The organism is Streptomyces coryli, assembly GCF_011044975.1.
GTDB classification, from domain to species: Bacteria; Actinomycetota; Actinomycetes; order Streptomycetales; family Streptomycetaceae; genus Streptomyces; species Streptomyces coryli.
Map to the genome: position 1 here is coordinate 1 of NZ_JAAKZV010000023.1, position 57495 is coordinate 57495.

49 protein-coding genes and 3 tRNA genes are annotated in these 57495 nt (G+C 70.0%); 30 read left to right on the plus strand and 22 right to left on the minus strand.

The genetic code is table 11. The features are described 5' to 3' along the window. The first annotated feature begins 10 nt into the window (after positions 1-10). From murJ to trxA, 6 genes are all read left to right on the plus strand, one after another. Positions 11-2149, plus strand: a complete 2139-nt coding sequence (murJ, locus tag G5C51_RS08215) for a murein biosynthesis integral membrane protein MurJ (RefSeq protein WP_338118060.1) — start codon at positions 11-13, stop codon at positions 2147-2149. A gap of 120 nt (positions 2150-2269) precedes the next feature. Next, positions 2270-3904, plus strand: coding sequence for a protein kinase family protein (locus G5C51_RS08220; RefSeq protein ID WP_165234143.1), 1635 nt, complete (start codon positions 2270-2272; stop codon positions 3902-3904). Between the two features lie 28 nt (positions 3905-3932). After that, entirely contained in the window at positions 3933-4601 is a 669-nt protein-coding gene (gene sigM / locus G5C51_RS08225) for an RNA polymerase sigma factor SigM (RefSeq protein ID WP_165234146.1), read from the plus strand. After that, positions 4598-5542 carry a zf-HC2 domain-containing protein gene (locus G5C51_RS08230; RefSeq protein ID WP_165234149.1) on the plus strand — a complete coding sequence of 315 codons (945 nt, stop codon included), beginning with the start codon at positions 4598-4600 and terminating at the stop codon, positions 5540-5542. The genes sigM and G5C51_RS08230 overlap by 4 nt, the downstream gene beginning before the upstream one ends. Before the next feature lie 115 nt (positions 5543-5657). Continuing rightward, complete coding sequence (gene trxB / locus G5C51_RS08235; RefSeq protein WP_165234179.1) at positions 5658-6638, plus strand: thioredoxin-disulfide reductase; 981 nt, start codon at positions 5658-5660, stop codon at positions 6636-6638. 44 nt (positions 6639-6682) lie between these two features. Next, complete coding sequence (gene trxA, locus G5C51_RS08240; RefSeq protein WP_165234182.1) at positions 6683-7012, plus strand: thioredoxin; 330 nt, start codon at positions 6683-6685, stop codon at positions 7010-7012. Positions 7013-7136: 124 nt separating this feature from the next. Here the strand turns inward: trxA and G5C51_RS08245 are convergent, their stop codons facing one another. The 9 genes from G5C51_RS08245 to rpmH all read right to left on the minus strand — a co-directional run bounded on the left by G5C51_RS08245 (position 7137) and on the right by rpmH (position 13891). Further along, entirely contained in the window at positions 7137-7754 is a 618-nt protein-coding gene (locus G5C51_RS08245) for a GNAT family N-acetyltransferase (RefSeq protein WP_165234185.1), read from the minus strand. Positions 7755-8027: 273 nt separating this feature from the next. Beyond that, a complete protein-coding gene (locus tag G5C51_RS08250; RefSeq protein WP_165234187.1) occupies positions 8028-9134 on the minus strand; it encodes a ParB/RepB/Spo0J family partition protein in 1107 nt (368 codons plus the stop codon). Then, on the minus strand, positions 9131-10060 hold the full coding sequence (locus tag G5C51_RS08255; RefSeq protein ID WP_276617607.1) for a ParA family protein: 930 nt from the start codon (positions 10058-10060) through the stop codon (positions 9131-9133). Before G5C51_RS08255 ends, G5C51_RS08250 begins: the two co-directional genes overlap by 4 nt. 384 nt (positions 10061-10444) lie before the next feature. Further along, positions 10445-11167, minus strand: a complete 723-nt coding sequence (rsmG, locus tag G5C51_RS08260) for a 16S rRNA (guanine(527)-N(7))-methyltransferase RsmG (RefSeq protein WP_165234190.1) — start codon at positions 11165-11167, stop codon at positions 10445-10447. Between the two features lie 67 nt (positions 11168-11234). Beyond that, positions 11235-11693: a Jag family protein gene (locus G5C51_RS08265; RefSeq protein WP_206313601.1), complete on the minus strand. Its 459-nt coding sequence runs from the start codon at positions 11691-11693 to the stop codon at positions 11235-11237. Positions 11694-11807: 114 nt separating this feature from the next. Then, positions 11808-13073 (minus strand): membrane protein insertase YidC, encoded by a 1266-nt coding sequence (gene yidC, locus G5C51_RS08270; protein ID WP_165234196.1) that lies wholly within the window; start codon positions 13071-13073, stop codon positions 11808-11810. Positions 13074-13076: 3 nt separating this feature from the next. Further along, positions 13077-13373, minus strand: coding sequence for a membrane protein insertion efficiency factor YidD (gene yidD, locus G5C51_RS08275; RefSeq protein WP_165234199.1), 297 nt, complete (start codon positions 13371-13373; stop codon positions 13077-13079). Next, positions 13370-13738 carry a ribonuclease P protein component gene (rnpA, locus tag G5C51_RS08280; RefSeq protein WP_165234202.1) on the minus strand — a complete coding sequence of 123 codons (369 nt, stop codon included), beginning with the start codon at positions 13736-13738 and terminating at the stop codon, positions 13370-13372. The genes yidD and rnpA overlap by 4 nt, the downstream gene beginning before the upstream one ends. A gap of 15 nt (positions 13739-13753) precedes the next feature. Continuing rightward, on the minus strand, positions 13754-13891 hold the full coding sequence (gene rpmH / locus G5C51_RS08285) for a 50S ribosomal protein L34 (RefSeq protein WP_009716483.1): 138 nt from the start codon (positions 13889-13891) through the stop codon (positions 13754-13756). 424 nt (positions 13892-14315) lie between these two features. Here rpmH and dnaA point away from each other — a divergent pair, with 424 nt between their 5' ends. The 13 genes from dnaA to G5C51_RS08350 all read left to right on the plus strand — a co-directional run bounded on the left by dnaA (position 14316) and on the right by G5C51_RS08350 (position 32030). Then, entirely contained in the window at positions 14316-16241 is a 1926-nt protein-coding gene (gene dnaA, locus G5C51_RS08290) for a chromosomal replication initiator protein DnaA (protein ID WP_420824789.1), read from the plus strand. A gap of 816 nt (positions 16242-17057) precedes the next feature. Continuing rightward, positions 17058-18197, plus strand: a complete 1140-nt coding sequence (gene dnaN / locus G5C51_RS08295; protein ID WP_165234208.1) for a DNA polymerase III subunit beta — start codon at positions 17058-17060, stop codon at positions 18195-18197. A 52-nt stretch (positions 18198-18249) separates the two neighbouring features. Next, on the plus strand, positions 18250-19128 hold the full coding sequence (gene gnd / locus G5C51_RS08300) for a phosphogluconate dehydrogenase (NAD(+)-dependent, decarboxylating) (RefSeq protein WP_165234211.1): 879 nt from the start codon (positions 18250-18252) through the stop codon (positions 19126-19128). Between the two features lie 40 nt (positions 19129-19168). Beyond that, complete coding sequence (gene recF / locus G5C51_RS08305) at positions 19169-20299, plus strand: DNA replication/repair protein RecF (protein WP_165234214.1); 1131 nt, start codon at positions 19169-19171, stop codon at positions 20297-20299. Then, positions 20296-20859, plus strand: coding sequence for a DciA family protein (locus tag G5C51_RS08310; protein WP_165234217.1), 564 nt, complete (start codon positions 20296-20298; stop codon positions 20857-20859). Before recF ends, G5C51_RS08310 begins: the two co-directional genes overlap by 4 nt. 306 nt (positions 20860-21165) lie before the next feature. Next, entirely contained in the window at positions 21166-23196 is a 2031-nt protein-coding gene (gene gyrB, locus G5C51_RS08315; protein WP_165234220.1) for a DNA topoisomerase (ATP-hydrolyzing) subunit B, read from the plus strand. 48 nt (positions 23197-23244) lie between these two features. Next, a complete protein-coding gene (gene gyrA, locus G5C51_RS08320; RefSeq protein WP_165234223.1) occupies positions 23245-25866 on the plus strand; it encodes a DNA gyrase subunit A in 2622 nt (873 codons plus the stop codon). Between the two features lie 19 nt (positions 25867-25885). Continuing rightward, positions 25886-26656, plus strand: coding sequence for a DUF3566 domain-containing protein (locus tag G5C51_RS08325; protein ID WP_165234226.1), 771 nt, complete (start codon positions 25886-25888; stop codon positions 26654-26656). A 73-nt stretch (positions 26657-26729) separates the two neighbouring features. After that, positions 26730-26803, plus strand: a tRNA-Ile gene (locus tag G5C51_RS08330). Positions 26804-26913: 110 nt separating this feature from the next. Beyond that, positions 26914-27048, plus strand: a complete 135-nt coding sequence (locus G5C51_RS08335) for a DLW-39 family protein (RefSeq protein ID WP_338118057.1) — start codon at positions 26914-26916, stop codon at positions 27046-27048. A gap of 219 nt (positions 27049-27267) precedes the next feature. Continuing rightward, positions 27268-29238, plus strand: a complete 1971-nt coding sequence (locus tag G5C51_RS08340) for a vWA domain-containing protein (protein WP_240929474.1) — start codon at positions 27268-27270, stop codon at positions 29236-29238. After that, on the plus strand, positions 29238-30614 hold the full coding sequence (locus G5C51_RS08345; protein WP_165234229.1) for a hypothetical protein: 1377 nt from the start codon (positions 29238-29240) through the stop codon (positions 30612-30614). Before G5C51_RS08340 ends, G5C51_RS08345 begins: the two co-directional genes overlap by 1 nt. A gap of 30 nt (positions 30615-30644) precedes the next feature. Continuing rightward, positions 30645-32030, plus strand: coding sequence for a hypothetical protein (locus G5C51_RS08350; RefSeq protein WP_165234232.1), 1386 nt, complete (start codon positions 30645-30647; stop codon positions 32028-32030). An 89-nt stretch (positions 32031-32119) separates the two neighbouring features. On the opposite strand, the gene G5C51_RS08355 is transcribed toward G5C51_RS08350, so the two are convergent. From G5C51_RS08355 to G5C51_RS08370, 4 genes are all read right to left on the minus strand, one after another. Further along, a complete protein-coding gene (locus G5C51_RS08355) occupies positions 32120-33463 on the minus strand; it encodes a serine/threonine-protein kinase (RefSeq protein WP_165234235.1) in 1344 nt (447 codons plus the stop codon). 45 nt (positions 33464-33508) lie between these two features. After that, positions 33509-34054: a helix-turn-helix domain-containing protein gene (locus G5C51_RS08360; protein WP_165234238.1), complete on the minus strand. Its 546-nt coding sequence runs from the start codon at positions 34052-34054 to the stop codon at positions 33509-33511. A gap of 241 nt (positions 34055-34295) precedes the next feature. Continuing rightward, a tRNA-Ala gene (locus G5C51_RS08365) sits at positions 34296-34368 on the minus strand. Between the two features lie 48 nt (positions 34369-34416). After that, on the minus strand, positions 34417-35148 hold the full coding sequence (locus G5C51_RS08370; RefSeq protein ID WP_165234240.1) for a DUF5324 family protein: 732 nt from the start codon (positions 35146-35148) through the stop codon (positions 34417-34419). Between the two features lie 335 nt (positions 35149-35483). On the opposite strand from G5C51_RS08370, the gene G5C51_RS08375 reads away from it, so the two are divergent. Both G5C51_RS08375 and G5C51_RS08380 read left to right on the plus strand, forming a co-directional pair. Continuing rightward, positions 35484-36005: a peptidylprolyl isomerase gene (locus tag G5C51_RS08375; protein WP_165234301.1), complete on the plus strand. Its 522-nt coding sequence runs from the start codon at positions 35484-35486 to the stop codon at positions 36003-36005. Between the two features lie 251 nt (positions 36006-36256). Further along, the gene (locus tag G5C51_RS08380) at positions 36257-37114 is read left to right on the plus strand and encodes a rhomboid family intramembrane serine protease (RefSeq protein WP_240929475.1); all 858 of its coding nucleotides are present in this window, start codon (positions 36257-36259) and stop codon (positions 37112-37114) included. A gap of 240 nt (positions 37115-37354) precedes the next feature. Here G5C51_RS08380 and crgA read toward each other — a convergent pair whose 3' ends face one another. Next, positions 37355-37618, minus strand: a complete 264-nt coding sequence (gene crgA, locus G5C51_RS08385) for a cell division protein CrgA (RefSeq protein ID WP_165234246.1) — start codon at positions 37616-37618, stop codon at positions 37355-37357. A 105-nt stretch (positions 37619-37723) separates the two neighbouring features. On the opposite strand from crgA, the gene G5C51_RS08390 reads away from it, so the two are divergent. The 6 genes from G5C51_RS08390 (at position 37724) to G5C51_RS08415 (ending at position 42040) form a co-directional block, all read left to right on the plus strand. Further along, a complete protein-coding gene (locus G5C51_RS08390) occupies positions 37724-38500 on the plus strand; it encodes a DUF881 domain-containing protein (RefSeq protein ID WP_338118058.1) in 777 nt (258 codons plus the stop codon). Between the two features lie 30 nt (positions 38501-38530). After that, positions 38531-39265 carry a class E sortase gene (locus G5C51_RS08395; protein ID WP_165234250.1) on the plus strand — a complete coding sequence of 245 codons (735 nt, stop codon included), beginning with the start codon at positions 38531-38533 and terminating at the stop codon, positions 39263-39265. 44 nt (positions 39266-39309) lie between these two features. After that, a complete protein-coding gene (locus G5C51_RS08400) occupies positions 39310-39501 on the plus strand; it encodes a hypothetical protein (protein ID WP_165234253.1) in 192 nt (63 codons plus the stop codon). Further along, complete coding sequence (locus tag G5C51_RS08405; protein ID WP_165234256.1) at positions 39498-40136, plus strand: aminodeoxychorismate/anthranilate synthase component II; 639 nt, start codon at positions 39498-39500, stop codon at positions 40134-40136. Before G5C51_RS08400 ends, G5C51_RS08405 begins: the two co-directional genes overlap by 4 nt. 351 nt (positions 40137-40487) lie before the next feature. Next, positions 40488-41282 (plus strand): class E sortase, encoded by a 795-nt coding sequence (locus G5C51_RS42900; RefSeq protein ID WP_420824790.1) that lies wholly within the window; start codon positions 40488-40490, stop codon positions 41280-41282. A gap of 92 nt (positions 41283-41374) precedes the next feature. Beyond that, positions 41375-42040 (plus strand): class E sortase, encoded by a 666-nt coding sequence (locus G5C51_RS08415; protein ID WP_420824791.1) that lies wholly within the window; start codon positions 41375-41377, stop codon positions 42038-42040. A gap of 76 nt (positions 42041-42116) precedes the next feature. Here the strand turns inward: G5C51_RS08415 and pknB are convergent, their stop codons facing one another. The 6 genes from pknB to G5C51_RS08445 form a co-directional block, all read right to left on the minus strand. Beyond that, complete coding sequence (pknB, locus tag G5C51_RS08420) at positions 42117-44075, minus strand: Stk1 family PASTA domain-containing Ser/Thr kinase (protein ID WP_165234265.1); 1959 nt, start codon at positions 44073-44075, stop codon at positions 42117-42119. Positions 44076-44259: 184 nt separating this feature from the next. Next, a complete protein-coding gene (locus G5C51_RS08425) occupies positions 44260-45717 on the minus strand; it encodes a peptidoglycan D,D-transpeptidase FtsI family protein (protein ID WP_165234268.1) in 1458 nt (485 codons plus the stop codon). Then, complete coding sequence (locus tag G5C51_RS08430; RefSeq protein ID WP_165234271.1) at positions 45714-47114, minus strand: FtsW/RodA/SpoVE family cell cycle protein; 1401 nt, start codon at positions 47112-47114, stop codon at positions 45714-45716. Before G5C51_RS08430 ends, G5C51_RS08425 begins: the two co-directional genes overlap by 4 nt. Positions 47115-47136: 22 nt before the next feature. Further along, positions 47137-48537, minus strand: coding sequence for a Stp1/IreP family PP2C-type Ser/Thr phosphatase (locus G5C51_RS08435; protein ID WP_165234274.1), 1401 nt, complete (start codon positions 48535-48537; stop codon positions 47137-47139). A gap of 28 nt (positions 48538-48565) precedes the next feature. Then, positions 48566-49066 carry an FHA domain-containing protein FhaB/FipA gene (locus G5C51_RS08440; RefSeq protein WP_165234277.1) on the minus strand — a complete coding sequence of 167 codons (501 nt, stop codon included), beginning with the start codon at positions 49064-49066 and terminating at the stop codon, positions 48566-48568. Between the two features lie 10 nt (positions 49067-49076). Continuing rightward, positions 49077-49889, minus strand: a complete 813-nt coding sequence (locus G5C51_RS08445) for an FhaA domain-containing protein (RefSeq protein ID WP_165234280.1) — start codon at positions 49887-49889, stop codon at positions 49077-49079. Between the two features lie 349 nt (positions 49890-50238). On the opposite strand from G5C51_RS08445, the gene G5C51_RS08450 reads away from it, so the two are divergent. Together G5C51_RS08450 and G5C51_RS08455 are read left to right on the plus strand one after the other, a co-directional pair. After that, a tRNA-Leu gene (locus G5C51_RS08450) sits at positions 50239-50322 on the plus strand. A gap of 107 nt (positions 50323-50429) precedes the next feature. After that, positions 50430-51077, plus strand: coding sequence for a M23 family metallopeptidase (locus G5C51_RS08455; protein ID WP_165234283.1), 648 nt, complete (start codon positions 50430-50432; stop codon positions 51075-51077). On the opposite strand, the gene G5C51_RS08460 is transcribed toward G5C51_RS08455, so the two are convergent. Then, positions 51074-52204: a nitric oxide synthase oxygenase gene (locus tag G5C51_RS08460; protein WP_165234286.1), complete on the minus strand. Its 1131-nt coding sequence runs from the start codon at positions 52202-52204 to the stop codon at positions 51074-51076. The two genes, G5C51_RS08455 and G5C51_RS08460, sit on opposite strands and share 4 nt — an antisense overlap. A 218-nt stretch (positions 52205-52422) precedes the next feature. After that, positions 52423-56643: a S8 family serine peptidase gene (locus G5C51_RS08465; RefSeq protein WP_165234289.1), complete on the minus strand. Its 4221-nt coding sequence runs from the start codon at positions 56641-56643 to the stop codon at positions 52423-52425. 92 nt (positions 56644-56735) lie between these two features. Between G5C51_RS08465 and G5C51_RS08470 the strand changes: the two genes are divergently transcribed. Then, on the plus strand, positions 56736-57495 hold a 760-nt coding region (locus tag G5C51_RS08470), incomplete at its 3' end, for a helix-turn-helix domain-containing protein (RefSeq protein ID WP_165234292.1).

A 57495-nucleotide genomic window follows, 5' to 3' on the forward strand; every position in this document is an offset into this window, starting at 1 on the left:
TACTGATTCGGTGCCGCCGCCGCCCGGGCAGCCGCCCGCCCAGTCGCCCGCACCGAATCAGTACGCCCAGGACCCGCAGACCGGCGAGCCGCAGGCGCAGGATCCGTATGTCCAGGACGCGTATGCGTACGACCCCTACCGCGAGCCGGATCCGCTGACCGACGCCTATTACGACCAGGCCGCGCACCCTCCGCCGCCGCCCGGCAGCCAGCCGCCGGCGCAGCCGCTGTACCAGCAGCCGCCGGCGCCCGAGCACGCTCCCGACCCCCGGCTGTGGGGCCAGGCGCCCGCGCCGGAGCCGGACGGGCCCGGCCGGCATCTGCCGTACGGGGACGCCTCCACCGGCACCATGTACCTCGGCGTCGACGACCTCGTCACCCGCGCCGGCGACCAGCAGCAGGAGCCGGACGCGTTCGCGCACCTCTACCGCGACCAGGGCGCCCACGCCGCACAGCAGCCATACGGGCAGGAGCAGCCGGAGCCCGCGCAGCCGGCGGTGCCCGGCCAGCGCGGCGGCAAGGTGGCGTCCATCGCCAAGTCCAGCGCCGTCATGGCGGCGGGCACGCTCGTTTCACGTGTAACAGGGTTCCTGCGGCAGCTGATGCTCGTCGCGGCGCTCGGCGGCGCCACCCTCAACGACACGTACACCGTCGCGTGGACGCTGCCGACGATGATCTACATCCTGACCATCGGCGGCGGCCTCAACTCCGTCTTCGTGCCGCAGCTGGTCCGCTCGATGAAGGACGACGACGACGGTGGCGAGGCCTTCGCCAACCGGCTGCTGACCATCGTCACCGTCCTCCTCAGCGCGCTCGCCCTCATCGCGTTCTTCGCCGCCCCGCTGCTGGTGCGGCTGCTGTCGACACCAATCGCCAACGACGCGAACGCCAACGCGGTCGCCGTCACCTTCGCCCGCTACTGCCTGCCCACGATCCTCTTCATGGGCATCCACGTGGTGATGGGGCAGATCCTCAACGCCCGCGGCCGCTTCGGCGCCATGATGTGGACCCCGGTCCTCAACAACGTCGTCGTCATCGGCACCCTCGCCCTCTTCCTGTGGGTGTACGGGACGAACAGCTCCTCCGGCCTCACCGAGGACAACATCCCGCCGGAGGCCGTCCGCCTCCTCGGCGCGGGCACCCTGCTCGGCCTCGTCGTCCAGGCGCTCGCGATGATCCCGTACCTGCGGGAGACCGGCTTCAAGGTCCGGCCGCGCTTCGACTGGAAGGGCAAGGGCCTCGGCAAGTCCGCGAAGCTCGCCAAGTGGACGGTCCTCTTCGTCCTCGCCAACCAGCTCGGCAACATCGTCGTCACCCAGCTCGCCACCGCGGCCGGCAAGGCCGCCGGCAAGGAGCACCCCGGCAGCGGCATCACCGCGTACCAGAGCGCTCTGCTGATCTGGCAGATGCCGCAGGCGATCATCACGGTCTCGGTGATGGCGGCGCTGCTCCCGCGGATCTCCCGGGCGGCCGCCGACGGCGAGTTCGCGGCGGTCCGCGATGACATCTCGCACGGGCTGCGCACCTCCGCGGTCGCCATCGTGCCGATCGCCTTCGGTCTGCTCGCTCTCGGCGTGCCGATGTGTCTGCTGATGTTCGGCTCCGCCGGCCACGACACCGCCCGGTCCTTCGGCTACGTCCTGATGGCCTTCGGCCTCGGGCTCATCCCCTTCTCCGTGCAGTACGTCGTCCTCCGCGGCTTCTACGCGTACGAGGACACCCGGACGCCCTTCTACAACACCCTGATCGTCGCCGCGGTCTCCGCGGGCGTCTCAGCGATCGCCTACGTGCTGCTGCCCGACCAGTTCGCCGTCGCCGGCATGGCCGCCGCCTACGGGCTCGCCTACGCGGTCGGCGTGGGCGTCGCCTGGGCCCGGCTCAAGAAGCGCACCGGCGGCGATCTCGACGGCGCCCGCGTCGTCCGCACTTACGCCCGCCTGTGTTTCGCCAGCATTCCGGCGGCGCTCATCAGCGGCATGCTTTCCTGGGTGATCCTCGGAGCGCTCGGAGACGGATTCTTCTCGGCCCTCGCCGCCACCGTCGTCGGTGGGGCCGTGCTCCTCGCAGTCTTCTACGTGGCCGCCAAGCGGCTGCGGGTCGAGGAGCTCAACACACTGGTCGGGATGGTGCGCGGCCGCCTCGGCCGCTAAAAGCGGGGTATACGCGCAACCATCGGCAGCCACCGCGTGTCGTGCTTAACGGCAACGTGTGGGCACAATTGTCTTGGCTCGTGGCGGTGACGCACATGGAATGGGGAGGCTGGAACGACGGTGGCGGATCGTAGTACGGCGGCCGTCGACGACGCGGCAGGTGGCAAGGACCCGGTGAGTGACGCGGAGGGGAACGGCGGCGCGGACGAGGCCTCGGAGAATCCGTCGCCACCCGAGCTGCACAGTGGCCACAAGCTGGCCGGGCGCTACCGCCTCGAAGAATGCCTCACCCGTCTGGATGGATTCAGCAGTTGGCGGGCGGTGGACGAAAAGCTGCGCCGCGCCGTCGGCGTCCACGTGCTGCCGGCCGAACACCCGCGTGCCCGCCCGGTGCTCGCCGCGGCCCGTTCCTCGGCGCTGCTCGGTGACCCGCGCTTCGTGCAAGTCCTCGATGCCGTCGAGGAGGAGCAGCTCGTCTACGTCGTCCACGAGTGGCTCCCCGACGCCACCGAGCTGTCCACGCTGCTCGCCACCGGCCAGCCGCTTGAGCCGCACGACGCCTATCAGCTCGTCAGCCAGATCTCCCAGGCCGTCGCCGCGGCCCACCGGGAGGGTCTGGCCCACCTGGCTCTGACCCCCGCTTCGGTGCTGCGCACCTCGTCCGGCCAGTACCGCATCCGCGGCCTGGCCATCCTCGCCGCCCTGCGCGGCCTCAGCTCGGACCACCCGCAGCGCGACGACACGGAAGCGATCGGCGCCCTCCTCTACGCCGGGCTCACCGGCCGCTGGCCGTACGAGGACGACGCGTACGGACTCAGCGGGCTGCCCAAGCAGGTCGGGCTGATCGCGCCGGACCAGGTGCGTGCCGGCGTGCACCGCGGCCTGTCCGAGCTCGCCATGCGGGCGCTGGTCAACGACGGCGCCACCCCCTCCCGGCTGGAGCCGCCGTGCACCACGCCCGAGGAGCTCGCCGAGGCCGTCGCCGCGATGCCGCGGATCCGGCCGCCGGAGACCCACTACAGCCTGCCGCCGCGCGGCGGGCGGACGACCTATCAGCAGGGCTCGTACGCCCGCCCGGGCGCGAACGGCCCGGGTGGACGTCCCGGCATCGGGGCCCAGGCGGCCGCGGCGCCGCCCGCGCTGCCCGGCCGCACCGGCAAGGCGGTCAAGTGGAGCGTCTCGGGGCTGCTGATCGCCGCGCTGGCCCTCGGCAGCTGGCAGCTCGCCGACACGCTCATGAACCAGGGGACGTCGTCCGACGACTCCGGCCAGACGCAGGGCAACGACGACCCGGGCGGCAAGGACGGCAAGCCCATCGCCATCGAGAAGGTGAAGGACTTCGACCCGCCCACTCCGGGCAACGGCGAGGAGAACCCCGAGCGGACCGGCAATGCCATCGACGGGGATGCCGGCACCTTCTGGCAGACCCAGTGGTACACCTCCGCGAAGTTCGGCAATCTCAAGCCGGGCGTCGGCCTCATCCTGGATCTCGGCAAGGTCCAGCGGGTGGGGAGCGTCGACGTGAAGGCCATCGGCGACACCAAGCTCCAGGCGATGGCGGCACCGAAGAGCGCCTCGGCCATGCCCACGTCCCTGGACGGCTTCACACGTATTGCGAGTGGTAACGGAACCGATGTCACGCTGAGGCCGAAGAAGGCTGTCATGACGCGGTACGTTCTTGTCTGGCTCACCGAGCTGCCGCAGAACAACGGTGAGTTCCGCGGCAAGATCTCGGATATCAAGGTCAAGGACTGACGATGAGCACCAGGGGAGGGGGCAGACGGTGGACCACGCCGGCGGCAGCGCCGCGGACGACCGCGAGCTCCTCTCCCGCCACGTCTCCGGTGACCCCGATGCCTTCGCAGAGATAGTCAGGCGCCACCGCGACCGGCTCTGGGCCGTGGCGCTGCGTACGCTCGGGGACCGCGAGGAAGCCGCTGACGCCCTCCAGGACGCGCTCGTATCCGCCTACCGGGCCGCCCATACGTTCCGCGGCCAGTCGGCCGTCACAACGTGGCTGCACCGCATCACGGTCAACGCCTGTCTCGACCGGGCCCGCAAGGCCGCCACCCGCCGCACCTCGCCCGTCGCCGACACCGACCGCTTCGAGCAACTGCTGGAACCCGCCGAGTCGGCCGCCGCCCCCGCAGAGCGCCGCGACCTCAACCGCGAGCTCCTCGCCGCCCTCGCTACCCTCCCCGCCGAGCAGCGCGCCGCCATCATCCTCGTCGACATGCAGGGGTATCCGGTGGCCGAGGCGGCTGAGATCCTCGAGACTCCCGTCGGCACGGTGAAGAGCCGGTGCGCCCGCGGCCGGGCCCGGCTGCTGCCGCTGCTGACGCACCTGCGCCCCAAGCGGAACCAGACGGATGACGCATCCGTCCCACAGACGGCAGGTCCCGCAGATCCGCCGGAGAACAGCATCGTCAAGGGCGGAGGTGAGATCCCGTGACATCGGAAGCCCACCCGTCCGCCTCCACGGACGGGCACCCGGAGGTCGCGGACATCTCCGCACTCGCCGAGGGACTGCTCCCGCCAGAGCAGAGCAGCGCTGTGCGCGCGCATCTCGCGGAGTGCGATGTCTGCGCGGACATCGAAGCCTCGCTGGATGAGATCCGCGGACTGCTCGGCAATCTGCCGGGTCCGGCCGCCATGCCGGAGGACATCGCCACCCGTATCGACGCGGCGCTGGCCGCCGAGGCGCTTGTTTCACGTGAAACGGCGTCGGGGCCGGATGCGGTTTCACGTGAAACGGAGGACGAGCCGAGCGCTGTTTCACGTGAAACGACGACCGGGCTGCCCCGACCGCGCACCGCGGACCGTCCCGCCGGCCACGCCTCCGCTTCGACCCGACCCGGACGATCGCACCCGGGAGGAAAGCAACGAGGACGTGGCGCCCGGCTCGCATTGAGCGTCGCCGCCTCCGTCGCAGTCATCGCCGGCGGCGTCTGGCTGGGGTCCGTCGCAGTGGACGGAGCCGGAGGTGGATCCAGCGACGACGCAGGAGTCGCGAAGGAGGGCGCAGCGAGCGGCAAGATGGCGCCGTCCATCTCGCGCGCGGAACTGGGCGACAGGGTCAAGACCCTCCTCGAGGCGCCCGACAACGACACCCTTGAAGGCAGCGGCGATGCCACCGTCAAGGGGACGCCCAAGGGCGAGGATCACCGCGACGCACCTGTCGTACCCACCTGCATCCGTGACGTGATCCACCGCTCCGAGCAACCGGTCGCCGTCAACGAGAACACCATCCGGGGCCAGCAGATCTACGTCGTCGTGCTGCCGCACCCCGGCGACCGCGCACAGGTCGACGCGTACGCCGTCTCGGCCATCTGTGTCACCGAGCCGGGAACCCCTTCCGAGCTGCTGCAGAAGTCCACCTACCCGCGCCCGTAGCCGTGGCGTGCGGCACCGGGAATGCCCGGGCCGTAGGATCCGTTGGGTGGGGTGGAAGCCGCACCAAGTAGCGAAAAGATCGACAGCTGCCCGGCAGGAGACAAGGAAGATTCCCGTGAGCGACGTCCGCAACGTGATCATCATCGGCTCGGGGCCCGCGGGATACACCGCGGCGCTCTATACCGCCCGCGCGGCTCTTCAGCCCCTCGTCTTCGAGGGAGCTGTCACCGCCGGCGGCGCGCTGATGAACACCACCGACGTGGAGAACTTCCCCGGTTTCCGGGACGGCATCATGGGGCCGGACCTCATGGACAACATGCGGGCCCAGGCGGAGCGCTTCGGCGCCGAGCTGGTGCCGGACGACATCGTCTCCGCCGACCTGACGGGGGAGATCAAGACGGTGACCGACACCGCGGGCACCGTCCACCGCGCGAAGACCGTGATCGTCTCCACCGGCTCCCAGCACCGCAAGCTCGGGCTGCCGCGTGAGGACGAGCTCTCCGGCCGCGGCATCTCCTGGTGCGCGACCTGTGACGGCTTCTTCTTCCGCGACCAGGACATCGTCGTGGTGGGCGGCGGCGACACCGCCATGGAGGAGGCCACCTTCCTCTCCCGCTTCGCCAAGTCCGTGACGGTCGTCCACCGTCGGGACGAGCTTCGTGCCAGCAAGGCCATGCAGGAGCGCGCCTTCGCCGACCCGAAGATCTCGTTCATCTGGGACAGCGAGGTCACCGAGATCCACGGCGAGAACAAGCTCTCCGGCCTCACGCTGCGGAACGTGAAGACGGACGAGAAGTCCGAGATCGCGGTGACGGGTCTGTTCATCGCCATCGGACACGACCCGCGGACGGAACTCTTCACCGGCCAGCTGGACCTGGATGACGAGGGCTACCTGACGGTGGACGCGCCCTCGACCCGCACCAACATCCCTGGGGTGTTCGCTGCGGGCGACGTCGTCGACCACACCTACCGCCAGGCGATCACCGCCGCCGGCACGGGCTGCTCCGCCGCCCTGGACGCCGAGCGCTTCCTCGCCGCCCTCATGGACGGTGAGAAGACCGCCGAGCCGGAGAAGACGGCCGCCTCCGCCGTCTGATCCACCCACCCCGCCAGCGCAACACCCGAGGTAAGGAGAACACCATGGCCGGTGCCACGGTCACCGCAACCGACGCAGACTTCGAGGAGAAGGTCCTCAAGAGCGACAAGCCTGTGCTGGTCGACTTCTGGGCCGCCTGGTGCGGTCCGTGCCGCCAGATCGCCCCGTCGCTCGAGGCCATCGCCGCGGAGAACCCCGAGAAGATCACCGTCGTCAAGCTGAACATCGACGAGAACCCGGCGACCGCCGCGAAGTACGGCATCATGTCGATCCCGACGATGAACGTCTACAAGGGCGGCGACGTCGTGAAGACGATCGTCGGTGCGAAGCCGAAGGCCGCGCTGGAGCGCGATCTCGCCGACTTCATCGGCTGATTTCCGCGTGTGTTTCACGTGAAACACACGCCAAGAAGGGCCCGATCCCCAGCTGGGGGTCGGGCCCTTCCGTTTGCCTGCCCTGATATGCCCCTGTATGCCCGCCTGAGCGCCCGGCAGCCCTTCAGAGGGGTCGGAGGACCGGATCCTTCTGAACGGCCCCGAGAAGCTTGTCCAGCGCCAGCTCGACGTCCTCCTTCCAGGAGAGCGTCGTCCGCAGCTCGAGCCGCAGCCGTGGATAGCGCGGATGCTGCCGTACGGTCTTGAAGCCCACGGCGGCCAGATACTCGGCAGGAAGCACACAGGCCGGCTCCCGCCACTGCGCATCACCGAAGGCCTCGATCGCCTTCACGCCCCGCCGGAGCAGATCCTTCGCCACCGTCTGCACGAGCACCCGACCCAGCCCCTGCCCCTGATAGCCCGGCATCAGCCAGGCCGTCATCAGCTGGACGGCATCGCCCGACACCGGGCTCGTCGGGAAGGCGGTGGAACGCGGGACATACGCGGGCGGTGCGTACATCACGAAGCCCGCCGGCACGTCGTCGACATAGACGACCCGGCCGCAGGACCCCCACTCCAGCAGCACACCGGAGATCCAGGCTTCCTTCTCCAGCTCCGGACGGCCGGCCTTTACCGCGGCTTCTCCGCTGACAGGATCGAGCTCCCAGAAGACACAGGATCTGCACCGCTTGGGGACGTCAGGAAGGTTGTCGAGCGTAAGCGGCGCGAGACGTCGCCCCATGAATTGCGTTCCTCTCCTCCCGGAGCACCTCGCGCAGCGGCCAAGGCGCCTCGCTCGCGGATCAGACTGCCAATGAACCCGCTCACGGCACCCAGGCCGAGGCCCACGGTTACCAGTCCGGTGCGGCTCACCGTTCGCATGGCCGTCCCCCCTCCACACGCCTACGCATCGTATCGAGGGGATGACTGCGGCGTTACCCACCACAACGTAAAGAGCGGGTCGTGTACGTACACGACCCGCTCTCCGCCCTCAGCCCCCTGCAAGGGGCCGGGCTCACTCCTCGTCGTCCGCGTCCTCCTCGGCCAGGCGCTTCTCGAGCACCTTGCCCTCGCCCGGAGCGATCGAGCCGAGGATCCGCTCCAGATCCTCTATCGAGGCGAACTCGACGACGATCTTCCCCTTCTTCTGGCCCAGGTCGACCTTCACCCGGGTCTCGAAGCGATCCGAGAGCCGGGAGGCGAGGTCCACCAGCGCGGGGGACATCCGGCTGCCGGCCCGCGGTCCCTTCGGCTTGGCGGACTTCGGGCGCGCCCCCATGAGGGTCACGATCTCCTCCACCGACCGCACCGAGAGCCCCTCGGCCACGATCCGGTGCGCCAGCTGGTCCTGGGTGTCCGAGTCCTCCACGGACAGCAGGGCGCGGGCATGCCCGGCCGAGATCACCCCGGCGGCAACCCGCTGCTGCACCTTCGGCGACAGCTTCAGCAGCCGCAGCGTGTTGGTGACCTGCGGACGCGAGCGGCCGATGCGGTCGGCGAGCTCGTCATGCGTGCAGCTGAAGTCCTTCAGCAGCTGGTCGTAGGCGGCAGCCTCTTCCAGCGGATTCAGCTGGGCGCGGTGCAGGTTCTCCAGCAGCGCGTCGAGCAGCAGCTTCTCGTCGTCCGTCTGCCGGACGATGGCGGGGATACGGGCCAGGCCGGCCTCGCGGCAGGCCCGCCAGCGGCGCTCGCCCATGACGAGCTCGTACCGCTCCGGACCCAGCTGCCGGACCACCACGGGCTGCAGAAGGCCGACTTCCTGGATGGAAGTGACCAGTTCGGCGAGGGCGTCCTCGTCGAAGACCTCGCGTGGCTGGCGAGGGTTCGGCGTGATCGCATCGAGCGGGACCTCGGCGAAGTGCGCACCGGCCACCTCGTCGACGCCCGGCACCTCTGCGGGGGACTCCTGGGGCTCGCCGATGTCCTGCGGCGGAATCGAATCTGCCTCCGCGGGCGCCTCCGGCACCGTGGGGGAGGGCAGATCGCGCTCCGACACTATGACCGGCACCGCACCTGGTGACGTCGTCGCACCCCCCACGAGGGGACCGGCATCACTGCCTGTCGGAGCCGCGGGAATCAGCGCGCCGAGGCCGCGGCCAAGCCCTCTTCGTCGTTCCGTCACTGCGCCCCTCCGTCATGACGTGTTCCACCCTGAGCGCCGCCGCTCGGCTGGGCCGGCACGGAGTCATGGCTGACCCCGACACCGCGCAGCGCGATCTCCCGCGCCGCCTCCAGGTACGACAGCGATCCGCTCGATCCAGGATCGTAAGTCAGCACCGTCTGCCCGTAACTGGGGGCCTCCGAAATACGCACCGAGCGCGGGATGCTCGTGCGCAGGACCTCCTTGCCGAAGTGCCCGCGCACCTCGTCGGCCACCTGCGAGGCGAGCCGCGTCCTGCCGTCGTACATCGTCAGCAGAATCGTCGAGACATGCAGCTTCGGGTTCAGGTGGCCGCGGACCAGATCCACGTTGTGCAGCAGCTGGCCCAGCCCTTCCAGCGCGTAGTACTCGCACTGGATCGGAATCAGCACCTCGGCGCCGGCCACCAACGCGTTCACTGTCAGCAACCCCAGTGAGGGCGGGCAGTCGATGAAGACATAGTCCAGCGGCTGCTCGTATGCGCTGATCGCCCGCTCCAGCCGGCTCTCGCGGGCCACCAGCGAGACCAACTCGATCTCCGCACCGGCCAGATCGATCGTGGCAGGGGCGCAGAAGAGTCCCTCCACGTCCGGGACCGGCTGCACCACGTCCGCGAGCGGCTTCCCCTCTACCAGGACGTCGTAGATCGAGGGAACCTCGGAATGGTGATCGACGCCGAGGGCAGTGGAGGCATTGCCCTGCGGGTCGAGGTCGATGACCAGCACCCGGGCGCCGTGCAGCGCCAGGGATGCGGCCAGGTTGACGGTGGTGGTGGTCTTGCCGACCCCACCCTTCTGGTTGGCGACGACCATCACCCGGGTCTGTTCCGGGCGAGGCAGGCCCTCGCCCGCCCGCCCCAGCGCCTCAACGGCGAGCTGAGCGGCACGACCGATGGGGGTGTCGTCCATCGGGGGTGGTGTTTCACGTGAAACATCCACCGTTTCGGAACGCGGACCGGGGACCGGATCGGCCATCGGGCCCGCGACGTTAGCGTCGGACCGCAAGGATTCACTCTCCTCGACTTCAGACTCGCGATGCACAGAGCCTGCCATGCCGTCGGGGGTAGGAACCAGCGAGCCCCGTTCTCCTGTGGATGAATCTCGGTCAAATCCCGACGGCGGGCCATGAGACTCGGCGGCCTCACGCCCACGATTCAGGATTCCCGGCAGTAGTGAGCGACGTTTCACGTGAAACACGATGCACGCGGCGCGTCGCACGCTGCGGCAGACACTCCGAAATTGGAATGAGCCGCATTAAAGGAACAAACCGGACAGCAGAGCCCGGTGTGATCTTCAGCGCCGCCGGCGGGCCTTCCCCGGCGACCTTCTGGCCGCTCGTGCCCGCTTCGCCGCGAACCGCACACCGCCCGGGCTCTCACCCACCACGGCGCGCACCACCGTCGATGGCGGCGTCACCACGCCGACCCCCACCTGCGCGACCGAGGTCTCCTCGACGCCCAGCTTCGCCAGCGCCGCCTTCGACGCCTGCAGTTCCTCTGCCGCCGTGTCGCCCTTCAGTGCCAGCATCTCCCCGTACGGGCGCAGCAGCGGGATTCCCCAGCCGGCCAGGCGCTCCAGCGGGGCCACTGCCCGCGCCGTCACCACATGCACCGGCTCGAAGGTGCCCAGCACCTCTTCTGCCCGCCCCCGGACCACCGACACATGGTCCAGGCCGAGCAGCTCCACGACCTCCTGCAGGAAGGTGGTCCGCCGCAGCAGCGGCTCCAGCAGCGTAATCCGCAGGTCAGGCCGCACCAGCGCCAGCGGAATGCCCGGCAGGCCGGCCCCCGAGCCCACGTCGCAGACCGTCACGCCCTCCGGAACCACCTCGGAGAGCACCGCGCAGTTCAGCAGGTGCCGCTCCCACAGCCGGGGCACCTCGCGCGGCCCGATCAGGCCGCGCCGCACCCCGGCTTCCGCCAGCAGCTCGCCGTACCGCACCGCGTCCGGAAGCCGGTCGCCGAAGACCTTCTGAGCCGCCTCAGGGGCGGGCGGCAGCTCAGCCGTGTCCGTCACGGAACCGTCCTCTCACTGGCAATACGGGTGTCACCTGACCGGCCGGGTCAGGCCGGGCCGGTCCGACTCAGGCCGGCAGCACAACCACGCGACGCTCGGGCTCCTCGCCCTCGGACTCGCTGCGCAGCCCGGCGGCCTTCACCGCGTCGTGCACCACCTTGCGCTCGAACGGCGACATCGGCGGCAGCTTCACCGGCTCGCCGGTCTGCTTCGCCTCGTCGACCGCCTTGGTGCCGAGCTCCGTCAGCTGCTCCCGCTTGCGGGCCCGGAAGCCGGCGATGTCCAGCATCAGCCTGCTGCGGTCGCCCGTCTCCCGGTGCACCGCCAGTCGGGTCAGCTCCTGGAGCGCCTCCAGCACCTCACCGTCGCGGCCCACCAGCTTCTGCAGGTCGCGGCTGTCGCCCTCGCTGATGATCGACACGGAGGCGCGGTCGCCCTCCACATCCATGTCGATGTCACCGTCGAGGTCGGCGATGTCCAGCAGCCCCTCGAGGTAGTCGGCCGCGATCTCGCCCTCCTGCTCCAGGCGGGAAAGACCGTCCGTGGCCTCGTCAGCCGTGTCGGGGACGTCGGTCGCGTCGGCCGCGTCCGCCTCGGGAACGGCGGTCGGGGTGTCCGTCACTTCAGGACTCCTTCTTGCTTACTTCTTCGAGGACGGGGACTTGGGGCGCTGCTGGCCCTTGCGCTGACCGGACTTCGCCCGGCTGCGCTGGTTGCCGGAGCCCGAGCCGGACGAGCCGGAGCCGGACGGCTTGGCATCCTTCGGCTGGCCGGACTTCGGCTTGCCGCCGCCGTCCTGCTCATCGTCGGAGGGCGCCTGGCCCGGCTGGCCACCGGTCTGGCCGCCCGTCTGCCGCTTCGACTTCGGCTGCCGCTTCGGCTGCTGCCGGCGCGCCGCACGCTCCTCAGCCGGGGGCTTGGGCTCGCCCTTCACGACCGAGCCGTCCTCGTTCGCCACCAGCTGGGACTTCGCCAGCGTGCTGACGAAACTCCGCTCGGCCTCCGCGCGCGACTTGTCCTCCTTGAGCGCGATGGCCTTGACGATCGCCCGGTCGTGCCGGGAGCGCACACCGCCGTGGGACACGATCCGCGGCGCCATCTTCTCGAGCAGCTCCCGCTGCGCGGAGCTGCCCGGCGTCGGGTTGCGCTTGATCACGTACATCTGCTGGCAGAGCGTCCAGAAGTTGGTGGTCAGCCAGTAGATGAGGACACCGACCGGGAAGTTGATGCCGAAGACGGCGAACATGACCGGGAAGATGTACATCAGCATCTTCTGCTGCTGCATGAAGGGCGTCTTCACCGAGGTGTCGACGTTCTTCGACATCAGCTGACGCTGCGTGTAGAACTGCGACGCCGACATCAGAACGATCATGATGACCGTGACGACGCGGACATCGGTCAGCGTGGCGCCCAGCTCCTGGACCTTGCTCGCGCTGTCCATGAACTTCGCCGCGATCGGCGCACCGAAGACGTGCGCCTCGCGGGCCTGCGAGACCTGCTCCTGGGTGAGAACGCCGACCTCGTGGTTACCGGCGATCTTGTTCAGCACCTGGAAGAGCGCGATGAAGAACGGCGACTGCGCCAGGATCGGGAGACAGCTCGAGAGCGGGTTCGTACCCGACTCCCGATAGAGCTTCATCATCTCCTCGGACTGGCGCTGCTTGTCGTTCTTGTAGCGCTCCTGGATCTCCTTCATCTTCGGCTGCAGAACCTGCATGTTCCGCGTCGCCTTGATCTGCTTCACGAAGAGCGGGATCAGGCAGATACGGATCACGACCACCAGGGAGACGATGGACAGACCCCAGGCCCAGCCGCTGCTCGCGTCGAAGACAAGCGAGTACAGGCTGTGGAACTGGACGATGATCCAGGAGACCGCGATATAGAGAGGATTGAGGATCGTGTCCACTAATCAGGCTCCTTGGGCCTTGGGCTGAGTCTCGCCTCTGCGCCTGCTCATCCAAAGACGCAGACGCCGGTGCCAGACCGGATGCTTACGGGGCGGTACGTGGTCGACTCCGCCGAGCGACCACGGGTTGCAGCGCAGGATGCGCCAAGCGGTCAGGGCCGTGCCTTTCACCGCGCCGTGCCGGTCGATGGCCGTGAAGCCATAGTGCGAGCACGACGGGTAGTACTTGCAGACCGGCCCCAGGAGCGGGCTGATGGTCCACTGGTAGATCTTGATCAGCAAAAGCAGCGGGTACTTCATAGCGGCGCCCTTCCGAGCAGTCGCCGCAGCGCCGAATCCAGATCGCTGCCCAGCTGATCGTGATCAGCCGTGGCCGCGCCCGGCAGCGCGCGTACGACCACCAGGCTACCCGCGGGCAGCTCCGGGAGCCGGTCCCGCATCAGGTGACGCAGCCGACGCTTCACGAGGTTGCGCTGGACCGCGCCGCCCACTGCCTTGCTGACGACGAAACCCGCACGCGCCGGAGGACCAATGTCCCCCGGTGCGTGCGGGCCCGTACCGCTGTTCATATGGACGACGAGGAGCGGGCGCCCGGCCCGGCGCCCTCGTCGTACCGCGGTCGCGAAGTCCTCGCGCCGCCTCAGCCGATGCTCAGCAGGCAGCACGGTTCAGACCACGGATCAGGCGGAAAGGCGGCCGCGACCCTTGCTACGGCGGGACGCGAGAATCGCGCGGCCGGCGCGGGTACGCATACGCAGCCGGAAGCCGTGGGTCTTGGCGCGACGGCGGTTGTTCGGCTGGAAAGTGCGCTTGCTCACTCGGGGGCTCCAGAAAAGCTTGGATCTCGCGGGTTACGAGACGGTGTGTGTAGAGCCGACGGCTGGCACCGTGCGCCCGCGAGTGGCTCGCAATACGCCTGACAGGTGAAGATCTGTGCGGCGCCGGCCGATCGGAGGCAGGCGGCAGCAGCCGTCGACAACTCGACCTCGCTACGGTACGTGCGCCTGTACCTTCCGGTCAAACCGGCAAGGAAACCGGTCCGGGCCCAGGACAAGGACCCGGGCGGCGCCGGACAATCATGCACACCCCTGTGGACAACGACTTGAATGGTGCAGGCCAGGCTGAGTAGCGTGGCGAGTTCCCGCCGTCAATCCCGCCCTACCGGGCGTTCACCCCGCGCAGCGAGTGAGAGAGTGCCCTGTGGCTGACCTACCTGCAGACCTGGCGGCAGTGTGGCCACGCGTGCTCGAAGAGCTGCTCGACGGGGGACCAGGTGGTCAGGCCGTAGAGGCAAAGGACCAGCGCTGGCTGCGCGACTGCCAGCCGCTCGTCCTGGTGGCGGGCACCGCGGTCATCGCCGTACCCAATGAATACGCCAAGGGCGTCGTCGAAGGGCGGCTCGCCCCCGCGATCAGCGACGCGCTCAGCCGGGCCTGCGGCCAGCCCATCGGGCTCGCCATCACCGTCAGCCCCGCGGAAGCCGAGCCCACGCCGCCGCCCGCGCAGCAGCAGCATCAGCAGCCGGCCGTCCCCGGCCAGCCCCAGCACCACCAGCCGGCCCCGCAGCAGCACCAGCCGCCCCACCAGTCACAAGCGCCCCAGGCACCCCAGCCCCCGGCCGACTATGACTACGGCCACACTCCGCGCGACGACTACGGCCGCGGCCAGGACGAGGCGCAGCTGCCCACGGCCCGCCCGGCCTACCCGGAGTACGCGCAGCAGCACCACCCCGAGCCCGCCGCCTGGCCCCGCGCCGCGCCGCCCGCCCCGCAGCAGCCCGGCCCCGGGCAGCAGAACCACCAAGGACACCAGGGCCCCGGCAGCCACCAGAGCCACCGCCCCGAGCCGCCGGCCTTCCCGCGCCAGCAGCCCCCGGACCAGCACGGCGGCCCCGGCCACTCCGCGCCGAACCACACCGCCCCGAGCCACGGCGACTACAACCAGGGCGACTACAACAGCGGCCAGCGGCAGCACGACCCGTACGGCCGCCGCCCCCAGCTCCCCAGCCAGACGCCCCCGCCGCTCCCCGGCTCCCCCGGCGCCGTCTCCCTCGGCAGCGCCGAGCTCCCCGCGCCCAGCGGCGCCCCGGGGCCGCTCGCCGCGCAACCGGCGCCCGCGACCGGGCCCGGCGAGCCGACCGCCCGGCTGAACCCGAAGTACCTCTTCGACACCTTCGTCATCGGCGCCTCCAACCGCTTCGCCCACGCGGCCGCGGTCGCCGTCGCCGAAGCCCCGGCCAAGGCGTACAACCCGCTCTTCATCTACGGCGAATCCGGCCTCGGCAAAACGCATCTGCTGCACGCCATCGGCCACTACGCCCGCAGCCTCTACCCGGGCACCCGGGTCAGATACGTGAGCTCCGAGGAGTTCACCAACGAGTTCATCAACTCCATCCGCGACGGCAAGGCGGACACCTTCCGCAAGCGCTACCGCGACATGGACATCCTGCTCGTCGACGACATCCAGTTCCTGGCCTCCAAGGAGTCGACGCAGGAGGAGTTCTTCCACACCTTCAATACGCTCCACAACGCCAACAAGCAGATCGTGCTGTCGAGTGACCGGCCGCCCAAGCAGCTGGTCACCCTGGAGGACCGGCTGCGCAACCGCTTCGAGTGGGGCCTGATCACCGACGTCCAGCCGCCCGAGCTGGAGACCCGGATCGCGATCCTCCGCAAGAAGGCCGTACAAGAGCAGCTCAACGCACCGCCGGAGGTACTGGAGTTCATCGCCTCCCGCATCTCCCGCAACATCCGCGAGCTCGAGGGCGCCCTCATCCGCGTCACGGCCTTCGCGTCGCTCAACCGGCAGCCGGTCGACCTCGGCCTTACGGAGATCGTCCTCAAGGACCTCATCCCCGGCGGCGAGGACGCGGCCCCCGAGATCACCGCGCCGGCCATCATGAGCTCCGTGGCCGACTACTTCGGCCTGACCGTGGACGACCTGTGCGGCTCATCCCGCAGCCGCGTGCTCGTGACGGCCCGGCAGATCGCCATGTATCTGTGCCGGGAGCTGACCGACCTCTCCCTGCCGAAGATCGGCGCCCAGTTCGGCGGCCGCGACCATACGACCGTGATGCACGCGGACCGCAAGATCCGCGCCCTCATGGCCGAGCGGCGGTCCATCTACAACCAGGTCACCGAGCTCACGAACCGCATCAAGAACAGCTGACAGCGGCTCCTCAGACGCCCCTTCAAGCCCTCTCAAGCCCTCTCAAGCCCTCCGAGCCCCCAGGGATCGAGTCCTCGAACTCCCTGGGGGCTCTTCGCTGTTCGAATCCACAGCCTGTGCATGGACTTCTCCACACGCTGCGCCATGATCGGCCGTCCACACCCTGGGGAGGGCCGAAGTTACCCACGTAGGCTTGTGGACCCGGTCGGGATAACCCGCGATGATCCAGTTCAGCAGCGTGTGGATTTGTGGTCAGAAGATGTCCACAGACTGGGGACGGAGGTTGCGTCCACAGGAGGCCGCACCTCACCGCCCACAGGCCGCCCACAGCAGAATCAATACTGTCCACACCTTTTCCACACCGCTGTCCACTGTTCGGCAACGCAACGCGCCCCTTCACCGGTACGTGTGAAAGCTGTCACACCAAGGGGGTCGGTTGGCCTGTGTGGGAAGGGGGTAAATCTGGGGATGGAGCTGTGGCTAAGACGGCCTTGGCTGTGAATCCGCTGTGCACAGAATCGGCCGGTCCACAGAATCACCGGGTTGTCCACCGGCACCGCCCACAGCACCTGTGGGCAAAAAAGTGGGGCTGACCTGCACAGACACGGTTTTCCACGGTGTCCACAGGCCCTACTACTACCTCTACGGATATCTAGCCCGGGATTCGCTTCGAAGCGGGGCCTGTGCACAAGTTGGGGATCGCGAGCCGAGGCGGGCTGAGACGAGTTGACCGGGACCGTCCCCACGCTGTCGGTGCCGTACGTCAGACTGTTCCCCGCAGACAGAAGAGCCGGCGTACTGCAGGAGGCGGTCCCGTTGAAGATCCGTGTGGAGCGCGACGTACTCGCAGAGGCGGTGGCCTGGGCAGCTCGCAGCCTGCCTGCCCGCCCGTCGACGCCTGTGCTCGCCGGCCTGATGCTGAAGGCCGACTCCGAGGAGCAGGGCACCCTGAGCCTGTCCGGCTTCGACTACGAGGTGTCGGCCCGGGTCTCGGTCGAGGCCGAGGTCGAGGAGGAGGGCCAGCTGCTGGTCTCCGGCCGGCTGCTCGCCGACATCTCGCGCGCACTTCCCAACAGGCCTGTGGAGATCTCATCCGACGGCGTCCGCGCCACCGTGGTGTGCGGCTCCTCGCGATTCACACTCCACACGCTGCCTGTGGAGGAGTATCCGGCGCTGCCGGAGATGCCCACCGCGACCGGCACCGTCCCCGGCGAGGTCTTCTCCGCCGCCGTCCAGCAGGTGGCCGTCGCCGCAGGGCGGGACGACACCCTCCCGGTGCTCACCGGTGTGCGCATCGAGATCGAGGGCGACACGGTCACACTGGCCTCCACCGACCGCTACCGCTTCGCGGTCCGCGAGTTCCTGTGGAAGCCGGAGACCGCCGACGCCTCCTCGGTGGCGCTGGTCCCGGCGAAGATGCTCCTCGACACCGCCAAGTCCCTGACCAGCGGTGACACCGTCACGATCGCGCTGGCGGGTTCAGGTGCGGGCGAGGGCCTGATCGGCTTCGAGGGCGCCGGGCGGCGAACCACCACCCGGCTGCTGGAAGGCGATCTGCCGAAGTACAAGACGCTCTTCCCCACCGAGTTCAATTCGGTGGCGGTGATCGAGACGGCGCCGTTCGTGGAGGCCGTGAAGCGCGTCGCCCTGGTGGCCGAGCGCAATACGCCGGTGCGGCTGAGCTTCGAGCAGGGTGTGCTGACCCTGGAGGCCGGGTCCTCCGACGACGCACAGGCTGTGGAGCGGGTGGACGCGACGCTGGAGGGCGATGACATCTCGATCGCCTTCAACCCGACGTTCCTGCTGGACGGCCTGAGCGCGATCGATTCCCCGGTCGCCCAGCTGGCCTTCACCACGTCCACCAAGCCCGCGCTGCTCAGCGGCAAGCCGGCCGTGGACGCCGAGGCGGACGACCAGTACAAGTACCTGATCATGCCCGTGAGGCTGAGCGGCTGACCCGGGCGTAGGCTCGTAGACGCTACGGACATTTCGCTGGGAAGGGTCACTAATGGAGCTCGGTCTCGTCGGCCTCGGCAAGATGGGCGGCAATATGCGCGAGCGCATTCGCCGCGCAGGCCACACCGTCATCGGATACGACCGGAACCCGGAGCTCGCCGACGTATCCAGCCTCAAGGAGCTGGTGGAGCGGCTCGAGGGGCCGCGCGTCGTGTGGGTGATGGTGCCGGCGGGTGCCGCCACGCAGTCGACCGTCGATGAGCTGGGCGAGCTGCTGCAGCCCGGCGACGTGGTCGTCGACGGCGGCAATTCGCGCTGGACCGACGACGAGAAGCATGCGGAGGAGCTGGCCGCCAAGGGCATCGGCTTCGTCGACTGCGGCGTCTCGGGCGGCGTGTGGGGCCTGGAGAACGGCTATGCGCTGATGTACGGCGGGGACGCCGAGAATGTCGCCAAGGTGCAGCCCATCTTCGATGCGCTGAAGCCCGAGGGCGAGTTCGGCAGCGTGCACGCCGGCAAGGTCGGCGCGGGGCACTTCGCCAAGATGGTTCACAACGGCATCGAGTACGCGATGATGCAGGCCTTCGCCGAGGGCTGGGAGCTGCTCGAGGCCGCGGACTCGGTCACCGACGTGCGCGAGATCTTCCGCTCCTGGCAGGAGGGCACGGTCATCCGTTCCTGGCTGCTGGACCTGGCGGTCCGGGCGCTGGACGACGACGAGCACCTGGAGAAGCTGCGCGGCTTCGCGCAGGACTCCGGCGAGGGCCGCTGGACCGTGGAGGCCGCGATCGACCACGCGGTGCCGCTGCCCGCGATCACCGCGTCGCTGTTCGCCCGCTTCGCCTCGCGGCAGGACGACTCGCCGCAGATGAAGATGATCGCCGCGCTGCGGAACCAGTTCGGCGGTCACGCCGTGGAGAGCAAGAAGTAGCAGTTCAGGAGCAGTAGCAGGGGGAGGTCCGCGCAGCCGTATGCACGTCACGCATCTGTCGCTCGCCGACTTCCGTTCGTACGCCCGGGCCGAGGTCCCTCTCGACCCGGGCGTGACGGCTTTCGTGGGCCCGAACGGCCAGGGGAAGACGAATCTGGTCGAGGCGGTCGGCTATCTGGCGACGCTGGGCAGCCACCGGGTGTCCTCCGACGCCCCGCTGGTGCGGATGGGCGCCGAGCGGGCGGTGATCCGGGCGGCGGTGACGCAGGGCGAGCGCTCCCAGCTGGTGGAGCTGGAGCTGAACCCCGGCAAGGCGAACCGGGCCAGGCTGAACAGATCGTCGCAGGTCAGGCCGCGCGAGGTGCTCGGTGTCGTACGGACGGTGCTGTTCGCGCCCGAGGACCTGGCGCTCGTCAAAGGCGATCCGGGTGAGCGGCGGCGCTTCCTGGACGAGCTGATCACTGCGCGGTCGCCGCGAATGGCGGGGGTGCGCAGCGATTACGAGCGGGTGCTCAAGCAGCGGAACACGCTGCTGAAGACGGCGGCGATGGCGCGCAGGCACGGCGGCCGGCAGATGGATCTGTCCACGTTGGACGTCTGGGATCAGCATCTGGCGCGGGCGGGCGCGGAGTTGCTCGCGCAGCGCCTGGATCTGGTCGGTTCGGTGCAGCCTCTTGCCGACAAGGCGTACGAGCAACTGGCCCCGGGCGGCGGTCCGGTGGCGCTGGAGTACCGGTCGTCGGTGGGCGAGGCGCTCGCCGCGGCGTCGACCCGGGAGGAGCTGTGCGAGCTGCTGCTGCGGGCGATGGCGGAGGCCCGTAAGCAGGAGATCGAGCGTGGGGTGACGCTGGTCGGGCCGCACCGGGACGATCTGGTGCTGAAGCTGGGGCAGCTGCCCGCGAAGGGCTATGCGTCGCACGGCGAGTCGTGGTCGTACGCGCTGGCGCTGCGGCTGGCGTCGTACGAGCTGCTGAGCGCGGAGGGTGCGGAGCCGGTGCTGGTGCTGGACGACGTGTTCGCGGAGCTGGATGTGCGGCGCCGGGAGCGGCTGGCGGAGCTGGTGGCGCCGGGCGAGCAGGTGCTGGTGACGGCGGCGGTGGACGAGGATGTGCCCGGTGTGCTGAGCGGGACGCGGTTCGCGGTGGCGGACGGGGCGGTGGAGCGCGTATGACCGACGGTCCCGGCCCCGAAGAGACGTCGCAGCCTGCGGAAGCGCCCAAGACCCCCGAGCCCTCCGGCGTCGACCTCGCCCGGGTGGCGCTGCGCGCCGCCAAGGAGCAGGCACGCGCCCGGGGTGCGGCCGCGCAGCAGAAGCGGCAGGCGCGCCGCGGTGGCGGGCTGCGGTCCGGGGCGCGGGCGGACGGGCGGGACCCGCTGTCGTTCGGCGCGGCGGTGAGCCGGCTGATCACCGAGCGCGGCTGGGAGGCGCCGGCCGCGGTGGGCGGCGTGATGGGGCGCTGGCCGCAGCTCGTCGGACCGGAGGTGGCGCAGCACTGCGCGCCCGAGCGGTACGACGAGGAGGAGCGGGTGCTGGTGGTGCGCTGCGACTCGACGGCGTGGGCGACGCAGATGCGGCTGCTGGCGCCGCAGTTCGTGGCCCGGTTGAACCAGGAGCTGGGCCAGGGGACGGTCACGTTCATCAAGGTGCAGGGGCCGGGCGGTCCACCGCAGCGGTACGGCGGCCGGCTGCGGGCGCCGGGCAGCCAGGGGCCCGGGGACACGTACGGATGACCCTCTCGGGGCGGCCGGCGTACGCGCGAGGCGCCGTCATATGCATGTGAAGGGCGTGACTTCGGTCACAGTCGATCCGGGTTGACGGCCCGAAGCGCTGAGCGGCGCTCAGAGGCTTCTGGAGGCCCGGCCTGTGTGTGGGGACTCGGAAGGACGGGATCCAAGGCGGCACATGCTGCTTCAGGGCCCGGCAAACCGCCATTCTGTCCCCGGCTACCGGTACACTGGAGAGCAACCCGCCCACTTGCGGAAAAGTCGAAATGACGTGGCCGCTCCCGCATGCCCCCGCGTGCGGAAGAGTGGCCCGTGCTGTGCCAGAAAGGGCGCTTCGTGGCCGATTCCGGCAACTCCAACGAGTCCAACAAGCAGTCGTACGATGCCAGCGCGATCACCGTGCTGGAGGGCCTGGACGCGGTTCGCAAGCGACCGGGCATGTACATCGGCTCGACCGGCGAGCGCGGCCTGCACCACCTGGTGCAAGAGGTCGTGGACAACGCCGTGGACGAGGCGATGGCGGGCTACTGCGACACGATCAACGTGACGCTGCTCGCCGACGGCGGCGTGCGGGTGACCGACAACGGCCGCGGCATCCCGGTGGGCATCCACCCGGTGGAGAAGAAGCCGGCGGTCGAGGTCGTGCTCACCGTGCTGCACGCGGGCGGCAAGTTCGGCGGCGGCGGGTACGCGGTCTCCGGCGGTCTGCACGGCGTGGGTGTCTCCGTCGTGAACGCGCTGTCGACGCGGCTGGCCGTGGACATCAGCACGGACGGCTACCGCTGGACGCAGGACTACAAGCTGGGTGTCCCGGTCGAGCCGCTCGCCAAGCACGAGGCCACGTCGGAGACCGGCACCACGGTCACGTTCTGGGCCGACGGCGACATCTTCGAGACCACCGAGTACTCCTTCGAGACGCTGTCGCGCCGCTTCCAGGAGATGGCCTTCCTGAACAAGGGCCTGACCATCTCGCTGACGGACGAGCGCGAGTCGGCGAAGCAGACCTCGGGCGCGGACACGGCGGACACCGCCGACGACGACAAGGCCCGCAGCGTCACGTACTGCTACGAGGGCGGCATCGTCGACTTCGTGAAGCACCTGAACTCGCGCAAGGGCGAGCCGGTGCACCCGACGGTGATCGACTTCGAGGCGTCCGACCCGGAGCGCAAGATCTCGGTCGAGATCGCGATGCAGTGGAACTCGCAGTTCAGCGAGGGTGTCTACAGCTTCGCGAACGTCATCCACACCCATGAGGGCGGTACCCACGAAGAGGGCTTCCGCGCCGCGATGACGGGCCTGATCAACCGCTACGCGCGCGACAAGAAGCTGCTGCGCGAGAAGGACGACAACCTCACGGGTGAGGACATCCGCGAGGGTCTTACGGCGATCATCTCCGTCAAGCTGGGCGAGCCGCAGTTCGAGGGCCAGACGAAGACCAAGCTGGGCAACACGGAGGCGAAGACCTTCGTCCAGAAGGTCACGCACGAGCACCTGACGGACTGGCTGGACCGTAATCCCAACGAGGCCGCGGACATCATCCGCAAGTCCATCCAGGCCGCCACGGCCCGGGTCGCCGCCCGCAAGGCGCGTGACCTGACCCGGCGCAAGGGCCTGCTGGAGTCGGCGTCGCTGCCGGGCAAGCTGAGCGACTGCCAGTCCAACGACCCGACGAAGTGCGAGATCTTCATCGTCGAGGGCGACTCGGCCGGCGGCTCGGCGAAGTCCGGCCGGAACCCGAAGTACCAGGCGATCCTCCCGATCCGCGGCAAGATCCTGAACGTCGAGAAGGCCCGTATCGACAAGGTGCTGCAGAACACCGAGGTGCAGGCGCTGATCTCGGCCTTCGGCACGGGCATCCACGAGGACTTCGACCTGGGCAAGCTGCGCTATCACAAGATCGTGCTGATGGCCGACGCGGACATCGACGGCCAGCACATCCAGACGCTGCTGCTCACGCTGCTGTTCCGGTTCATGCGGCCGCTGATCGAGGGCGGGCATGTCTACCTGGCGCAGCCGCCGCTGTACAAGATCAAGTGGACCCGGGACGAGTTCGAGTACGCGTACTCCGACCGCGAGCGCGACCAGCTGATCGAGCTGGGCCGCTCGCAGGGCAAGCGGATCAAGGACGACTCGGTGCAGCGCTTCAAGGGCCTCGGCGAGATGAACGCCGAGGAGCTGCGCATCACCACGATGGACTACGACCACCGCGTGCTGCGGCAGGTGACGCTGGACGACGCGGCCGCGGCCGACGACCTGTTCTCGATCCTGATGGGCGAGGACGTGGAGGCGCGCCGCTCGTTCATCCAGCGGAACGCCAAGGACGTCCGCTTCCTCGACATCTGAGTCGGCCGCTCAAGGCCTTACGAACCAGACAAGGACTGAAGACCAGCGATGGCCGACGAGACCACCCCCACCCCTGACCAGCCGCAGCCGGACGCCGACGACATGAACTCGTCGGGCGTGCTCCGGGTCAACGCCGTCTCGCTCGAGACGGAGATGCAGCGCAGCTACCTCGACTACGCGATGTCCGTCATCGTGAGCCGCGCGCTGCCGGACGTACGCGACGGCATGAAGCCGGTGCACCGCCGCGTGCTGTACGCCATGTACGAGGGCGGCTACCGCCCGGACCGGGGCTACTACAAGTGCGCCCGCGTCGTCGGCGACGTGATGGGCAACTACCACCCGCACGGCGACTCCTCGATCTACGACGCCCTGGTCCGCCTGGCCCAGACGTGGTCGATGCGGATGCCGCTGGTCGACTCCAACGGCAACTTCGGCTCCCCGGGCAACGACCCGGCGGCCGCCATGCGGTACACCGAGTGCAAGATGGCGCCGCTGGCCATGGAGATGCTCCGCGACATCGACGAGGAGACCGTCGATTTCGGGGACAACTACGACGGCCGCTCCAAGGAGCCCACCGTCCTCCCGGCCCGCTTCCCGAACCTGCTGGTCAACGGCCAGCAGGGGATCGCGGTCGGCATGGCCACCAACATCCCGCCGCACAACCTGCGCGAGGTCGCGGCGGGCGTGCAGTGGTACCTGGAGCACCCGGAGGCCTCCAACGAGGAGCTCCTGGACGCGCTGCTGGAGCGCATCAAGGGCCCGGACTTCCCGACCGGCGCGCTGGTCGTGGGCCGTAAGGGCATCGAGGAGGCGTACCGCACCGGGCGCGGCTCCATCGCGATGCGCGCGGTGGTCGAGGTCGAGGAGATCCAGGACCGCCAGTGCCTGGTCGTCACCGAGCTGCCGTACCAGGTCAACCCGGACAACCTGGCGCAGAAGATCGCCGACGGCGTGAAGGACGGCCGCCTGAGCGGCATCGCCGACGTGCGCGACGAGACGAGCTCGCGTACGGGCCAGCGCCTGGTGATCGTGCTGCGCCGGGACGCGGTCGCGAAGGTGGTGCTGAACAACCTGTTCAAGCACACCGACCTGCAGACCAACTTCGGCGCGAACATGCTCGCCCTGGTCGACGGCGTGCCGCGCACGCTGTCGCTGGACGCCTTCATCCGCTACTGGGTGGCGCACCAGGTCGACGTCATCATCCGCCGCACCACCTTCCGCCTCCGCAAGGCCGAGGAGCGGGCGCACATCCTGCGCGGCCTGCTGAAGGCCCTGGACGCGATCGACGAGGTCATCGCCCTGATCCGGGCCTCGGAGACGGTCGACGTGGCCCGTCGCGGCCTGATGGACCTGCTGGAGATCGACGAGATCCAGGCGAACGCGATCCTGGAGATGCAGCTGCGCCGGCTGGCCGCTCTGGAGCACCAGCGGATCACCGCGGAGCACGACGAGCTGCAGGCGAAGATCGATGAGTACAACGCGATCCTGGCCTCCCCCGAGCTGCAGCGGAAGATCATCTCCTCCGAGCTGGCCGCGATCGTCGAGAAGTACGGCGACGACCGCCGCTCGAAGCTGGTGCCCTTCGACGGCGACATGTCCATCGAGGACCTGATCGCCGAGGAGGACATCGTCGTCACGATCACCCGTGGCGGCTATGTGAAGCGTACGAAGACCGAGGACTACCGCTCGCAGAAGCGCGGCGGCAAGGGCGTGCGCGGCACCCGCCTCAGGGAAGACGACATCGTCGACCACTTCTTCGTCTCCACGACCCACCACTGGCTGCTGTTCTTCACGAACAAGGGCCGGGTCTACCGGGCGAAGGCGTACGAGCTCCCGGACGCCGGGCGGGAGGCCCGCGGCCAGCACGTGGCGAACCTGCTGGCCTTCCAGCCGGACGAGCAGATCGCCGAGATCCTCGCCATCCGTGACTACGACATCGCTCCGTACCTCGTCCTCGCCACGAAGGCGGGCCTGGTGAAGAAGACCGCGCTGAAGGACTACGACTCGCCCCGCTCCGGCGGCGTCATCGCGATCAATCTGCGCGAGATGCCCGACGGCCGGCCGGACGAGCTGATCGGTGCCGAGCTGGTCTCGCCGGAGGACGATCTGCTGCTTGTCAGCAAGAAGGCCCAATCGATCCGATTCACCGCAACGGACGAAGCGCTGCGCCCGATGGGCCGCGCGACCTCCGGTGTTAAGGGGATGAGCTTCCGCGAGGGAGATGAACTCCTCTCGATGAATGTCGTCAAGGCAGGTACTTTCGTGTTCACCGCCACCGACGGCGGGTACGCGAAGCGCACAAACGTTGACGAATACCGTGTCCAGGGTCGCGGCGGCCTCGGGATCAAGGCGGCGAGGATCGTCGAGGACCGGGGTGAGCTGGTCGGCGCGCTGGTGGTGGAGGACTCGGACGAGCTCCTCGCCATCACGCTCGGCGGCGGCGTGATCCGGACACGCGTCAACGAGGTCAGGGAGACGGGCCGTGACACCATGGGCGTCCAACTGATCAACCTGGGCAAGAAGGATGCCGTGGTCGGCATCGCACGGAACGCCGAGGCCGGGCGCGAAGCCGAAGAGGTCGAAGAGGCGGCGGACCAGGTGGGTGACCCCACCGGGGAGGCCACCGAGGCGGCGGATGGCGAGGGCGAGGCGCCCACGCCGGACGCCTAAGGCGTAAAGGGAGTACGACGTGAGTGGAGCCACCGGCGCCGGCAGAAGCCAGGCGGGGACGGAGAGCGGTCAGAGGGGTGCCTCGGCCGAGTCCTCGAAGCCGCCGCAGCAGGAGGCCAGTGGCTCCGCTTCGTCCAAGGGTCAGGGGGGCACCGTGACCGATACCCGCGAGCACGATTCCGCGCAGGGGGGCGAGCAGGGGGCGTACGAGTCCGCGCCCGCCTCCGGCGCCGGGCCGCTGCCGCCCGCACCGCCGGCGGCTGCGCCGCAGCCCACGTCGCCGCACCACCCGCCGCAGGCGTACGCGCCGCCCGGCGGGGGTGGCACCGGCGGCGGTGGCACCGCGACGCGGACCCGCAGCGGCCGTCGTACGGAGCAGGCCACGCGGCGCTCGCGCACCGGGGCCCGTACGGTGCCGCGGACGCGCAAGGCGCGGCTCAGGGTCGCCAAGGCCGACCCGTGGTCGGTGATGAAGGTCAGCTTCCTGTTGTCCATCGCGCTCGGGCTGTGCACGATCGTGGCGGTCGCGGTGCTGTGGATGGTGCTGGACGCGATGGGCGTCTTCTCCACGGTGGGCGCGACCCTCGCGGAGGCGACCGGCTCGGAGGGCTCGACCGGCTTCGATCTGGAGTCGTTCCTGTCGCTGCCGCGGGTGCTGCTCTTCACGGCTGTGATCGCGGTGATCGATGTGGTGCTCGCCACCGCCCTCGCGACGCTCGGGGCCTTCATCTACAACCTCTCCGCCGGGTTCGTGGGCGGCGTCGAGGTGACCCTGGCGGAGGACGAGTAGTCGCGCTGCTCAGGGCCGCGGGAACCGATTTTGGGCATGGGGGCTTCGTGCGCTAATCTTCAGGGGTCAGCCCGCGGGTATAGCTCAGACGGTTAGAGCGCATCCCTGATAAGGATGAGGCCCCAGGTTCAAGTCCTGGTACCCGCACAGACACCTTCAGCCCCCGGTCCCATGGGACCGGGGGTTTTTGGCTTCCGGCGCTGTGTATCATCGGGCTCCAGAAGGTCCCAACGTCTATTGAAGGACGAGGTAGCGCAGTGAAGAAGCTGCTCCTGATCGCACTGGCCGCCGTGGGCGGGCTCCTCGTGTACCGCCAGGTCCAGGCGGACCGCGCCGAGCAGGATCTGTGGACGGAGGCGACCGACTCCGTGCCGTCCGGCTCCGGCGTCTGAGCGAGGACACCAGAACACCAGAACACCGACAGGGCCCCGGTCCCGCCCAGCGGCGGCCGGGGCCCTGTCGTGCGCCCGCTGTTTCCGTACCGTGACGCAAAGCCGCTGGAATTTGCTACTGCACACGCCCTAGGGTGCTGCGTATGCCACGCGGCGGTAGCCGCATATGGATGCAGACGAGGGGGACGGCAGCTCGTGCGATGCAGGTGCCGCATCTTTTTGCGCCAGACGATCAGCGGACGCACAACGCTCAGGTGCTCACCACCACGCCGCCGCGGTGCGGCCGCGCTGATCGCGGGCACGATCGTCGGGTTGCTGGCCGGGCCGCTGCCCGCCGCCGGCGCCGCGGCGCCCGCGGCCGACGGGCCGAAGGCCGACGGGAACAGCTCCATGGTGATGGTCCTGGACTCCTCCGGCTCGATGAAGGAACGCGACGGCTCCGGCGGCACCCGCATGGACTCGGCCCGCAAAGCCGTCGGCTCGGTGGTGGACAGCCTGCCGGACGCGTACCCGACCGGGCTGCGCGTCTACGGTGCCGACAAGCCGAAGGGCTGCACCGACACCCGGCTGGCCAAGCCGGTCCAGCCACTCGACCGCGACGGCATCAAGCAGGCCGTAGCGGGCGTGAAGCCCAAGGGCGACACCCCCATCGGCTACTCGCTGCAGCAGGCCGCGAAGGACCTCCCCGAGCCCAAGGCCGGTGCGCTGGGCCACCGTTCGATCGTGCTGATCTCCGACGGCGAGTCCAACTGCGCCCCCGACCCCTGCAAGGTCGCCGCCCAGCTCGGCAAGAAGGGCATCGACCTGCGCATCGACACCATCGGCTTCCAGGTGCGCGGCAAGGCCAAACGGCAGCTGGAGTGCATCGCCGAGCAGGGCCACGGCTCGTACTACGACGCCCCGGACGCGGCCGCGCTCGCCCGCCAGCTGGAGCGCGCCGGGCGGCTGTCCGCGGACGGCTACCGCTTCAAGGGCAAGCAGATCACCGGGTCGCTGCGGCCGAAGGGCGCCACCGGCATCCAGCCGGGGCAGTACCTGGACTCGATCGGGCCGGGCGAGAAGAAGTACTACACGGCCGAGCTGGACGCGAAGACGGCGGCGGACTTCGCGGTGACGGCGGTGCCGCAGCCGGGCGTGAAGACCGGCATGTCCGACGGCCTGGACGTCGAGCTGACCACGGCCGACGACTACGCCTTCCCGTGCGATGCCCCCAACGGGAATGTGGGCTTCCCCGGCATGGAAGGTGCCACGCCGATCACCGCGGCCGCGAGCCGCATCCCGACCGAGGACGGCGACGGCAGCTGCGACAAGGCCGGCACCTACCTGCTCAAGGTGGAGCGCGAGACCGAGGCGGAGTCCAGCCAGTCCCGCTGGCCGATCGAGCTCGTCTACAGCACCGAGGGCCCGCTGAAGAAGGGCATCACCCCGGCCCAGTCCGAGACGGAGTACGGAGCCTGGGGCCCGGAGGGCGCCAGGCTGCCGACGGGTCAGCCGAAGACGGTGGCCGGGGGCACCGGCTTCAACGACGCGACTGCCATCGAGAGCGGCGTCTGGAAGGACAAGGTGCTGCCGGGCCAGACCCGCTACTACAAGGTGCCGGTCGGCTGGGGCCAGCAGCTGCGCTACAAGGCGGAATTCGCCAATGAGCCGACCGTCGACGAGCGTCCCGTCGCGTCGAGCTTCGTGCACACCGACGCGTACTCGCCGCGCCGGGTGCCGGTCAAGGACTCCGAGTTCGACGACCACAGCGACTACAGCGCAGAGCCGGCCGCGGTCGACTTCGGCACCGTGCCGGTGAGCTGGACCAACCGCTGGGAGGACTCCGACGGCGCCGTGCAGCCGGTCCGGATGAAGGGCGACTACTACCTCGCCGTCACCCTCGGCCCGAAGGCCGCGGAGTTCGCCAAGAACACCGCCATCGGCGTGGTCCTGCGCGTGGAGACCGCGGGCAAGGCCAAGGCCGGCCCGCAGCACAACGCGCCCGCGCTGAAGGCACAGGACGACAACGACGCCGGGACCCGCGCGGACAGCGAGGGCTCCGATGGGACAGGATTGTCCCTCCCGCTTCTCGCGGGCATCGCGGGCGGCGCGCTGCTGGTGGCCGCGGCGGTGGCGTTCATCGTCGTACGGACACGGCGCGGCGCGAGCGGCAGCGGGAACGGGACCGTACCGACGAGGGGTGAGTGGTGATGGGCGGCAGGATGCGCACGGCGGTGGCGGCGGGCGCCGCGACCGGGGTGCTGGGTGCGCTGCTGGCGCTGCCGCTCTCGCCGGCGGCGGCCCAGGGCGGCGGGCAGGACCCGCAGCCGTACAAGATCGACCCGTCCGCGAAGGCGGTCAAGGGCGCGAGCAGCAGCGCGGACGGGCCGCGGCTGGCCGCCGGGCAGGTCTACAAGGACTCGCTCAAGGCCGGGGACGAGAAGTACTACCAGGTGAAGCTGGACTCGAAGTCCACCGCGCACGTCTCGGCGACGGCCGCGCCGAAGCCCGGGTCCAAGACCGGGCAGATGGACGGCTTCAGCATCGCGCTCACCTCCACCGCGGGGGACGAGTGCGGCGACCAGGAGCTCACCTTCCGCAGCGAGAATTCCCGGGTGCTGAGCGGCGAGGCCCTGCGCCCGCTGCCCGAGGACATCGGCGAATGCAATGCCGCGGGCATCTACTACGTGGTGGTCAAGCGGCAGAGCCAGGGCACCTCGGACCAGTCGGCGTGGCCGCTGGAGCTGCAGCTGCGCAACGAGCCCGCACTCAAGGTCCACAAGGGGAACAAGGCCCCCGACTACACGGACCTGGACGAGCAGAACCCGCCGGCCCCGCCCGGCGGCAAGGCCAAGCCGGTCACCGGCGGGCTCGGCTTCACCGACGCGGGCAGCATGGGCGCCGGCGTGTGGCGGGACGAGATCGTGCCGGGCGAGACCCGCTACTACCGGATGCCGGTGGACTGGGGGCAGCAGCCGTACTCCGCGGTGGAATTCGGCAACGCGAAGTCCGGTGACTCCACGGACGACGACATCAACAAGGCCTACGACGGCGCCATGGTGCGCATGTACGGCCCCGGGCGCGCGTCGTTCGCCAACGAGTCGGCGTGGTTCAGCGGCATCAAGCCGACGTCGCTGACCGTGTTCGGGCCGCCGGTGAAGTACGAGAACCGCTACGACATCGCCACCGACTACGGCCCGGTGTCGATCGCCGGCTGGTACTACGTCGCCGTGACGGTGTCCCCGGAGCTGGGCGGCAAGCTCAAGAAGCCGGTCCCGGTGACCCTGCGCAACACGATCAAGGGTGAGCCGGCGGCCGCCCCCGGCTACCGCGGCGACCTCGCCGCGGCCGGATTCGGCGTCAGTGACGCGGACCGGGAGGCGGCGGAGACCGGGAAGTCCGGGGAGGCGGCCGAGGAGAGCGACGGCAAGATGACCATCGCGTACGTGGGCATCGGTGCCGGTGTGGTGCTGCTGGGCGGGCTCGGGGTGTGGATGCTCGTCGCCCGGCGCAAGCCCGCGGCTGCGGGTGCGGGTGCGGCATCGCAGCAGCAGGGCTTCGGGCAGCCGCAGAACTGGCAGCAGTAGCGCGCGCGACGTATCTCAGGAGGGGTGAAGGTGCACGGCAGGATCCGGGCGGCGGTTGCCGCGGTGGGGGCGCTGGGGCTGCTGGCCGCGGTGCCGGCGGCGGCGTCGGCGCAGGGCGGGGCCGGGGAGCCGGAGCCGTACGAGATGGACTCGTCGGCGAAGGCGGTCAAGGGCGCGAGCAGCAGCGCGGACGGGCCGCGGCTGGCGGCCGGGCAGGCGTACAAGGACGCGCTGAAGCCGGGCGACAAGAAGTACTACACGGTGAAGCTGGGCTCGAAGACGACCGGCCATGTGTCGGCGTTCATCGGGCCGAAGCCGGGCATCAAGACCGATCCGGACGACAGCTTCGACATCACGTTGAGCAGCACTGGCGGTGACGAGTGCGACGCGGCCGAGTTCACGGTCAGCGCCGAGAACGGCTACGTCCTCGGCGGCGCCGTGCAGCGCAAGCTCGAGGAGTACGGGGAGTGCAACGCGGCCGGCGTCTACAACGTGCTGGTGACGCGGGACAGTGCGGGCACCTCGGACCCGGCTGCCTGGCCGCTCGAGCTGAAGTTCATGGAGGAGCCCGCCCTCAAGGGCAAGTCCCCGAGCGAGGGCCCCGACTATTCCGAGTTCGACGAGGAGGACGCCCCCACCCCGCCCTCCGGCACCGCGAAGAAGATCGACGGCGGGCTCGGCTTCGGCGACGCCACCGGGATGTCCGCCGGCGTGTGGCAGGACGAGATCGTCCCCGGTGAGACGCGCTTCTACCGGATGCCGGTGGACTGGGGCCAGCAGCCCTTCGTCACCGCCGAGTTCGGCGGCTCCGGCGGTGGCGACACCGTGGAGGAGGTCAGCGACGGCGCCGGGGTGCGGATCTACGGGCCGCAGCGCGGGCTGGTGTGGAAGAGCTGGGACTCCTACAGCGGCGCGGAGCCCGCGGCGGCGACGGCCGTCGCTCCGCCGGTGCGATACGAGAACCGCTACGACGACATCAGCGAGCTCTACCACGCGTCGGCCGCCGGCTGGTACTACGTCGCCGTCACCGTCGACGCGGCCGTCGGCGAGAACGTGAAGAAGCCGGTCACGGTCACGCTGCGGAACACCATCAAGGGCGAGCCCAAGTCGGCGCCCGCGTACAACGGCGACCTGGCGAAGGCGGGCTTCGGGGTCACCGACGCGGACCGGGAGGCGGCGGAGAAGGGGCAGTCCGAGGCCGCCGCCGAAGCGAGCGACAGCAAGATGACGGTGGCGTACGTGGGCATCGGCGCCGGCGTGGTGCTGCTTGCCGCGCTGGGGGCGTGGATGCTGCTGGCCCGGCGGCGCGGGCCCGTACCGGCGCAGGTGCAGCCGCAGCCGTATCCCCAGGCCCAGCCCCAGCCGCACACCCAGCCGCAGGACCAGACCTTCGGGCCGCCGCAGAGCTGGCAGTGACACGGCACTGAGACGGCAGCAGGGCCCGGCGGGAGCTTCCCGCCGGGCCCTGCGTCGCTTCCGTCGTTTCGTCGGCTACGGAGCCGTGCTCACGCCGTCAGCAGCGCCCACACGCCCACCGCCAGGCAGACCACCGCCACCAGCAGCACAGGCAGCACCACGGCCTTCGGTGGCCCGCTGCGGGCGCCGGCGGGAGCGGAGCGCTGCTTCGGCACCGCGGCCGGCGTCACGGGCTGCTGAGCCGGCGGCTGCCCCGCCATGCTCTGCTGCTGCGGATAGCCGTAGCCCTGCTGCTGCGGCGCCATCCCCGTGTACTGCCGCGTCAGCTGCTCCGGCTGCTGCGCCAGCGGCGCCGTCTCCGACTGCGCCCCGTACGGCGACGGCGTCGGTGTCGGCGTGGGCGGCGTCGTCGGGCCCTCCGGCGGCGTCATGGGCGGCGGCGCCTGCGTGGTCGGCTGGCCGGGCGGGGCCAGCGGGAAGCTGCCCGTAGGGGACGCCACCGGGGGCGCGGCCGCCACGGCAGCGTTCGCGTGCTGAGCGCCATGCGCGGGCGCCTGCGGCCCCTCCGGCCCGAAGCCCGCCGGCAGCGGCCCCACCTGCTCGAAGACCTCCACCGGCTCCTCGTCCGGCGGCGTCTCCGGCAGCACCTCGGCGGCCGCCGCCAGCGCCTTCCGCGTCCCGTTCGCGGTACGGAACCGGGCCTGCGGATCCGGCTGCAGCAGGCTCGCGATCACCTGCCACAGCGGCTCCGCGACGCCAATCGGCGCCTCCGGCACCCCGCCCGCCAGGAACTTCTCCACCAGCGCCTGCGAGTCCGGCTTCTCCCCGGTCAGCAGATACAGCGCCACCAGGCCGACCGCGAAGAGATCCGCCGGGAAGTCCGGTTCCGCGCCCAGCATCTGCTCCGGCGCGAAGTACCCGGGCGTGCCCACCACAAAGTTCGTGTCCGTCAGCCGCGGTTCGCCCTTGCGCATCGAAATGCCGAAGTCCGACAGCCGCAGATGCGGACGTCCGGTCCCGGTCGCCTCGAGCAGGATGTTCGCCGGCTTGATGTCGCGGTGCACCACACCCTCGGCATGCACCGCGGCCAGCCCGGCCAGCAGCTGGTCGAGCAGGGTGCAGACGAACCGCGGCGGCAGCGGCCCGTAATCCCCAATCAGGTGGGCGAGGGAGCCGCCGCGGATCAGGTCCATGGTGAAGAGGACCTTGTCGTCGTCCGCCGCCCAGCTCGCGGGCGCGAGCACGTGCGGGTGCTCGATGCGCAGGGCCTGTTCGCGTACGAACCGCAGCAGCGTGTGCGCGTCCGACTGCTGCAGCACCTTGGCCGCTACGTACCGCCGGCGCCGGTGGTCCCAGGAGCGCCATACGGCGCCCACGCCACCGCGGCCGATCGGATCGATCAGCTCGTACCTGCCGGCGAAGATCTCACCCATGGCGCTCGCGCTGCCCCCTGCTCGGTTCCACGTGAAACATAGAAATCAGTTCTGGTGCCGCTCGTAGTGAGCCACCGCGTCGGCGGTGCGCCCGGCGCCGTACACCCGGAGGAACTCTGCCAGCTCCGGGTGCGTCGGTGCGAGCTGGTCCGCCGCATCCATGATGTCGCCGGCCGCGGAAACGGAGCGCAGCAGGGACTGGATTTCGCGTACGACCCGCCGCACGGTAGTCGCTCCGCTGCTGTGAGTCGACTGCGTGGTGTTCAGCACGGCACCGCCCGACGTCTTGCGGATCTCGTCCATCCGGGCCGCGGCCTCGGCGGCGGACACCCCGCCCACGTTCACCTCGGCGGCCAGCTCCTGCAGCGACTGCACGCGCTGCACCACCGCCGGATTGCCGATCTTTGCCCGCTGCCCGCTCATCAGCTGGGACAGCATGGGGGCGGAGATGCCGAGGACGGCCGCGAGCCGGGCCTGGTTCAGGCCGAGCTCGTCGATCAGCCGGCGGAAGAGAACACCGAGCGGCTCGCCGTACCAGCCGCGCTGCATTTCTTGCGCCCTCTCACTGGCATCCTTCCGTGCTGCATCCATGACCTACGGCCTCCCCTGGTGCCACCACTTCGCGCTTGCGAACCTGGTGTGCATCCTACGGAGCAGGGCGGCGTCAGCGGGAGCCTCTTGACAGCGCTTGAGAGCTGCAAACAACGACAAAGGGCGACGTGGTCCCGGGGGTGCGGGTGGCGGAGCCCCCGCTCGCGCGGCGCAGCCGCGCAATAACGACGAGGGGCGATGGGTCTGCGCTTTTTGCAGACACATCGCCCCTCGACCCGAGTGGAGCCTAGGAGAGTCGAACTCCTGACATCCGCCATGCAAAGACGGCGCTCTACCAACTGAGCTAAGGCCCCAGGCGTCTCAGACAGGGTACCTGAGTCGCGGCGGGGGCCTGCGCCCCGTCAGTTCTCTTCGCCCCGCTCGTAGTACGCGCGAGAGGTGTCCGTGGGGTCGCCCGCCTCGGACTCCGCCTCCTTGGCCTGTACCTCCGGGTCCAGCGCCGTGGTCGTGCCGGACTCCGCCATGTCGACCCGCGCCTCGCGGTTCATGTACTCGGTGTCGTCCTTGACCTCGGTCGCCTCCGGCGGCTCCACCAGCCAGTCCGGGTTCATCTGGCGGTCCCACCACTTGTACGCGGCGTAGCCCGCGCCGGCCACCGCCGCCGCTCCGGCCGCGCCCTTCGCGGTGCGGCCCGCAACCTCGGCGCGGTGCCGCTTCTTCGCGATCCGGCGCAGGTCGTCGGGCGACACCTGGCCGCGCAGCGCCGCGACGGTGGCCAGTGAGCGGCCCTTGGCCTCGCGGCTGATCGGGCCCGCTGCCGCCTTCGTGGTGGCGGCGGCCGCGACGACCTTCGGCAGGGCCCGTACCGCCGCGCGCCGGGTCTTCATCGCGACGATGGTGGCCTGCCGGTCCACCTCCTCGGGGAGGGCGGAGCGGATCTTCTTGGCGTTCCTGGTGACGTGCGGTCCGACGTGCGCGTCGTACCGGTGCTTGGCGTCGTGGGCCATGTCGGCGACCCGGGGGCCATAGCGCTCTTTCGCTTGGTGCGCCAGGTCCGCACAGGTCTCAGCGGTGTGCTTCACGGATTCCTTCGCCGTGCCGGTGGCCGTGCGCACGCTGTCTATGCGCTTCACGGGATCATGCCTCCTCGTGGCATTCGGCTGCTACAGATGCGGGGCCCCACGGCGTGCCGCTCGGTCTTGCGCCCCGGAATGGTGCATTATTCGCTTTTCCACCCAATTACAGATCATGCCCCCTGCTGCGCAGGTCGGCACGTCGTGCACGGGCATCCGTGCGAGTGTCCGGGGGGACCGGGCAGTAATCCATAGAGCCGCCTATACCAGGCAAGCCGGTTGCAAGGGGGAGCTTTCGCTTACGCCCCTGTTCGACGATGCCACGGTTCGCCCGACTGTGCGCCCGCCGTGCGAGGATCGGTAAACGTCATTGCAGGACTATGGAAGGCAGAACCGTGGCCGAGAAGCTCTACGCCACCCTCAAGACCAACCGCGGCGACATCGAGATCGAGCTGTTCCCGAACCACGCGCCGAAGACGGTCAAGAACTTCACCGAGCTCGCCGAGGGCGCCCGGGAGTGGACCCACCCCGCGACCGGCAAGACCTCGAAGGACCGCCTCTACGACGGCACGGTTTTCCACCGGGTGATCAGCGGCTTCATGCTGCAGGGCGGTGACCCGCTGGGCAACGGCACCGGCGGCCCGGGATACGAGTTCGCCGACGAGTTCCACCCCGAGCTGTCGTTCAACAAGCCGTACCTGCTGGCCATGGCCAACGCAGGCCCCGGCACCAACGGCTCGCAGTTCTTCATCACCGTCGCCCCGACCGCGTGGCTGACCGGCAAGCACACCATCTTCGGTGAGGTCACCAACGGCCAGAAGGTCGTCGACGACATCGCCGCCACCCAGACCAACCCGCGCACCGACCGCCCGGTGCAGGACGTGGTCATCGAGTCGGTCGAGATCGAGCGTCGCTGACCCTCGCCTGACCAGGGCTTTTACGGCTCGTACGGGCCCCGCACCACCCATTCGGAGGTGCGGGGCCCGCGGCGTGCTCCCACTATGGGGAGGGGGACTGCGCACACAGGCGAGGAAGGCCCATGGAATCACCAGGACGCCCTCAGACGCCCGCCACAGAACATCACGCGCTGCCGCACTGCGCCTGGCACCCGGACCGGGAGACCGGCGTCAGCTGCAGCCGCTGCGACCGGCCCATCTGCCCGAAGTGCATGACCAGCGCTTCTGTCGGCTTCCATTGCCCGGACTGCCATCAGGTCGATGTCCGCGAGGAGCAGCAGGGCGCGCGCCAGGAGCGGCGCGGCGGCATGGACTTCGGCGCCGGACCGCGGGAGCGGATGGAGCGCGGGCCCGGCGAGGAGGCGGGCGCCTCGCTCGGCGAGTGGTCGTTCGCCCACGCCTTCACCAAGCGCGATCCGAAGATGGTCACGCACTGGCTGATGGCCATCAACGTGCTGTGCTTCGCCGCGGTGGTGATCTCCGGCTACTGGCTCTCCACGCATCTGAGCTTCATCGGCCGCTGGCCGCAGCCGCCGTACGAGGCCACCGAGGGCATGGTCGCCGGCCAGTGGTGGCTGCTGCTGACCGCGGTCTTCCTGCACGAGACGGTGCCGCACCTGCTGTTCAACCTGGTGGCGCTGTTCTTCGTCGGTCCACCGGTGGAGACGGCGCTGGGGCGCGGCAGATTCCTGGCCCTGTACTTGCTGTCCGGCCTGGGCGGCAGCGCCTTCTACTACCTGGTGGCGCCGCCCGACGACGGCATGCTCGGCGCCTCCGGCGCGATCTTCGGACTCTTCGGCGCCCTGGTCGTCCTCACCCTGGAAAAGGTGATCGATCTCCAGATCGGGCCGCTGCTGCTGGTCCTCGGGCTGAACCTGGTGATGACCTTCACCGTCCAGGGCATCGCCTGGCAGTCGCACATCGGCGGCCTGCTGGTCGGCGCGGTCATGGCGCACTTCTTCGTGCACGCGCCGAAGGGCAAGCAGGCGACGGTCGACCGGGTGCTGTGCGGAGCGGTCTTCCTGGTGGTCATGGCCGTGTGCGCCGCGCGGACGGTGGCGCTCAGCTGAGCGTGGTTACGCTCCCCAGCCCGAGTTGTCCACAGGCTGCCCGCTCAGGTGTGGGTTACGGGGGGCAAGCCTGTGCGAAGTCGAACAGGTCTACGTTTCCGCTGGAAGATCAAGGATTGCCGCAGGTCCGGAGGTCGGGTGAACAGTCACACCGGCGTCAACGGGGAAGAGGTTATCCACAGATCTTCACTTGAGTTCACAGCTGGGGACAGACCTGTGGATAACTCAGGGTCACTGACCCTACTTCCACTGTGTGGAGACCACGAACCCGGCGGCGATGAAGCCGAAGCCGACCACGATGTTCCAGTTGCCGAGCGAATCGATCGGCATGTCGCCACTGGTCACGTAGAAGACCACGATCCAGGCGAGACCGATCAGGAACATCGCCAGCATCAGCGGAGCGACCAGCCGGCGGGCGCCACCGGAGCGCAGGTTGATCTGCTGCGCCGTCCGCTCCGGGGGCGGAGTGAAATCTGACTTCTTGCGGATGCGGGACTTCGGCACGAGGGGTTCTCCTGTCGATGTTCATCGGGTACGGGCGGCGGGAGCCGTTTTCCCCGGCGTCGGTTAGCGTAGTCCCTCATCGGCACTAAGGGAGAGCAGGGTACTGTGCGTAATTCCGCTGACGCACTTCGGCGCCTCGCCCGCGGCCTGAAGAGGCCGCGCCCGGCCCGCCTTCTCACCCTCGCAGTCTTCGGCCTGGCGGGCCTGCTCTTCTGGATGAGCTTCAACACCGCCCAGGGTACGAACCTGCGGTCCGACGACTCCATGCTGCGCCTGTCCGACCTCATACACGAGCGCGACGACGACAACAAACGCCTCGAGAAGTCGGCCTCCGGGCTGCGCTCCCAGGTCGACGAGCTGGCCGAGCGGGACGCGAGCACCGACCCCGGCAGCCGGAAGCGGATGAAGGGCCTCCAGGACGCGGCCGGCACCCGCAAGGTCTCCGGCGAGGCTCTGAGCGTCACCCTCACCGACGCCCCGCCGGACGCCACCCCGCTGATCCCCGGCGTCCCCGACCCGCAGCCGAACGACCTCGTCATCCACCAGCAGGACCTGCAGGCCGTGGTGAACGCGCTGTGGCAGGGCGGCGCCGAGGGCATCAAGGTCATGGACCAGCGGCTGATCTCCACCAGCGCCGTGCGCTGCGTCGGCAACACCCTCATCCTGCAGGGCCGGGTCTACTCGCCGCCGTACAAGGTCACCGCGGTGGGCGACACCGGAAAGCTGAAGCAGGCGCTCGAGGACTCCCCGGCGATCCAGAACTACCAGAGCTATGTGGAGGCCTACGGCCTCGGCTGGAAGACGGACGAGCACAAGAGGGTGACTCTTCCCGGTTACTCGGGCACAGTGGATCTCCATTACGCGCAGCCGCAGGAGCAGTAGCCAGCAGTAGCAGTAGTGGGGGTCCGGGGCGTGACCTTACGAATAGTCGTCAGGACGTTCAGCGAGATCTGCGTCACGGTGGGCACGCTCATCGTGCTGCTTGTCGTCTACGTCCTGTACTGGACCGGGATCCGCGCCGACAGTGCCATGGACGACCAGATGGACACGCTCACCAAGCGGTGGGCGACCGAGGACAAGGATCCCGGCAGCACGCAGAATGCGGCGGCCGAGGCCGGGCCGCCCGAGGCGCTGCACGACGACCGTTCGTACGAGGGCGGCAAGCCGTTCGCCGTGATGTACATCCCCCGCTTCGGGGCCGACTGGCGGCGGCCGGTGCTGCAGGGGACGGGTGTGGGGACGCTGAAGAAGGGGCTCGGGCACTACGCGGGCACCGCGGCGCTCGGCGGCGAGGGGAACTTCGCGGTGGCCGGGCACCGGCGCACCTACGGCGACCCGTTCAAGGACTTCCCGCGGCTGCGCTCCGGGGACGTGGTCGTGGTGAACGACGGGCGGGCCTGGTACACGTACAAGATCAGCTCCCGCCCGTACAAGACGCTGCCGGACGACACCGGCGTGCTGAAGCCGCTGCCGAAGCCGCTGGATCCGGGGGCGGCCCCGTACGACCGGCCGGGCCGCTATCTGACCCTCACCACCTGTGAGCCGGAGTGGGGTAGCAGCCACCGGCTTATCACCTGGGCACACCTCGACGAGGTCAAGGCCGCGAGCGAGGGCAAGCCCGCGGTGCTCGGTGGTGCGGGTGGTTAGTCTGGTGGGCGGAATATGTCGGCGAGACGGGTGAAGAGGGGCGCATGTACGGCTGGATCTGGCGTCATCTGCCGGGCAACGCATTTGTGCGCGCGATCATCTCGCTGGCGCTCGTTCTCGGCGTGGTCTATCTGCTCTTCCAGTACATCTTCCCGTGGGCGGAGCCGCTGCTTCCGTTCAACAACGTGACGGTGGACGAGGGGATGGGCGCCGCTACCGGAGGTGTCCCGCGATGAGCGCCCGCATTCTGGTCGTCGACAACTACGACAGCTTTGTCTTCAACCTGGTCCAGTACCTGTACCAGCTGGGCGCCGAGTGCGAGGTGCTGCGCAACGACGAGGTGGCGCCGCGGCATGCCGACGACGGCTTCGACGGTGTGCTGCTGTCGCCGGGTCCCGGGACGCCGGAGCAGGCGGGCGTCTGCGTGGACATGGTGCGCCACTGCGCCGCCGCCGGGGTGCCGGTCTTCGGCGTCTGCCTCGGCCTGCAGTCGATGGCGGTCGCGTACGGCGGCGTGGTCGGCCGCGCGCCGGAGCTGCTGCACGGCAAGACGTCGCTGGTCGAGCACGAGGGCGCGGGCGTCTTCCGTGGCCTGCCGTCTCCTTTTACGGCCACGCGCTACCACTCGCTCGCCGTGGACCCGGCCACCGTCCCCGACGAGCTGCAGGTCACCGCGCGGACCGAGGACGGCATCATCATGGGGCTGCGGCACCGTGATCTGCCGGTGGAGGGCGTGCAGTTCCACCCCGAGTCGGTGCTCAGCGAGTGGGGCCATCTGATGCTGGCCAACTGGCTCGAGGAGTGCGGCGACACCGCCGCGGTGGCCCGTTCGGCGGGCCTGGCCCCGGTGGTGGGCAAGGCGGCCGGGTGACCGAGGTGCGACCCGAGCACCCTGCCGACCCGCGAGCCCCGGAGGCGGATCCGCGCTACCGGGTGCAGCGCGATGTGCCGGGCCCCCGAGCCGGCGCGGACGGCGGCGACTCGGCCCACCGCGGCTTCCCGGACACGGGCGCGCTGGAGCAGGCGGTGGAGCACCTCGCGGACCCGCTCAGCGACCCGCTGCCCGGGCCGCACGGCGGCGGGACGGCTCCGGAGGCTGCCGGGCCGGCCCCGACCGCCGCGACGTCGGCGTGGTTCCGCCCCCACCTCGTACGCCGAGGGCAGCGGTTACACCTCGACCGCCCCGATTCCCGTCGTCGACGAGGCCGCCCTCGCGGGCGCCGTGGTCGACCTCGGACCCGAACCCGTCGAAGAAGAGCCCGCCCCCGCCCCCGCCCGTACCGGAGCCGGCGGCCGGGCCGCTCGGCGGAAGGCGGCCACCCGCAAGGCCAAGCAGCGGCGCAGCGCCGTCGCCAGCCACGTCATAGGCGAGGCCTTCATCACCATCGGCGTGCTGATGCTGCTCTTCGTCGCGTATCAGCTGTGGTGGACCAACGTGCTCGCCGGCAAGCAGGCCGGCGGCGAGAGCGACCGGCTGCAGAAGCAGTGGGAGCAGGGCGGCGGCGATCCCGACCGCAAGGCGGGGAGCTTCGAGCCCGGCGAGGGCTTCGCGATCATGTACATCCCGAAGCTCGATGTGAAGGTGCCGATCGCCGAGGGGATCGACAAGCACAAGGTCCTCGACCGCGGCATGGTCGGCCACTACGACAAGACGCCGCTGAAGACCGCGATGCCCTGGGACAAGAAGGGCAACTTCGCGGTGGCCGGGCACCGCAACACCCACGGCGAGCCGTTCCGGTACATCAACAAGCTCGATCCCGGTGACCCGGTTGTCGTAGAGACGAAGGACAAGTTCTACGTCTACAAGGTCGCCAGCACCCTCCCGTCCACGTCGCCGTCAAATACGGGAGTGATCAATCCCGTTCCGGACGACTCCGGCTTCACCAAGCCGGGCCGGTACGTGACGCTGACCACCTGCACGCCGGAATTCACCAGCAAGTACCGGCTGATCGTGTGGGGCAAGATGGTGGAGGAGCGTCCGCGCAGCAAGGGCAAGCCGGATGCGCTGGTGAAATGAGGGACCAACGCGTGACGGCGACGGAGTACGAGCAGGAGACGGGCAGCGGCGCCGGTGGCGGCCACCGGGCGCCGAAGCGCCGCGGCCGCGGGGTGCTCGCGACGGCGGTCGGCCTCTTCGGCGAGCTGCTGATCACCGCCGGCGTGCTCCTTGGCCTCTTCGTCGCGTACTCGCTGTGGTGGACCAACGTCCAGGCCGACCGCGAGGCGGGCAAGCAGGGCGACAAGCTGCGCGAGAACTGGGCCGACAAGCCCAGCGGCCCCGGCGCCCTGGACACCAAGGACGGCATCGGCTTCCTGCACGTACCGTCGATGAGCGGCAAGGACATCCTGGTCAAGAAGGGCACCAACCCCAAGGAGCTCAACGACGGGATCGCCGGCTACTACACCAAGCCGGTCAAGTCCGCGCTTCCCTGGGACGACAAGGGCAACTTCTCGCTGGCCGCGCACCGCGACGGCCACGGCGCCAAGTTCCACAACATCCACAAGATCGAGGACGGCGACCCGGTCGTCTTCGAGACCAAGGACAAGTGGTACGTCTACAAGGTCTTCGGCACGCTTCCGGAGACCTCGCGCTACAACACCGGCGTCATCGAGGACATCCCCAAGGGCTCGGGCAAGGACAAGGCGGGGCGCTACATCACCCTGACGACCTGCACCCCGATGTACACGTCGAAGCACCGCTTCATCGTGTGGGGCGAGCTGGTCCGTACGGAGAAGGTGGACGAGGACCGCACGCCGCCGCGGGAGCTGCGCTAGAGCCGGCAGCAGCGAGAACGACTGAGGGGCCGCCCGGATCCGGGCGGCCCCTCACTGCGTCTTCTCCGCTACGGCGCTACGGGAAGATCCCGCCGTCGTCCTCCCCGCCGTCGCCGCCGCCCGGTGAGGTCACGACGGTGACCACCTGGTTCTTCTTGATCGCGCTGTTCGGCGCCGGGTTGGTGGTGACCACCATCGAGTTGCCCTCGGTCGGGCCCTGGACCTTCACCTTCAGGCCGGCGCCGGTGAGGATCTGCCGGGCTTCGGAGAGGGTCTTGCCGGAGACGTCGGGGACCGTGGTGTCCTGCGGCGGGCGGGCGATCACGATGGTGACCGTGGCGCCCTCCTTGGCCTGCTGGCCGCCCGCGGGGTTCTGCCGGATGACGGAGTTCTCGACGTCCTCGGCCGACTCTTCGTCCTTGGTCGTGACGGTGAAGCCGGCTTCCTCCAGCTCCTTCTTCGCGGCCGGGGCGTCGTCGCCGGTGACGTCCGGCACATCGACCATCTTCTGCTCGGTGGAGACGGTGAGCGTGATGGTCGCGCCGTCGGGGGCCTTGCTGTTGCCGGTCGGGTTCTGGGCGGTCACCTGGCCCGGGGTGTCGGAGGCCGCACCGGTCTTCTTCTCGACCTTGAAGCCCTCGTCCTCTAGGGTCTCCTTGGCCGTCTCGAAGTCCTGGCCCATCACGCTCGGGACGACGATCTCCTTGGTGCCGGTGCAGACGGTGACGATGACCTCGTCGCCCTTCTTCACCTCGGTGCCGGAGGCCGGGCTCTGCTTGGTGACCTTGTTGACGTCGGCCTTGTCGCAGGTGCCGTTCTTGGCGTTCATGTCGAGCTCGGCCTTGTCGAGCTCGGCCTTGGCGCCGGCGCGGTTCATGCCCTCCACGTTCGGGACCGACACCTTGCCGTCCGTCGGGGTATCCCCGCCGAACAGCGACTTGCCGATGAAGATCGCGCCGACCAGCACCAGGATGCCCGCCAGCACCAGCAGCAGCGTCGAAAGACCGCCGCCGCGCTTCGGCGGCGGCTGGCGCCGGGACGCGCGGCCCTCGTAGCCCATGCCGCCGTCGTCGTCGCGGGTCGGCGGCAGCATCGAGGTGCGGTCGCCGTAGCCGCCCTGCGGGGACATCGCCTGGGTGGGGTGGTCGCCGCCGTAGCCGACCGCGCCCATGGCGGCCGTGGCCGCCGCGACCGGGGCGCCGTCGAGGCAGGCGTCGATGTCGGCGCGCATCTCGTCGGCGGACTGGTAGCGGTAGTCCGGGTCCTTGGTCAGCGCCTTCATCACGATGGCGTCCATTTCCGGAGTGATCTCCGGGTCGTAGACGCTGGGCGGCTGCGCTTCCTCGCGGACGTGCTGATACGCCACCGCCACCGGGGAGTCGCCGACGAACGGCGGCCGGTTGGTCAGCAGCTCGTAGATCAGGCAGCCGGTGGAGTACAGGTCGGACCGGGCGTCGACCTGCTCGCCCTTGGCCTGCTCGGGCGACAGATACTGCGCGGTGCCGATGACCGCCGCGGTCTGCGTCATCGTGACGCCGGCGTCGCCCATCGCGCGGGCGATGCCGAAGTCCATCACCTTGACCTGGCCGGTGCGCGTCAGCATGACGTTCGCCGGCTTGATGTCGCGGTGCACGATGCCGTTGCGGTGGGAGTACTCCAGCGCCTGCAGGATGCCGGTGGTCATCTCCATGGCGCGCTCGGGCAGCAGCTTGCGGCCGGAGTGCAGCAGCTCTCTGAGGGTCGAGCCGTCCACGTACTCCATCACGATGTACGGGATGGAGACGCCGTCGATGTAGTCCTCGCCGGTGTCGTAGACAGCGACGATGGCCGGGTGGTTCAGCGAGGCCGCGGACTGGGCCTCGCGGCGGAAGCGGGCCTGGAAGGACGGGTCGCGGGCCATGTCGGCGCGCAGCGTCTTCACGGCCACGGTACGTCCCAGGCGGGTGTCGTGGGCGAGGTAGACCTCGGCCATGCCGCCGCGGCCGAGCACCTGGCCCAGCTCGTACCGGCCGCCTAGGCGACGCGGCTCATCCATAGCTCTCTCTCCAGCCTCTGACTCTTGCGCGGCCGCGGCTCGCTCCGGCCTGATGGCAGTCTGCTGCTCGGCATACCGTACCCGCCGTGGATGGCGCCCCCGGAACATCGGCCACCGCCGATATCCGACCGGTATGGCGCTGTTCCAAGACCATGACAGACCGCCCGGGTACCCAGCCAGAAACCTACTTGCCCAGGACCGCCTGCATCACGCTCTTGGCGATGGGGGCGGCCAGGCCGCCGCCGGAGATGTCGTCGCGGTTGGCTGCCTGGTCCGATTCGATGACGACTGCTACGGCGACCTTCTTGCCGTCGGAGTCCTTGGCGTAGGAGATGAACCAGGCGTACGGGTTCAGCTTGTTGTTCTCGCCGTGCTGGGCGGTACCGGTCTTGCCACCGACCGTCATGCCCGGGATCCGGGCGTTGGTGCCGGTGCCGGCGGAGACCACGTTCTCCATCATGTCCTGCAGGTCGCGGGCGTGGTCCTCGGACATCGGCTCGCCGTACTCCTCCGGGTCCGCCTGCTCGACCACGTTGAGGTTCGGGGCGCGCAGCTCCTCGACCATGTACGGCTTCATCAGCTTGCCGTCGTTGGCGACGGACGAGGCGACCATGGCCATCTGCAGCGGGGTGGCGGTGACGGACGCCTGGCCGATGCCGCCCATGGCGTTCTGCGGCTTGTCCATCTCCGGGTAGAGGCTCTCGGCGGCACGCACCGGGGTGTCGACCTCGGCATCGTTGAAGCCGAACTTCGCGGCGTAGTTCCGCATCTCCTCGTTGCCGATCTGGTTGCTCAGATTGGCGTAGACCGTGTTGCAGGACCACTGGAGCGCGACCTTGAGGCTGGCGTTCTCGCACGGGTGGTTGCCGTCGTTGCCGAGGGTGTCGCTGGACAGCGGCAGCTTGAACGGGTCAGGGGAGTTCGTCTTCGCGTTGATGTCGTCGATCTTGCCGCTCTCCAGCGCCGCCGCCGACGTGACGACCTTGAAGGTCGAGCCGGGCGGGTAGCTCTCCTTCAGCGCCCGGTTCAGCATCGGCTTGTCCTTGTCCTTGTTGAGCTTCGTCCAGCGCTCGGAGTCCTTCTCGGAGTTTCCGGAGAACTCGGACGGGTCGTAGGACGGCGTCGACGCCAGCGCCTTGATGGCGCCGGTGGACGGGTCGAGGGCGACGACGGCGCCCTTGCGGTTGCCGAGGCCCTCGAAGGCGGCCTTCTGCGCCTTGGCGTCCAGCGAGGTGACGACGTCGCCGCCCTGCTGGTCCTTGCCGGTCAGCATGTCGATGGTGCGGTTGAAGAACAGCCGGTCGTCGGTGCCGGTGAGGATGCCGTCGTTGAGCTTCTCCAGCTGGTTGGCGCCGAAGGCCTGGGAGGCGTAGCCGGTGACGGGCGACCACATCGGGCCGTCGGTGTACGTGCGCTTGTACTCGAAGTCGCTGTCGGTGGTCTTCGTCGAGCCGGTGATCGGCTTGCCGTCGACGATGATGTTGCCGCGCGGCTGGCTGTAGCGCTCGATGGAGACCCGGCGGTTCTTGTCGTCCGTACGCAGCTCGTCGGCCTGGACGAACTGGACCCAGTTGACGCGGACCAGCAGCGCCATGACCAGCAGGCCGCAGAAAATGGCTACTCGGCGGAGAGGCTTGTTCATGAGGTACGGACCACCTGGGTCATCTCGGCGTCGGGGGACGGGGCCGGGGCAGGGGCCGGTCTGCGGGCGGTGTCGCTGATTCTGAGGAGGATCGCGACGAGTGCCCAGTTGGCGATGACGGAGGAGCCGCCCTGTGCGATGAACGGCAGGGCCTGGCCGGTGAGCGGGATGAGGCCCGTAACGCCGCCGATGACGACGAAGACCTGCAGCCCGAGGGCGCCGGCGAGGCCGACGGCGAGGAGCTTGCCGAACGGGTCGCGGGCGGCGAGTGCGGTGCGGATGCCGCGCTGCACGAGGAGCCCGTAGACCAGGATGATCGCCATGGAGCCGGCCAGGCCGAGCTCCTCGCCGATGGTGGCGAAGATGTAGTCGCTCTTGGCGGCGAAGCCGATGAGCCGGGAGAAGCCCTGGCCGAGGCCCGAACCGAGGACGCCGCCGGAGCCGAAGGCCCACATGGCCTGGGCGGGCTGGTCGGCGTTGCCGGTCTCGCGGACGGTCTTCATCGGGTCGAGCCAGTCCTCGACGCGGCTGTGCACATGCGGCTCGAAGGAGCCGACGACGACCGCGCCGACGATGGCGAGGGTGAGACCGAAGACGATCCAGCTGGTCCGCTCGGTGGCGACGTACAGCATGATCACGAAGAGGCCGAAGAACAGCAGCGAGGTGCCGAGATCGGTCTCGAAGACCAGGATCATCAGGGACATCGCCCAGATGACGAGGATCGGGCCGAGGTCGCGGCCGCGGGGGAGGTAAAGCCCCATGAAGCGGCGGGAGGCGAGCGCCAGGGCGTCGCGCTTGACCATCAGATACCCGGCGAAGAAGATCGCGATGACGATCTTCGCGAACTCACCGGGCTGCAGGGTGCCGACACCCGGGATCTGGATCCAGATGCGCGCGCCGTAGACCGAGTGCCCGATGCCAGGGACGATCGGCATGATCAGCAGCACCAGCGCCACCATCATGGAGATGTACGTGTAGCGCTGGAGCACGCGGTGGTCCTTCAGGAAGACCAGCACGGCGACGAAGAGCGCCAGGCCGAGCGTGGACCACATCAGCTGGGTCGGGGCGGCCTTGGTGGAGCCCAGCGACGGCTCCAGGTCCAGGCGCCACATCAGCACCAGGCCCATGCCGTTGAGCAGCGTGGCCAGCGGCAGCATCAGCGGGTCGGCGTACGGCGCGAACTTCCGCACCACCAGGTGCGCGACCGCGGCGAGGCAGCCGAGCCCGGCGGCGTATCCGAAGACGCCTGCCGGAACGGTTCCCTCTTTGGCGAGGCCGACGTTGATGTACGCGAAGATCGGGATCGCGACGGCGAAGATCAGCATCAGCAGCTCGGTGTTCCGCCTGCTGGGCAGGGAGCCGGAGCTGATGGTGGATGTATGTGTGCTGCTGCTCATAAGTGGACTGGGCCCTCCGGGGTCAAGACTTCGGGCACTGCCCGGCGAGCTTCTGCTGCTCATCGGTCAGCTCGGGGCCCTTCTTGTCCTCGCTGCGGGCGTGCTCCGCGAGGATCTTGCAGACCTCGGCCTGCTTGCCGAGGTCGCTGACCTTCTCCTGGGCCTGGGTGAGGTCGCCGACGGTGATGGCGTCCTCGACCTGCTTCTGCTGATAGGTCGGCAGGTACTTGAGTTCGATGTCGGGGTGGTCCTCGGAGACGTCCGACAGGTTGATCCAGGCGAGCTTCTGGTCCAGGCCCTGGTAGACCGCCACATGCTTGCCGTTGGCGCCCACGTAGTACTGGTCCTGGGTCCACTCGTAGCCCTTGTACGCGCCGAAGCCGAGCCCGCCCGCGATCACCGCGATGATCAGCCCGCGCTTGAGCCACTTGTAGCGCGCCGGTGGCTTGACGAAGTCCTCGTCGTTGTAGCCCAGCCCGTACGGATCGGCCTCACCGGGGGCCGGCGGGCCGAAGCCGCCGCCCTGCGGCGGGACCGGGCGGCCGAGCTGGCTGGCGCGGGCCGCAGGGGTGGACGGGCCCTCCTGCAGCTGCTGCTGGTTCTCGGCGACGGCGCCCACGACGACCGGGGTGTCGTTGAGCTGCCCGGCGAGGGTGTCGTTGTCGTCGACGTCGACGACGTCGGCGATGATCACCGTGATGTTGTCGGGGCCGCCGCCGCGCAGCGCGAGCTGGATCAGCTCCTGCACGGTCTCGTGCGGGCCCTGGTAGCTGGCGAGGGTGTCCTCGATGGTCTGGTCGGTCACGACGGACGAGAGCCCGTCGGAGCAGATCAGATAACGGTCGCCGGCCCGCACCTCGCGGATGGACAGGTCCGGCTCGACGTGGTCGCCGGAGCCGAGGGCCCGCATCAGCAGCGACCGCTGCGGGTGCGTGGTGGCCTCTTCCTCCGTAATCCGGCCCTCGTCGACAAGGCGCTGCACCCAGGTGTGGTCCTGCGTGATCTGGGTCAGCTGCCCGTCGCGCAGCAGATAAGCCCGCGAGTCGCCTACGTGCACGAGCCCGAGCCGCTGTCCGGTCCACAGCAGGGCGGTGAGCGTGGTGCCCATGCCCTCGAGCTGCGGGTCCTCCTCGACCATGTCGCGGAGCTGGTCGTTCGCCCGCTCCACGGCGGTGCCGAGGGACGTCAGGATGTCGGAGCCCGGGATGTCCTCGTCGAGCTGGACGATCGTGGAGATCACCTCGGACGAGGCGACCTCGCCGGCCGCCTGTCCGCCCATGCCGTCGGCGACCGCGAGCAGTCGCGGTCCGGCGTATCCCGAGTCCTCGTTGTGCTCGCGGATCATGCCGTCGTGGGATCCGGCCGCAAAGCGCAGGGAAAGGCTCATGCGCACCTCGCCCGTCGGCTCCGGGTACATCCGCATGGTGCCCACCCTCCGGTCATGGTCAGTCTTACTTCCGCAGCTCGATGACGGTCTTGCCGATTCTGATCGGCGTGCCCGGCGCCAGCGGCTGCGGGGTCGTCAGTCGGGTCCGGTCGAGATACGTGCCGTTCGTGGACCCGAGGTCCTCGACGATCCAGCGGCCGCTCTGGTCCGGATAGATCCTGGCATGCCGCGAGGACGCGTAGTCGTCGTCCAGCACGATCGTCGAATCATGTGCCCGTCCGAGGGTGATGGTCTGCCCCTGGAGGCTGACGGTCGTACCCGTGAGCGAGCCCTCGGTGATGACGAGCTTGGTGGGCGCACCCCGCGAGGCGCGGCGGCCGCGGTCGCGCTGCGGCGCCTGCTGGGCGGCCTGCTGCGGTGCCTGGCGCGGCTGGGCGCGGCCGGCCCGCTGGGTCACCCGGGTGCCGAACAGGTCGCTGCGGATGACCTGGACGGCCACGATGACGAACAGCCACAGTACGGCGAGGAACCCCAGCCGCATGACCGTGAGGGTCAGCTCTGACATCGGCTGCTCTTCACCCTTCGGCTTGCCGGTAAATGACGGTGGTGCTCCCCACGACGATGCGGGAGCCGTCGCGGAGCGTAGCGCGGGTGGTGTGCTGCCCGTCCACCACGATGCCGTTTGTGGATCCGAGGTCCTGCACCGCGGCGCCGCCGTCGGAAGCGCGGATTTCGCAGTGCCGCCGGGAAACTCCGGGGTCATCGATGCGTACGTCGGCCTCGGTGGAGCGGCCGAGAACGAGCGAGTTCCCGGCGATCTGGTGACGAACGCCATTGATCTCGACCCAGCGGCGGGCCTGCCCGGCGGGGGCCCCGCGGCCGCCGCCCGGCGGGGGCGCGGAGGGCATCGCGGGCGGCTGCTGGGGCTGTGCCGGGGCGCCCGCCCCGTAGCCGCCGTAACCGCCGCCGCGGGGCGCGGCTCCTGCCTGCTGGGCCTGCGGGGCCTGGGAGTGGCTGCCCGCCAAGGTGCGGCTGCGCACCCGGTACAGGCCGGTGTCGAGGTCCTCGGCCTTCTCCAGGTGAACCTTTATCGGCCCCATGAAGGTGTAGCGCTGCTGCTGGGCGTAGTCCCTGACCATGCTCGCGAGCTCCTGGCCGAGCTGGCCGGAGTACGGGGCGAGGCGGTCGTAGTCGGGCGCCGACAGCTCGACGATGAAGTCGTTGGGGACGACGGTGCGCTCGCGGTTCCAGATGGTGGCGTTGTTGTCGCACTCGCGCTGCAGCGCTCCTGCGATCTCGACCGGCTGCACCTCGGACTTGAACACCTTGGCGAAGGTGCCGTTCACGAGACCCTCGAGCCGCTGCTCAAACTTCTTCAGTACTCCCACGGGGCACCTCCTTCCGTCGAGACCTTCGGCTCCCGGTCTTCGAACGTCCTGTTCGTACTGTTCCTCGTACTGGCTACTGATCGTATCCACGCGCGGGGGAATCAGGTGGTTCCCTGCTCCCGCCCGCCAGGTAGGTGTCATCCCTCTCACACCGCCCGGCCACAGTCCCACTGGGATGGTAAAGGCGCGTACGTCCAGTGTCCCGCACCCGTGGGGCGCTGTGGTCCCTGTGCTCCCGCGCCTGAGGTCCTCCCCGGTCGGGGCCTGGCCAAACGGATGTGATTCCACCCCCGGCACCGTGCTAATCTTCTTGATGTCGCCAGGCGCACAGCCGAGCGACACACCCAATGCGCGGGTGGCGGAATAGGCAGACGCGCTGGATTCAGGTTCCAGTGCCCGAAAGGGCGTGGGGGTTCAACTCCCCCCTCGCGCACACAGGCAAGACCCCCGGTCCTCGGACCGGGGGTCTTTGCGTTGTCCGGACATGCGGAGGGGCCGGGTCCCGGGTAGGAAGGACCTGTGAGTACGACGAAGTGGGTCATGCCGGTTGATAAGGGGCGGGTCACGGCGAAGTACCGGAAGCCCGGGGCCTGGGCGGCCGGGTTTCACACCGGGGTGGACTTCGGGGTGCCTACGGGGACGCCGGTGAAGGCGGTCGGGCCCGGGACCGTGGTGACGGCCGGGTGGGACAACGCGTACGGGAACTATGTCGTGCTGAAGATGGCGGACGGGCTGTTCACGCTGTACGCGCATATGAGCCAGCTCGGGGTCGGCAGCGGCCAGGCCGTCGGCGGCGGTACGCAGCTGGGGCTCTCCGGGGCCACCGGGAACGTCACCGGGCCGCATCTGCACTTCGAGGCGCGGACGGCCAATCGCTATCACGGGCATACGGATCCCATGGCGTACCTCGCCGGGCACGGGGTCGCGCGGGCGAAGCGGAGCACGGCCCGTAAGACGGCTGCCAAGAAGGTCACCGCCAAGAAGGCCACGGCCAGGAAGGTCGCCGCTAAGAAGGCGCCCGCCAAGCGGCCCGCCACCTACACCGTCAAGGCCGGGGACACCCTCTCCGGCATCGCGCTCGCCAAGCTGGGGGCCGCCCGGCGGTATCTGGAGATCGCCCGGCTCAACGGGATCGCGAACCCCGATGCGATCAGCGCCGGGCAGCGGCTGAAGCTGCCGCAGGGCTAGCCCTGGCGGTGGTGCACATAGGCCGGGGTCCGTTCCGTCGTGTCGTAGTAGCGGTGGAAGACCGGCGTCGCGGAGCCGGACAGTGGCGGCACGATCCAGGACCAGTCGGCGCTGGTCGCGCGGCCGCGGCGGGCCTCGCGCTCGATGTGGGCGAGGAAGCGTTCGGACTCGGTGTGGTGGTCGGTGATCGTGACGCCGGCGCGGTCGAAGGAGTGCAGGACGGCGCGGTTGAGTTCGACCAGGGCGCGGTCCTTCCACAGGGAGCGGTGGGTGGTGGTGTCCAGGCCGAGGTGGGCGGCGATGACCGGGAGCAGGTTGTAGCGGTCGGCGTCGGCGAGGTTGCGGGCGCCGATCTCGGTGCCCATGTACCAGCCGTTGAAGGGGGCCGCCGGGTAGCAGAGGCCGCCGATCTCCAGGCACATGGAGGAGATGGCGGGGACGGCGTGCCAGCGCAGGGCCGGGAAGTCCGGCAGGTCGGGGTGGGTGATGGAGACCTCGAGTACGGCGTCCGGCGGAAGCTCGTAGCAGCGGGGCAGTCGCGGGGGCGACTCGATGACCAGGGGGAGTACGTCGAAGTCGGTGCCCGCGCCGCCCTGCCAGCCGAGGGCGAGGGCGGTGGCGGTGATGCCGGCGTTCATGGGGTCTCCCCTGCTCGAGCGAAGCCGAGAGCTTGGGGAAGGGTCGCCGTGGCCCGGGCCGTAGCCGGCGTAGCGGATCAGCTGCTCGTTGCGGATTCGCGGGCCCGGGCGGCCGGGGCGGTCCGGGGCGAAGACCGTGATCAGCGGGCGGATGCGGCCGCCGTTGGTGGCCTCGCGGAGGTGGGCCGCGCACTCCAGTGCGACGCGGGCCGGCTCGTTGACGTGGCGGCGGTCGCGGACGCGCAGTGAGCGCCAGTACAGGCGGCCGATGCAGCGGTTGCTGTTCCGCCAGGCGAGGCGGGCGCCGTAGGCCAGCTCGGCGGCGGTGTGGGTGTACGTGCCGGTGGCCGCGATCTCCGCCCGGATCGCGGCGAGGCGGTCCCCGGGCCCGGCGGCGGCCTCCTCCTCCGCGGCGTACTGGAGCAGGAAGTCCTCGGCCTGCTCGGTGAGTTCGGCGTCCGCGGGTCGTACGGCGGTCGTCGGTTGCACGGCGCACCCCCTGGCCGGGTGACGGTCCGCGGGCCGGCTCCCGACGAGCGGCCCGCGGAGCCGTTCAGCTCGATGCGAAGTGGCTTACCCGGCAGGTGAATAGATCCACCGTCGTATGCGGAGTGAATGTGCCGGAGGCGGTTGCTCCCGGGCCGGGTGGGGAGGGGGTGGCGGCCGATCCCTCGACGGCCGCCACCCGGTCCGTGCCCGGCCTGCGGTCAGTCCGCCAGCGGCATCCGGTGGACGCCGCCGAATTCGGTGCCCGCGTACAGCGAGCGGCCGTCGGTGGCCAGCGACAGCACGTTGGTGTTCTGCAGGCCGGCGGAGACGTTGTGCCAGGTCCGGCCGCCGTCCGTCGAGCGCAGCACCCCGCGGCCGTCGTGCGGCGGCTCGCCCGGCACCCAGCGGTGGGTCGTCGCGGCGTACCAGGCGCCGTCCGCCCGGATGAGGTCGGCGGCCTGGACGCGCAGGCCGCCGGTCTCCGCCTTGTGCAGGGTGCGGCCGCGGTCGGTGCTGTAGCGCAGCCCGTTGCCGCCGATGATCATGCGGTCGCCGGCGAAGCCGATCGTCGTAACCTCGGTGTCCGACCGCTTGTGCAGGGTGGCGCCGAAGTCGTCCGAGTAGTACAGCCCGTTCAGGCCGCCGACCCAGATACGGCCGGGGTCGTCGGGGTCCGCCTCCAGGGCCTGGATGTAGTCGTTGTGGTGGCGGGACTTCCAGTGGTCGCCGCCGTCCGTGGTGGTGTAGATGCCGACGGCGTCGGGGCGGGTGTAGCCGACCGCCACCTGGTCCGGGTCGTCCGGGTCGACCAGCAGCGAGGTTGCCCGGCCGTCGAGCCGGCCCCGGTCCTGCCAGGTCCGGCCGGCGTCGTCGCTGCGCTGCAGCAGCAGGCCGCCGATGCCCTCCAGGGTCCGCCAGACGATCTTCGGGTCCTTCGGGTACGCCGCCAGCTCCGACACCGCGGCGCCGGTGGTGCCCTCGTACTCGGCCGCGCCCCACTCCGGGCTGCGGGCGGGCAGGTCGGTGCGGTACGTACCGGAGGCCGTGGCCGCGAGCAGCCCGCCGCCGGTGGCTGCGAGGGCCGGGACGCTCTCGCCCTGGACGCCGAGGCGGTCGAAGCCGTCGCCGGCCGGGCGGTAGCTGCCGGGTGAGGCGGTGACCGTGTACGAGCCGTTCCAGCGGTCGTAGTCGAAGACGACCGCGTTGCTGCTCGGCTTGGGGACCGTGGTCCAGGTCTTGCCGGCGTCCGTGCTGAGCTCGGCGCCGCCGCTGAGCTTGTCGTAGTGGATGCCGCCGTCGGCGACCTTCAGCAGGCCCCAGCCGTTGCCGGGGCGGTGCGCCCAGGTGCGGCCGCCGTCCGCGCTGATGTGCACGCCGCCGGACTTGCCCTGCACCTTCACGGCCACCAGGCCGTCGTCGGCGTCGAAGCCGCTGAGCCGGGAGGAGCTGTCGGCGGTGTAGATCCTCTCGGCGGGCTGCGGGGAGGCGCCGGACATGCCGCGTACGACCCAGGCGCTCTGGCCGGACCAGAAATAGAGATCGTCGCCACCGAAGGCGATGTCGGCGACGTCGCCCGGGAGTCCGACGTCCTCGGCCGCCCAGGTCTCGCCGGCGTCCCGGCTGACGTGCAGGGCGCCGTCGGCCTGCGCCACCAGCACCTTCGTGTCGCGGTCGGCGACGAGGTCCGAGTAGTCGGCGTCGGGGGTGTTCAGGCGCTGCCAGGTGCGGCCGTTGTCGTCGGTGCGCATGATGCCGCCGGAGCGCACGGTCCAGTTGGACGCGGCGACGGTGGACCACCAGCGCTTCGGGTTGTCCTTGTCGATGACGAAGGACGAGTCCTTCACGCCCACGCCCATGAACGGGGTGTGGCTCTGCTGCTTCCAGCTCTCGCCGCCGTCGGTGGTGAGCCAGCCGCCGGCCACGCCGTACTGGCTGATCACCGCCTGCTTGTCGGCGGACGGGGCCGGAGTGAGCTCGCCGGAGGAGCTGTTGGGGCCGATGGGCTGCCACTCGCCGCCGTCGCCGGGCGGGGCGGGCGCGGCGACCTCGAAGCCGCTCTCGCCGTACTGGCGCATGCCGGTGTCCGTGGTGGCCCGGGCGGTGATGCGGTACGTGCCCGCGCGCTCGCCCTTGAGGTCGGCGGCGAGGTAGTAGTGCGGGTCGCCGGTGGTCTTGGTCGGCGTCGTGTACGGGCGGGCGTGCGGCGGGTCGATGGTCAGGGTGGGCGGGGACTTGAGGGCGGTCGGGCTGTAGACGTAGACGTCCGTGGGGCCGTGGGTCGGGTCCGGGGTGGCGTCGATGTACAGCGGGGCGGAGTCGAGGAGGTACGGGACCGTGAGGCCGGGCGTCTTGTCGCCCGCCGGGTCGACGGTGACCGCGCCGGAGAAGTGGACGGTGCTGCCCTCCGGGCGCTCGGTCCGTATCCGCAGCCGGACCTGGGTGGTGCCGTGGGCGGGGACCGCGACCGTACGCGGGGAGACGGTCGCGCCCTTGCCGGATACCGAGGTGCGGCCGGTGACCGTCTTGTCGCCCGGGTTGTGGAGGGTGACCGTCTGCTCGCCGGAGACCGTGCGGCCGTCCATGTGCGGCAGCCGGAAGGAGACGGTGGCGGGGGCCGCGGTGAGCGCGGCGTCGGCGGCCGCCGGGACGTCGAGGCGGCCGGCGCCCTGGGCGAGGCGGTCGGTGTCCTTGAGCTGCTTCGCGGAGCCGATCAGGGCCGCGGAGAGGTCGGTCGCCTTGCGGTCGGGGTGCAGCTGGTGCAGCAGCGCGGCCGAGGCGGCGACGAGGGGGGAGGCCATGGAGGTGCCGGAGAGGCGCTGGATCCCGGTCCGGTAGATCGACTTGGGGACGGCGCTGCGTATCTCCACGCCGGGGGCGACGATGTCGGGCTTCATGCCGAGGCCGTAGTCCGGGCCACGGGAGGAGAAGGAGGCGATCTCGTCGGTGGAGTCTCGGCCGGAGAGGGTCAGCTGCTGGTCCGTACCGGCCATGGCGGCCAGGTCCTGGCCCTGGAAGCGGTCGACGCCGAGGACCGGGAGGCGGTCCATGCGGTAGTCGTCGCCGGAGCCCTGGGTGGCGGAGTCGGCGGGGATGCGGACGCTCTCGTGCTTCGTGTCGGGCTCCTCGGCGGTCACCGGGCCGCCGCCTCCGCCCGCGCCGCCGATCAGCGCGTGGGCGCCGCGCTTCTCGGCTTCCTGGTAGACGGTCTGGTCCTCGCCGGACAGGCCCTCGGGCGAGGTGGCCGGCGGGAAGGCGTACAGGACGAACTTGCCGCGCACATCGCCCGCTTGCTCCCACTCCTCCGGGCTGCCGGCGCCGATGCTGACGACCTTGCCGCTGACCGTTCCGGCGGGCGGGTTCGCGGAGGCCACGCCGCGGTACGTGTCCAGCTTCTCGCCCGCGTAGCGCAGCTCGGGGACGCGGATGCCGCTGGTCGAGGCGCCGACGGCGATGACGCCGCGGGCGGCGGCCGGGCTGCCGACGGTGTACGGGCCCGGGCCCTGGTTGCCGGCGGCGGCGACCACGACGACGCCCGCGTCGACGGCCGCGGCGGCGGCTTTGCCGAGCGGGTCGGTGCCGTCGCCCGGGCCGCCGACGCTGAGGTTGATGACGTCGGCGCGGTGCGGGTTGGCCGGGTCGGCGGCGGCCTCGATGCCGGCGATGACGGCGGAGGTGTCGCCGTAGCCGTCGGCGTCCATGGCTTTGTACGCGGTGAGTTGGGCGTCCGGGGCGGCGCCGGTGACGCCCTTGTCCGCGTCGCTCCCTTCGGCCGCCTTTCCGGCGATGATGCCGGCGACGTGGGTGCCGTGCCGGTTGTCGTCCATCGGGTCGCCGTCGTTGTTGACGAAGTCGTGGCCCGCGACCACCTTGTGGCCCTCGCCGAAACCGCCGCCGAGGTCGGGGTGGGTGTAGTCGATGCCGGAGTCGACGACGGCGACGGTGGTGCCCTTGCCGGTGGCCTTCGACCCGTCGGGGGCATCCCGCTTCCAGACCTCGGGGACGCCGGTGAGCTGCTGCGCGTCGGTGTCCTGGACCCGTATGCGGGTGTCGGGGCGGACGGACTTCACGCCGGGCAGGGCACGCAGCTTCGCCACGTCACCGGCCGAAGGGACCGTCATCGCGACGGCGTTGAGGAGGAGACCGAGCTTGCGTACAGCCTTGGGCTCGACTCCCTTGTCCGCGGCCGCGTCGAGGAGGTCGCTCTGATCGGCGGTGACCTTGCGCCGCTCGGCCTTCACGTCGGCGGCGCGGGCGTCCTGGGGCGCGCCCGGTGCGGACTTGAGGGCGGCGTCGCCGGTGAGTTCGACGATGACGCGCTGCTTGCCGCCCGCGTCGGCGGCCCCGGGTTGCGGGGCGGCGACGGCCGGGGCGCCGAGCAGGGCCGCCAGTACGGCTGTGGTGAGCCCGTACGTCAGAGGTCTGCGATGCGAAGGGTCCATGCCGAAGTTCCTAATTGGCATGGACAAGGCCAGGCAACGATTCCCGGTGGCCCATTGCTGCCGCTGGCACGGGTGGGCCAGGATCGGCCGCTGTGACCGGTGATCTGGCTGCGGTGGGCATAGACCCCTTTGACGAGGCGGTTTACCGCGCGGTGCTGGCCCGCAACAGCGCCGCTCCCGCGGAACTGGCCGACGAACTCGACTGCTCGGCGGACCGCGCCGCCCGCGCGCTGTCCCGGCTGCACGACGCGGGCCTGGTCGGGCGGCTGGCGGGGGCCCGGCGCCGGTACGCCGCGATCGAGCCGCAGGCGGCGGTGGAGGCGCTGGTACGGGCACGGGCGGGCGAGCTGGACCGGGTCCGGCAGGCGGCGGCGGAGCTGTCGCGGGTCTTCGACGCGGCGCACAGCGGCGGGCTGACGGAGGAGGTCGAGTTCGTCACGGGGCGCGAGGCGCTGGGGCGCTGGTTCGTACGGCTGCAGCAGGAGGCCCGGGGCGAGGTCCGCACCCTGGACCGGCCACCGTACGCACTGACGACGGCGAACCCGGTGGAGGCCAGCGCGCTGAGGCGGGGTGTGCGGTATCGCGCGGTCTATGCCCCGGAGGCGCTGGAGTGGCCGGGTGTGCTGGACGACATCCGCTCACTGGTGGCGCGGGGCGAGGAGGCGCGGGTGCTGCCGGGTTTGCGGGTGAAGCTGGCGATCGCGGACGACCAGCTGGCGTTGATGCCGCTGTCGCTGGAGCTGGACCTGACGGACGTACGGGCGGCGCTGATCCGGCCGTCGGCGCTGCTGGATGCGCTGATCGATTATTGGGAGCTGGCGTGGCGGCAGGGGGCGCCGCTGGGGGGTCTGA

Bases quoted from the DNA above. Each gene is read 5' to 3' on its own strand.
- trxA (WP_165234182.1), top strand. From the start codon at position 6,683: ATGGCCGGTGCCACGGTCACCGCAACCGACGCAGACTTCGAGGAGAAG.
- G5C51_RS08245 (WP_165234185.1), bottom strand. From the start codon at position 7,754: ATGGGGCGACGTCTCGCGCCGCTTACGCTCGACAACCTTCCTGACGTC.
- G5C51_RS08255 (WP_276617607.1), bottom strand. From the start codon at position 10,060: ATGGACGACACCCCCATCGGTCGTGCCGCTCAGCTCGCCGTTGAGGCG.
- yidD (WP_165234199.1), bottom strand. From the start codon at position 13,373: ATGAAGTACCCGCTGCTTTTGCTGATCAAGATCTACCAGTGGACCATC.
- gnd (WP_165234211.1), top strand. From the start codon at position 18,250: ATGGAGCTCGGTCTCGTCGGCCTCGGCAAGATGGGCGGCAATATGCGC.
- recF (WP_165234214.1), top strand. From the start codon at position 19,169: ATGCACGTCACGCATCTGTCGCTCGCCGACTTCCGTTCGTACGCCCGG.
- G5C51_RS08310 (WP_165234217.1), top strand. From the start codon at position 20,296: ATGACCGACGGTCCCGGCCCCGAAGAGACGTCGCAGCCTGCGGAAGCG.
- gyrA (WP_165234223.1), top strand. From the start codon at position 23,245: ATGGCCGACGAGACCACCCCCACCCCTGACCAGCCGCAGCCGGACGCC.
- G5C51_RS08345 (WP_165234229.1), top strand. From the start codon at position 29,238: ATGGGCGGCAGGATGCGCACGGCGGTGGCGGCGGGCGCCGCGACCGGG.
- G5C51_RS08355 (WP_165234235.1), bottom strand. From the start codon at position 33,463: ATGGGTGAGATCTTCGCCGGCAGGTACGAGCTGATCGATCCGATCGGC.
- G5C51_RS08360 (WP_165234238.1), bottom strand. From the start codon at position 34,054: ATGGATGCAGCACGGAAGGATGCCAGTGAGAGGGCGCAAGAAATGCAG.
- G5C51_RS08380 (WP_240929475.1), top strand. From the start codon at position 36,257: ATGACCAGCGCTTCTGTCGGCTTCCATTGCCCGGACTGCCATCAGGTC.
- G5C51_RS08400 (WP_165234253.1), top strand. From the start codon at position 39,310: ATGTACGGCTGGATCTGGCGTCATCTGCCGGGCAACGCATTTGTGCGC.
- G5C51_RS08405 (WP_165234256.1), top strand. From the start codon at position 39,498: ATGAGCGCCCGCATTCTGGTCGTCGACAACTACGACAGCTTTGTCTTC.
- pknB (WP_165234265.1), bottom strand. From the start codon at position 44,075: ATGGATGAGCCGCGTCGCCTAGGCGGCCGGTACGAGCTGGGCCAGGTG.
- G5C51_RS08425 (WP_165234268.1), bottom strand. From the start codon at position 45,717: ATGAACAAGCCTCTCCGCCGAGTAGCCATTTTCTGCGGCCTGCTGGTC.
- G5C51_RS08430 (WP_165234271.1), bottom strand. From the start codon at position 47,114: ATGAGCAGCAGCACACATACATCCACCATCAGCTCCGGCTCCCTGCCC.
- G5C51_RS08435 (WP_165234274.1), bottom strand. From the start codon at position 48,537: ATGCGGATGTACCCGGAGCCGACGGGCGAGGTGCGCATGAGCCTTTCC.
- G5C51_RS08440 (WP_165234277.1), bottom strand. From the start codon at position 49,066: ATGTCAGAGCTGACCCTCACGGTCATGCGGCTGGGGTTCCTCGCCGTA.
- G5C51_RS08455 (WP_165234283.1), top strand. From the start codon at position 50,430: ATGCCGGTTGATAAGGGGCGGGTCACGGCGAAGTACCGGAAGCCCGGG.
- G5C51_RS08465 (WP_165234289.1), bottom strand. From the start codon at position 56,643: ATGGACCCTTCGCATCGCAGACCTCTGACGTACGGGCTCACCACAGCC.